Below are 54517 nucleotides of genomic sequence, written 5' to 3'. Positions count from 1 at the left end.
GGGCCGGGGCCCTGCTGCGGCGCTGCCGCCTGTCCCTTCCAGGCGAGGGTCGAGGTGCCGGGACGCATGTCGCGGATCCGGACCTTGTAGACCAGGGCGCCTTCCGGTGTGTTGGTGCGCGAGTAGCGCAGCAGGGCGACGCCGACGAGGTCCGCGTCCTGGCCCCGGCCGAAGATGGCTGCGCTATCCGCGCCCTGGTCGATGCGCGCGCGCAGCCAGTCCAGTTGCGCCTGGTCGAAGCGCTCCAGGCCGTTGCCGGCGATCGGCTTGCCTTCGAAGTCGGTGAACAGGACCTGGACCGGAACGCCGTCGATCTGGCGCAGGCCGCCGATGAAGGGCGCGAGATAGGTTTCCCGTCCCGCGCTGTCGACCAGGGCCGTCGCCAGGATCGGGCTGTCCGCCACTTCCTTCATGCGCGAGGCGAGGGTGGTAAGCATGTCGGCGACCGTTCGCGCCTGGAAGGCGGCCTCGCGCTGCTGCAGCAGGGCGAGGGCGGAGGCATGCTGGCGATTCACCAGCCAGAACGAGGCGGCCGCCACCAGCAGCACGGCGGCGGCGGCGAGGACCGCCGAGGCGAATGCGAAACGCTGGGTCAGGCTCCCGGTACGGAGCGTCGGCCGCACCCTCATGCTCAGTCGCCGCTCGGCACGAGCACGCCGTCGGCACGATAGCGGGCGATCAGCAGATCCCGGGCGTCCAGGGCCTCGTGGCGGGCCGGCGTGAACGGCGGCGAATAGGCGCGGACCAGGCCGCGGTGCGAGCGTACCTTTTCCAGGGCGTCGCGCACCGCCTTGCGGTCGGTACTGCCCGCGAGGTCGATCGCCTTGGCCAGGATGTGCATCAGGTCGTAGGCGTGGGCCACGCCCACCGGCCCGCGGATGTCTTCGATCCGGCGGATCGGCGAGACCGCGGCCAGGCTGCGCATGAAGCCCGCGAGCTGGGTCTGGTCCGCCTTGAAGAAGGAAAAGGTCTGGATGACCGAGAAGTCGACCTTGTTCAGCGCCGGTCCCGCCTGCCTGACGAATTCGCCGCCGGTCACGCCCCAGTGGCTCAGGATCGGCAGGTGTTCGCTTTTCGGCAGGGCGGCCACTTCCCGTACCAGGACGGCGGCTTCGTCGTCGTTGGCGACCAGCACGATCGCCTGGGCGCCGGCACTGCGCAAGGCCTGGTACCTGGCGACCAGGGTCTGGTCGCGCCAGTTGTACCAGGCGGTGCGCACGATCCGGATGTCCTTGTTGGCGGCGGCGTAGCGTTCGGCGGCAAACAGATTGCTGCGTCCCCAGGAGGTATTCGTCAGCAGCAGCCCGACCCGCCTCAGGCCGCGCTTCTGCGCCGTTTGCAGCAGCTTGGGCATGGCCAGGCTGTCGCGCAGCGACAGGCGATAGACATAGTTCGGCTTCATGTCGTTATCGATGATCATGTCGGCCGACGACCATGGCGCCATGAACAGGGTCCTGGTGGCCGTCAGGGTCGGCAGCTCCTCGATGATCACCGGGCTGAAGCGGCCACCGAACACGGCGACGAGCTCGGGCATGCGCGCGAACTCTTCGATGTTGCGGATGCCGCGGGCCGGGATCGAGCGGTGGTCCCGCGTGACGAGCTCGATGGGCCTGCCGCCCAGCACGCCGCCGGCACGGTTGATCTCGTGGATGGCCGTGCGCATGCCCAGTTCGACGGCCTGGGCCGAGGTGCTGTTATCGAGGCCGAATTCGGCATCGAGGCCGACCCGCACCGGCTTCGGTTCGGCGCGCGCCATCGCGCAGGCCAGGGAAAGGACGAGGAACAGGGCAAGGCCGGCAAGCGCGGTGCGCAAAGGGAAAACGGTGGAAGGCTGCATGAGATTCGCATGAAAATCGGTGCCGTATTGTAAGCGCCAACGCGGAGCGAGCCCCGCACACGACTTCGCCAGCCGGCAGCCGGGCTCAGACACTGACACGGTCGCGTCCCGCCTGCTTCGCGCGGTAGAGGGCGGCATCCGCCGCCGCCATCAAGGCATGCTCGTCGCCGCCAGCCTCCAGGCAGGCGACGCCGAACGAGCCGGTAATGTGCGGCAACGGCAGGCGCATGTCCGGAAACACGAGTGCGGTACGAAGACGCTCGGCCAGGCGCCCGGCCACCATCTCGGCCAGGCTGAGCGGCGTATCCGGCAGCACCGCCATCAGTTCCTCGCCGCCATAGCGCACCGCGAAATCCGACGGCCGCAGCGAATCGCGGATCACGCCGGCCGCGCTCGACAGGGCAGCGTCGCCCGCGATGTGCCCGTGGGTGTCATTGAAGCGCTTGAAGTGGTCGAGGTCGATCATGACGATCGACAAGGGGCTGCCGTCCTGGCGCGCGCGCATGGCCAGCTTGGGCAGCATCTCATTGAGCCAGGCGCGGTTGTACAGGCCCGTCAGGGCGTCGTTGAGCGAGAGCTGGCGGTAGAACTCGCCGAGCCGCTGGCGTCGCTTGAGCTGGGCATTCGCCGCGCGCACGCGGAAAGACAGCAGGCGCAGCAGATTACGCGCCAGCACGTTCGAGCAGTCGATCAGTTGCCACACCAGCTCGGGCTCGATGACCAGGAGTTCGCAGTCCTCGAGCGCCGTCATGGCCGCCAGGTTGACGGCGTCGTCCAGCACGGCCTGCTCGCCGACGCTCTCGCCGGGCAGCACGCGCGTGACGCCGCTGTCGTCCCCACTATGCGCATCCGGCGCCACTTCGAGCGAACCCGAAAGCACGATATAAAGGCGGGCCCGCATGCCGTCCTCGACCTGCCGGCCGGCCGCCACCCGCACGACCGCGCAAGGGGCGAGCGCCCTCGTGACGGCCGGGTCGTCGGCGTCGCGGAAGAGCTGGAGGTCGCGTACGGCGTAGGGGGAGGCAGCGAAGCTGCAGATCTGGTCCAAGGAAAGTCTCTTGCGGAAAGCGTCATTACCTTATGGAATGATAACCGATTGAAACTGCTGAGCGTAGACTGGCGCTCCAGAAACAACAGTGGTCCAATAGCGGCCATGACGAATCCATCCCACCTGGTCGATGCCCTCGGCCACCAGCACCTCCCCGCACCCGGCGCCCGCATCGTCTCCCTGGTGCCCTCGATTACCGAACTGCTCTGTGACCTGGGCCTGGCGCAGCAATTGGTCGGCCGTACCGGTTTTTGCATCCATCCGCGCGCGCAGGTGGAGGCGATCCCGAAGATCGGCGGCACCAAGGACGTGAACATCGACAAGATCCGCCGCCTGGCGCCGACCCACCTGGTCGTGAACATCGACGAAAACGAAAAGCCGACGGTGGACAAGCTCGCGGAATTCGTGCCTAACATCGTCGTGACGCACCCGGTGGCGCCGCGCGACAACCTGGCGCTCGCCCACCTGATGGGCGGCATCTTCGGCAGGGACGCCGAGGCGGAGCGCTGGTGCGCCGACTTCGAGGCGGAATATGCGGCGCTGCGCGCCCTGCCGGCGACGCCGAAGCGCACCGTGCTCTACTGCATCTGGCAAGATCCGTGGATGAGCATTTCGCAGGACACCTATATCGCCGCGATGCTGGCCGAGCTCGGCTGGGAGGTCCCGCAGCTGGGCGAGGCACGCTATCCCGCCTTCGCCTGGTCGGAGGCGCTGGTCGACGGGCTGGACGCGGTGCTGCTCTCGACCGAACCCTACCGCTTCACGGAAGCACATGCGGATGCGCTCGAGAAGCAGCTCGGCGTCCCGGTCTTCCTGGTCGATGGGGAAATGATGTCGTGGTACGGCAGCCGCGCGCTCGCGGGCCTGCGCTACCTGCGCGAGGTGAGGGCGATGGTCGAAGGCGCGGCGGCCTAGAAACAGCACGCCCGGCAGGGCGTGCCTCCCAAGAGCCGATCAGGAATCGGTCAGGTGCTTGTCCGAGAGCGGATCGTCGATGACCGGGGACGTGTGCTTGTTCTTGTCCTGCAGACGGCCGAGGGCGCTGTCGAGGGCGCGCGCCAGCTTGCCGCCGGCGTTCTTGATCGACTGGTGGAGTTCGTCCGCGTGCTCGTGGACGACGATGGGCTGGTAGCCGCGCACGCGGGCTTCCATCATGCAGGAATTGCCGCCGTCGGCATGCTTCTCGCGGTTTTCATTGCTCAGGTGAACTTCGACACTGGTCAGGTGGTCGCTAAAACGGCCGATCGAGCCATTGACGACGCCTTGCACGTGTTCTTCCAGGCCCGGGCTCTTGCTGATGGTGCGGTCGGTATTGACATTGATTTGCATATACTGGCTCCTGTTGTCATAACGATTACATCTTACCTGCGGCGTGGTTTTTACCGCGTCCTGTTGTGACAGGTGGGGATGCTCCTGCAACTTGCAAGGCCGACCACATCATGTAATCTCATCAGCGCCGGTGCGTGCTGAAGAACTGCCACATCAGCTCGTTGGCATCCACGTCGCGCGTCGTCTTGCCGATCGGCAGGCCGACATTGAAGGGGTCGGCGCCGGGCCAGGTATGGCCGCCGTCCTTGACCGTCACCAGCGCTACCCGGGTGCCGGCCTGCGCCTGCTCGCGGTAGTTCACTTCGGTGCCGTCGCCGCTGTCGCCGTTGTAGGCCCGCAGCTGTTCCGGCGCGCCCTCGAGGCCGTTGCGCCTGACCCAGTAGCGGTGGCTGTCCAGGGCGGACAGGTAGCCGGTGGCCTTGCCGTCGTAGGCGACCACCTGGTCGGCGGTGCCGTGGATTAGCATGACGCCGACCTGCGCGACCTTGCCGGTTTTCGCATGGTGCTGGATGACCGGTTCGGGCATCGGGCCGCCCACCGAGGCCACCGCCGCGAACACCTGCGGGAGCTCGGCGGCCAGGCGCAGGGCGAAGAAGCCGCCGCGCGACAGGCCGGTGGCGTAGACGCGCGAGGTGTCGATGCGGTAGTCCTTCCTCAGCTTCTCGTGCAGGGCCTCGGTGAAGCCGACGTCGTCGCTGCCGCCGAGGTAGGACATGCCGAAGCCGACGTTCCAGTCACGCTCGATCCCCAGCGGGTAGACGACGATGAAGCGGTGGCGGTCGGCGGCGCGGTTCATGCCGGTATAGAGCATCTGCTCGGCCATGCTCATGCCGCTGCCATGGAAGTTGAACACGACGGGCCAGGCCTCCCGGGTGTCGGCCTGGTAGGAAGGCGGGGTGTAGACGATATAGCGGCGCTTCACTTCCTTGTGGACCAAGGTGCCGACCTGGGCGAGGGCGGTGCTGCAGGCGCTGGCCAGGACCAGCAGGGCGATCAGGATTTTCATGTGCGTGTTTCCGGGGTTGTGGGAACACGCAGACTAAAGGGGCGGCGGTGAAATCGCGGTGAAATCCGCCGGCTTTTTACGATGCCGGGCGTGGGGCGATCTCGACCCGGTAGCTGGCCTCGCCGGGGTGGAAAGCGATGTTCCACCCCATGGCGCCGGCCACCCGTGCGAGCAGGTTCTGGCCGTGCGCGAAGCCCTGCACCCGGCCCCTGTTCACCGTGTCCACCGTATCCACCGTATTGGCGATGGTGAGCCTGTCGCCGGCCCACTCGATCGCGAGCCGGCATCCGGGCCCGCCGTGGAACAGGGCATTGCCGAGGCAGTTTGCAATCAGCAGCTTCGCCAGGTGCTGGTTGCCGTCGACCGGCAGCCGTTCCGGCAGGTCGACCGCCAGGCGCTCCTCGGTCAAGGCATCGCCCGGCAGGCGCAGCAGCGACTGCTCGATGCAGGCGCGCAGGTCGACGCTGGCGTGCCCGATGTGCTGCGCGCGCGCCAGCGCGAACAGGACCTCGATGGTGGCGCGCAGCTCGTCCAGCCCGGCCTGCAGCTGCGCGATGTCGCTGCGCTCCGGCGGCCGCGTGGCGGCCAGCGCCAGCGTGTTGTTCATCACGGTGAGCGGCGTGCGCAGCTCGTGGCCGACGTCGCGCGTGAAATCGTGCTCGCGGCGCAGGGCGGCCTGCAGGGCGTTGAAGCTGGTTTCCAGGCGTCCGGCCAGCTCGCCGATCTCGTCCGGCCGCGCGCGTGCGCTGAAGCTGGCCACGCTGCCCGGATGCAGGCCCCGAGCCTCGAGGGCCAGCGTCTGCAGCGGCCGCACCAGGCGCCGGGCCAGCAGCCAGGCCAGCAGCAGGGCCAGGCCGATCAGGGCGAGGGCCACGAAGATGAGTACGCCGCCGACGTCCTGCACCACCTTCGACACCACCAGCATGGGCGTCACGTCGGCCAGGATGGTGATGCGGCCGTGAAGCGGCAGCTCGCGCACCATCAGGTGGTAGTGGGCGTCGCCCGCGAAGACTTCGGCGCGCAGGTCGGACGGAGAAGTCTTCGCGCGCACTGCGGCGGGCAGGGTGGCGCGGCGCGTGTGCAGGGTGATCAGGTCGCTGGAGGGGCGGGGCAGGCGGCCCTCGTGGGCGGCGTGCGATGCGATGGCGGCGGCTTCGCGTGTCAGCAGGCGCTCGACCAGCATGTCCTCGGTGACGTAGGCGATCACCACCGCGAGGCCCGTGTAGCACAGGCAGATCAGGACGGTGAAGCCGGCCAGCGCGGCGAACAGGCTCCTGCTGATCGACCTAGTCATTGTCGACGCCGCCCAGGTCGAGCCGGTAGCCGAGCTGCAGGATGGTGGCGAGCATCTTGCGCCCCGATGCTGCTTCCAGCGCCTTGCGCAGGCTGTAGATGTGCGACTTCAGCGCATCGCTGTCGGGCGGATTCGCGCCCCACAAATGCTGGGTGAGCTGGGCGCGCGAGACCGGCTGCGGATGCTCGCGGCACAGCAGGAACAGGATGTTGAAGCCGGCTTGCGTGAGGTGCAGGGGCTGGTCCCCGAAGAGGGCGCGTTTTTCGCGCAGCAGGAGGGTGAAGGGGCCGACGCGCATCTCCTGCTCTTGATGCAGGCTGCCGCGGCGCGCCAGCGCTTCGCAGCGCAGGGCCACCTCGCGCAGGTCGAAGGGCTTGGCGAGGTAGTCGTCGGCCCCGGTGCGGAAGCCTTCGGCCTTGTCCTCGAAGGCGTCGCGCGCGGTCAGCATCAGGATCGGCACATTGCGGGGCGCGTGCGCCTTGATCTCGCGGCAGACCTGCAGGCCGTCGACGTCGGGCAGGTTCAGGTCGAGCAGGACGACGTCGTAGGGGTGGTGCGTGGCCAGTTCGATGGCAAGCCTGCCTGTCGCGGCATGATCCAGCTGCCAGCCCAGGCCCTCGAGGAAAGCCACCAGCTGGCGCGCGATGGTCGGGTGGTCCTCGACCACCAGCACGCTCAGCACGGGGCGCTTCATGCCTCCGCCTTCTCTTTCTCATGGTGGGGGAAGCGGTCCATGCGCGAGAGCACCGGGAACAGCACCGCCCACAGGCCCGTCACCGCGAGCGTGGCCGCGCCGCCCAGCAGGATGGCGCGCGTCAGGCCGAGCCAGCCGGCGGTGACGCCGGACTCGAATTCGCCCAGCTCGTTCGAGGCGCCGATGAAGACCGAGTTCACCGCGCTGACGCGGCCGCGGATGTCGTCGGGGGTCTCGTATTGCACCAGCAGGTGGCGGATGTAGACGCTGACCATGTCGCCCGCGCCGAGCAGGAACAGGGCGCCGAGCGCCACCGGGAAGCTGTTCGTGAAGCCCATCGCCAGCGTGCACAGGCCGAACACGGCCACGCCGCCGAACATCCACAGGCCGACGCGGCGCGTGATCGGGAAGAAGGCCAGCAGGATCGAGCACAGGGCCGCGCCCAGGCCGGGCGCGGTGCGCAGCAGGCCGAGGGCCTGCGGGCCGGCGTGCAGCACGTCGTGGGCGTAGGCCGGCAGCAGGGCGGTGGCGCCGCCGAACAGCACCGCGAACAGGTCGAGCGAGATCGCCCCCAGCACGATGGGACGCGACCAGACGAAGCGCAGGCCTTCCAGCAGCGAGGCCAGGCTCACCGGCCCCTGGGAACGGACCTGCTGGGCGGCGCGCGTGCCCGACATGCACAGCACCGCGATAGAGAGCAGGCTGGCCGCGGCCATGTGCACGGTCATCGGGCCGAAGGCGTAGAGCAGGCCGCCGATGATCGGGCCGGCGATCACGGCCACGTGGAAGGTCGAGGAGCCCAGCGCCACGGCCTGGCTGAAGTCGCGGTCGGGCACGAGGTTTTTCAATACGGCCTGCGAGGCCGGCATCATGAAGGCGCGCGCGGAGCCGAACAGCACCAGGATGGCGAAGACGGGCCACACGATGCGGCTGCTGGTGAACGAAACTGAAGCCGTGAAGCCGACCAGCAGGAGGCTGCACAGCAGCTGGGTGGCCATGCACAGGAGGACGATGTTGCGGCGGTTGTAGCGGTCGGCCACATGGCCGGCCCACAGGATCAGCACCAGGAAGGGCGCGAACTGCGCCAGCCCGATCAGGCCCAGGTCGAACAGGCTGCCCGTGATCTGGTAGACCTGCCAGCCGATGGCGACGCTCTGCATCTGCACCGCGAGGGTGCCCAGGAAGCGGGCGGAGAGGTAGAAGGCGAGATTACGGTTGCGCAGGACGGCCAGGCCGCTGGAAGAGGACAGCAGGGACATGTGGGCTTTCGGGGACGATGCGGGAGAACCTCGGCATTGTGCCCGATTTTCGTGGGGCGGACGGCAAAGCCGCCCAGCCCGAGAAGGGCAAGCCCGTCAAGGTTGCGCCAGATCCGCCTCGGTGGTGAAGGCGTCGGCGAAGAACTCGTCTTCCGGCAGTCCGCACTGCGCCGAATAATCGCGCCGCGCCGATTCCACCATGACGGGCGCGCCGCAGGCGTAGACCTGGTGTCCCGACAGGTCCGGAAGATCCTGCATCACCGCCGCATGCACATAGCCCGTGCGGCCCTGCCAGCCGTCTTCCGGCAGCGCATCCGAGATCACCGGCACGTACTGGAAGTCGGGCAGGGTGGTTTCCCAGGCGCGGCACAGTTCGTCCATGTACAGGTCCTGCGGACGGCGGCCGCCCCAGTACAGGCGCACGGGGCGGCTCGACTTCAGGTGCATCAGGTGTTCGACCAGGGCCTTGACCGGCGCGAAGCCGGTGCCCGAGGCCAGCAGCACGATCGGCTTGCTTGACTCCTCGCGCAGGAAGAAGGTGCCCAGGGGCCCTTCGAAGCGCAGGATGTCGCGCTCCTTCATGGCGCCGAAGACGTGATCGGTGAACAGGCCGCCCGGGAGGTGGCGGATGTGCAGTTCCAGCGGGCCGCTGAAGGAAGGCGCGCAGGCGATGCTGTAGGCGCGGCGCTTGCCGTCCTTGAGCAGGAATTCGATGTACTGGCCGGCGCGGTAGGCCAGCGCCTCGTTGGCCGGCAGCTGCAGGGTGACGATGGCGACGTCCGGCGCGGCGCGCCTGACCCCGGCGATCCGGGTCGGCATCTTGCGCACCGGGTAGTCCGAGCTGCCGCCCACTTCGCGCGCCTCGATCACCAGGTCCTGTTGCGGCACGGCGCAGCAGAACAGCGACATGCCCTGGGTCTTCTCGATGTCGCTCAGGGCGCGCGCCTGGTGCGGCTTGTGGGTGAGTTCGCCCTCCAGGACCTTGCCCTTGCAGGAGCCGCAGGCGCCGTTCTTGCAGCCGTAAGGCAGGCCGATGCCGGCGCGGATGGCGGCGGAAAGAACGGTTTCATCGGCCTCGCAGGTGAACTGGTGGCCGCTCGGCTGGACGGTGATCTGGAAGGTCATGCGGTATCTGGACTTCGAAAAGTTATTGGTAAAACAAGGCGGTATTCTACACCGGCCCCGCCGCAGCCGTGGGACGCCTGCCGTGCTACAGTAGCGCGCCTTCACTTGTCCGCCCAGCCATGACCCAGACTTCCGCCTTCCACCGTCCACGCCTGCTCGTCGTCGGCTGCGGCGACGTCGGCATGCGCCTGCTGCCCCTCATCGCATCGCGCTTTCGTGTGTTCGCCCTCACCAGCCAGCCCGAGCGGCGCGACGAATTGCGCGCGGCGGGCGCGGTGCCGGTCGTCGCCGATCTCGACCAGGGCGCGACCCTGGGCCGCCTGCGCGGCCTGGCCGACTGGGTGCTGCACCTGGCGCCGCCCCAGCCCGAGGGCGACATCGACCGCCGCACCCGGCGCCTGGTCGCGGCGCTCGGCGGCGTCAAGCGCCTGGTGTATGTCAGCACCACCGGCGTGTATGGCGACTGCGGCGGCGAGCGAGTGCTGGAATCGCGCAAGGTAGCGCCGCGCAATGCGCGCGCGGTGCGGCGGGTCGATGCGGAACGGGTGCTGCGCGCCTGGGCCCTGGCCACCGGCACGCGCCTGGCGATCCTGCGCGTGCCCGGCATCTATGCGGAGGACCGCCTGCCCGTCAAGCGCCTGCAGCAGGGCACGCCGGCTCTGCGCGCCGAGGACGATGTGTACACCAACCACGTCCACGCCGACGACCTGGCGCGCATCGTCGCGCTGGCGCTGCTGCGCGGCCGTCCGGGACGGGTGGTGCACGCGGTGGACGATACGCGCCTCAAGATGGGCGACTATTTCGACGCGGTGGCCGATGCCCTCGGCCTGCCGCGTCCGCCTCGGCTGCCGCGTGCGGAACTCGAGGCGGTGGTGTCCCCGGCCCTGCTGTCCTTCATGTCGGAATCGCGCGTGCTCGACAACACCCGCCTGAAGCGCGAGCTGCGCGTGCGATTGCGTTACCCGGATGTGGATGCGGCGCTGGCGCAGCTGCGGCCCGCTCCCGTACAATCCACGGCTACGAAGGAGCAAGCATGACTTATGAAGAATATCTCGACGAAGTGACCACGCTGATCGTCGAAAAATACGGCGTCAAGGATGCCGCCGCCATCAAGATCGTCGTCGACGCGCAGGACAAGGAATACTTCGTCGCCCACGACGACAAGCCCGAGATGCGCACCGTCGAGCGCGCCCATGCGGATGCGCGCACTCTCTACCAGGCAAGCGGCCTGGCCAAAGCCCCCGCCAAGAAAAAGTAATCCCCCAGCATTGCCTTCCTGCGCCATCCGCATTGCAGCGGAGGCCGGCGCACGTCCGTACTTGGAGCATGGCCTCGAAAAAAGGGCGGTCTTGTGCAAAAGTCAATCACTATGTGTATCATTTCGTCCCTGACGAAAAATGCCATATAAACCATGCCGTTGGAGCGCGGACTACTAATTTTTCGCGATAGATCACGGAAAGTGACAAATTATTAATACTTCCTGAAAGAAACGACATGCCCATTCGCAGACTGCCCGAAGGCGCAGAGTACGACCCCAACCGGGTCCTCGACGCCATCATCGCCAAACTCCGCCTCAAGAACGACGCCGCGCTCTCGCGCCTGCTGGAAGTGGCGCCGCCCGTGATCAGCAAGATCCGCCACAACACGCTGCCGATCGGCGCCACCATCCTGCTGCGCATGCACGAGGTGAGCGACTTCAGCATCGGCGAACTGCGCGAACTGATGATCAAGGAGGACGCCGAGCTGCTGGCCGCCTGAGCAAAGGCGGCCGGGGGACGCGATGGTCGCCCGGCCGCCCATTGGGTCAAGGCCTTCAGGCCGCGCAGGCCAGTTCCTGCCCGGGTTTCGCCGGCGGCGAGCAGTATGCGTACGCGGTATTGGCCGCCAGGCCCGGCTTCGCCGGCGAGGAACAGTAGCCGTACGCGGCGCCGGCACTGCTGCCCGGCTTTCCCGGCGAGGAACAATAAGCGTAGGCGGCGTCGGCGCCTTGCTGCGGCTTGCCCGGCGAAGAGCAGTACGCGTAGGCGGCATTGGCGGCGTCGAGCGGCTTGGTCGGGATCGAGCAGTAGGCATGCGCGGCGTTGGCGGCCTGGCGCGACTTGCCCGGCGACGAGCAGTATGCGCCGGCGGCGTCGAGCGGCTTGGTCGGGATGGAGCAGTACGCAGTGGCGGCGTCGTGCTGCTTGCCCGGCGACGAGCAGTAGGCACCGGCGTCGTTGGCGGCCGGCGCGGCGCCGAACTCCGCTTCGTAGATGGCGCGCATGCGCTCGCCGGCGGCAGCATGGTCGCCTTCGTCCGCATCGGCGCCGATGCCGACGTAGGGGTAGTGGTGCAGGAAGTAGCCGAACACGGCTTCGCAGTCGCGGGCGTACTTCATCGTGTCGAGGATGTGGTAGTGCCAGAAGGTGTCGACGTCGACGGTCGGCGATGCTTCCGCATCGGGGTACTTCTTCATCAGGAACAGGAAGCGCCGGTATTCGGTTTCCACTGCATCGGCCCGCAACGCGGACCAACCTTCACCGGATTCCACATGCATCAGTTTCATTTTGATCGGGGCAAGATCAAGAGCTTCAAATGCTGCGAATGCGTTCGTCGACATGATGTTCACCTTTTGTAGTAGACCTGTTGGTTAAGGCATCCTTTTTTTATCCCTAGTTAAAGCGGTACGTCAGAAAGTCCTCCTGCGTGAAGGTGACGCGTTAATCGGAAGCCAAGCGCTGCGTCTTGACCGGTGGCAGTGATAGAAATTGTCCTGCGACCGCTCAGTCCCAATGTTGAGTTCTGTCAACCAAGAAACGGTTATGTAGAAACGCGACAACTTGGCTAAACACAAGCAAGTCCGGGCTAGGCAACGGCGGGCAGCACGAGTTCATCGTCACGTGGCAAGAGGTCGGACATGCCGTCCAGGTGCGCGCCCACCGGAATGGTGACCACGATGGTGGTGCCGGTATCCGGACCGCTGCTGATCGAGAAGCTGCCGCCGAGGATGTTGATGCGCTCTTCGATGCCCACCAGGCCGAAGGAGCCGTTGCGGTTGCGGCTGCCCGGCTGCATGCCGACCCCGTTGTCGCGGATCGTCATGGTCAACGCATCGCCGTGCTGGTGCAGGTCGATCCGCACACGGCTCGCACGCGCATGCCGCGCGACGTTGTTGAGCGACTCCTGCAGGATGCGGAACAGGGCGGTGGCGCACTGGTCGTCGAGGTGGTGCTCGGTCTCGTCCTCGACCAGCTCGCATTCGATGCCGGTACGGCGCGCGAAGTCCGCGACCTGCCAGTCGACGGCCGCGTTCAGGCCCAGGTCGAGCACGTTCGGCCGCAGGTCGTTGATGATCTGGCGCACGCTGCGAATGGTAACGTCGATCTGGCGCACCGTCGCACTGGCGCGCTCGTGCAGGCGCCCATGGCGGCCGCGCGTGCGGTTGGCGAGGATCTCGGCCTCGATCTTCAGGGCCAGCAGGTTCTGCGCGAGTTCGTCGTGGATCTCGCGTGCGATGCGCTTGCGCTCGCCCTCCTTGATCTGTTCCGTGTGTGCGGCCAGCTGGCGCAGCTTTTCGTTGGTCGCCTGCAGCTTGGCCTGGCTGGCGCGCAGCTCGCGCGTCATGTCCTCGGCCATGCGCAAGGCGGAGCGGCGCGACGAGGCCAGGGTCTGGAACAGCGCGTACAGCAGGGCGGTGCTGAGCGAGCCGGCGAGGGCGGTCAGCCAGGGGTAGAAGAAGTCGAAGCGCGTGTACAGCGCCTTCCTGTCGATGCTGAAGTCGGCGCGCCACTGACGCTGGTTGTAGGCGATCGGCAGGTCGGCGCGCAGTACGTCGTCCTCGGCGCGTTCCGGCACGCGGATTCCCGACGCCTTGTGGCTGTCGTAGAGCACCGCGCTGGGCCGGTCCCCGCCCGGCCCCGGCGGCACCGCGTCGAGGTCGGTGAGCACCAGGCGCACCGCGGCCGGGAAGCCCTCGAGTGCGCCGCTGACCATCTTGGCGACGCCGAAACCGATGCCGACCGAGCCGACGTAGGCGGCGCGGCGCCGGCCGACGGTGCCGATCGGCACGCCGCTGCGGTACACCGGCAGGCGCATCGCGAGGATGTTCTGGCTGGGGCCCGGGCCGGGCAGGACGTTGACGCGCAGACCCGAGGCGGCGATGGAATTCTCGTCGCGCGACTTGGCCGCCGTGCGGCGGATGTAGCTGTTCGCTTCCAGGTCGAGCCCGAGCTTGTCGAGCGACTCCGGAATCGCAGGCTCCATGTAGACGATGACCGTGTAGCTGTCGCGGCCGGGCACGGGCTCCAGCTTCTTGGCGGGCTCGGGCATGCCATACTGGCGCAGGCGGCGGCGTACGTCGGCGTCCACCGCCGCCAGTTCGGCCGGGCCGACGGCGCGCGCGTAATTCATGGCCTCGATGCCGGGGAAGTTGCGCGGGGTGTCGAGCTGTTCGACGTAGTGGCGGAAGTCGTCGGCGCTGGCGGCCGGGTTGGCGTGGAACAGTCCGGCCATGCCGCGCAGGACGTTGGTATAGCTCTTGATGCGGGCGTCGATCGCATACTGGGCCGCGCGCGCCATGCCGCGAAAGCGCGCCTGGGCATCGCTTTCGATGGCATTCGCCGTCGCCACGTACAGGGCGGCCCCGACCGACACCGAAAGAAGAGAGCCGATCAGCAGGGTGGCAGGAAATTTGACCAGGTGTGCAGGCGCTGACATGGTCGTGTACCTCGCTTGCTGAGTGAATACGTGTCGTAAATGCGACAAACATTCATTACGTTAACTGGTTTACCGGGCAAAGCGCCTATCAGATTGACTAGGTTTACCATTTCCACAACGGAATTGAATTGGTGGAAACGTTTTAAATCCGCCATCGAAAACGGGCCCGCGCCCAGGGAGTGCCTGGATGCGGGCCCGACGGATTGCGAAGGGCGCCGGCTCTTCCTTCGGCGCCATTGCAAAAAACTGTTTTCGAGGCTTATTTGCCCCAGCTGTCCTTCAGCGTGGTCACGCGGTTGAACACCGGCTTGCCCGGCCGCGAGTCCACGCGGTCGGCGACGAAGTAGCCGTGGCGCTCGAACTGGAAGCGCTGGTCGCCCACGGCGTCCTTCATGCCCGGCTCCAGGTAGGCGGTGACGGTTTCCAGCGCGTTCGGGTTCAGCGCGGCCTTGAAGTCCTTGCCGCCGGCGTCCGGCTGCGCTTCCGTGAACAGGCGGTCATACAGGCGCACTTCGGCCTCGAGCGCGGTGGCGGCGCTGACCCAGGTGATGTTGCCCTTGACCTTGTAGTTGTCCGCGCCCGGCGTGCCCGACTTCGAATCCTCGAAATACTTCACGTGCACGGCCGTGACCTTGCCGTTCTCGTCCTTCTCAAAACCGGTGCACTCGACCACGAAGCCGTATTTCAGGCGCACGCGCGCGCCCGGCTGGTCGCCCACGGGCGGCGTGAAGCGGTGGTAGCCCTTGGTCGGGGTTTCCATGAAGTCTTCCTGCTCGATCCACAGCTCGCGCGTGAAGGGGAAGGTGCGCACGCCCATCTCAGGATGGTGGGGGTGGACGGGCGACGAGCACTCGACCGCTTCGCCTTCCGGGAAGTTGTCGACAATGAGTTTCAAAGGACGCAGCACGGCGATCGCGCGCGGGGCCTTCGGATCCAGGTCGTCGCGCAGCGCGCCTTCCAGGGTGCTCATGTCGATCCAGCCGTCGGCCTTCGAGACGCCGATGCGCTCGCAGAACAGCTGGATCGATTCCGGCGTGTAGCCGCGGCGGCGCAGGCCGACGATGGTCGGCATGCGCGGGTCGTCCCAGCCCGTCACCACGCCCTCGTCGACCAGCTGGCGGAGTTTGCGCTTCGAGGTCACGACATAAGTGAGGTTCAGGCGCGCCATCTCGTACTGGCGCGGCACCGGACGCGGGAAGAAGCCGCCGTCGGCCAGGGTCTCGACCAGCCAGTCGTACATCGGGCGGTGGTCCTGGAATTCCAGCGTGCAGATCGAATGGGTGATGTTTTCCAGCGCGTCCGAGATCGGGTGCGTGTAGTCGTACATCGGGTAGATGCACCAGGCATCGCCCGTGCGGTGATGATGCGCATGGCGGATGCGGTACAGAGCGGGATCGCGGTTGGTCATGTTGGGCGAGGACATCGCGTCCTCGCTCATCTTCGCGCGCAGGATGTGTTCGCCGTCCTTGTACTTGCCGGCCTTCATGTCGCGGAACAGCTGCAGCGATTCTTCGACCGGGCGGTTGCGGAAGGGCGAGTTGGTGCCCGGCGTTGAAAAGTTGCCGCGGTTCTTCGCCATCTCTTCCGGCGACTGGCTGTCCACATAGGCCTTGCCTTCGCGGATCAGGTACTCGGCCATCTCGTAGAGCTTGTCGAAGTAGTCGCTGGCGTAGTGCAGGTATTCGCCGTCGCCCTGTTCCCAGGTGAAGCCGAGCCACTTCACCGAATCCATGATGGTGTCGACGTATTCCTGGTCTTCCTTCTCCGGATTGGTGTCGTCGAAGCGCAGGTGGCAGCGGCCGTTGTAGTCGCGCGCCAGGCCGAAGTTCAGGCAGATCGATTTCGCGTGGCCCACGTGCAGGTAGCCGTTCGGCTCCGGCGGGAAGCGGGTGATGACGGGCGGCATGCCTTCACGCGCATGCGTGCCTGCCGCGATATCGTTGTCGATAATCGCGCGCAGGAAGTTGGACGACGGGGCATTCCCCGTTGCCGGGTTGTTCTTTTCAATGCTCATTGGAAAAAAGTTGAGATGGTTATGGCGGACATTTTACCGTAACGCAGCACGACTCCGCCCTCTATGTGGTGAAGCGCACGGTACGGCCTTTTGGCCCGATCCATACTTGGTGCAATTCCGCCCATTCGCAAGGCTCATCATGAAAACCCTCGCCACCCATCCGGAACTGGTCCGCGCCTGGATGCTGGCCCTGGCCGGCATGCCCATGCCGAAGCTGCCGCAGCCGGAGTCCCGCCCCGCCAGCCCGCCGCCGGTCCAGCCCTACCGCCGCTGACCCCGCGCCGGGCCGCCATTCGCCAGCTTGCCGGTTTATATAGGATAATCTCGCTTTTGCCCTCTTGCGGCCCATGCCGGGAGAATTCCAAGTGGAAAATTTATACGCGATCCTCGGCGTCGCACCGAATGCGAGTGACGACGAGATCAAGAAGGTCTATCGCTCGCTCGCGATGCGCTACCACCCGGACCGCAACCAGGCGCCGGGCGCCGAAGCGCGCTTCAAGGCCGTCACCAAGGCCTACGAGGTGCTGTCGGACCCGGTCAGGCGGGCCGAGTACAACCAGAGCGTGAACCACCGCATCGTGCTCGATGCCGAGGCCGAAGCCTTCGAGTTGTGGCGCTCGCTGTTCGCCCTGAACGGCGTCACTATTCAGCCTTGAAGCACATCCCGAATCAACAGGACACACAATGAAAAACGTACATCCCGAGTTTTCCTTCCAGTCGCGTGAGCTGGAAGGGCAGATCGAGGGCACGCTGGGTGACCCGCCCAACAGGAAGAACTACGACATGATGGTCAATGCCCTGGTGTCCGAGTACGCCAGCGGTTCCGGCCTCGACGACGTGAACCTGATGGCCTTCGCCCTGGTCGATTGCATCAGGTTCAAGGACCCGAAGGGCCTGCTGCGCGAAGCGGCCGACTACGAAGGCAGCGACCCCGCCCGCGTGTTCGCGATGGCCGAGTGCACGGGCGAGCAGGGCGCCGCCATGTACGAGTCCATGACCGCCAACTATCCGGAACTGGCGCGCCAGGCCATCATCACGGCCTTCCTGTTCAAGAACCAGGGCCGCTGGGATGACGAGGACCGTTCGCTCGACCGCCTGGCCGAGGGCGACGAAGGCGACGACGACGATATGGAAGATACGGCCGCGACCGACGATTTCACGCAGCTGTTCGATGCCGATGGAGAGCGCGAATGAGTGACGAGAATAAAGCCAACCTGCCGGCGCTGACAAAACAGGTCAGCGAACTGGTGCTGGCCGGCTCGCTCGAGCACGCCGAAGAGGCGTTCTCGCACGCCGCCGACGAGCATGGCGACTACGCGGTCGCCGAAGTGCTGTCGACCCTGCCGCCGCAGGTCACGGCCCTGCACCTGTCGGGCTTCGACGGCGCCAAGACCTCGGTCGCGACCCTCCTGGTGCCGCCCAAGGCCTGGGCCGACAGCCTGGCCTACATCGCGGCCACCTGGCCCGACAACATGATCGAGGACGATCCCGAGCGCATCGCCGAGAACCTGTTCAACCACGTGCACGGCATCGTCTACGCCACCGACGACGAAGACCGCCGCATCGAGCTGCTGCAGGAAGCCTCCGCCACCGACCACGGCGCCACCGTGTTCGCCATCCTGTGGTCGCTGGCCCCGCGCGAGATCCTGGAGCTGGCCGGCGAGATCCTCTCGAAAGGCCGCTACGTGACGGCCCAGACCAGCGGCGACAGCGACATCGCGCCGCTCGCCGTCGACCTGGCCAAGGCGACCGAGGACGGCTGGGAGCGTTCGCTGCTCGAGCTGTTCCCGGACTTCCGCCACAGCGCCGAGATGGCCGATGTCGAACTGCCGGACGATCCGGACGAGGAATCTGACTTCATGCAGCGCTCCACGCGCGAGCTGCTGTACCGCCTGCGCAAGCAGGTGCCTTCGGTGCGCAGCATGCCGCGCCGCGGCACCCGCCGCAGCATGGGCACGGACATCTTCTCGTGAGCGGGGCGCCAGGATCCATGCTGCCCGCAATCGTCATCGAGAAGCTGCCGCGCCTGGTGCGCGCCATCAAGCTGATGTCCACGGAGGCAACGCCCGACGAGACCGCGGTGCTGGCCGACGAGCTGTCCGGCATCACCGCCATGGTGGCCGAGAAGTTCACCAACGACCGCACGGCCGAGGGCATCCAGCGCGCCCAGCTGCTGACCATCGGCGGCGTCTCGCTGGGCCTCGAGCACCTGGTCGACTCCGACGACGACCTGGATGCGCTCGACATCCTGATCGAAGAGGGCGCCGAACTGGTGTTCCAGCAGGGCTTCCGCCTGGTGAAGGAATTGTCCGCGCTGCCCGAAGATACGCTGGTGGGCGAGTACGACGTCGACCCGGTGTATTCGCAGCGGCGCCTCAAGGAGCTGTTCGTCGACCTGTGCACGGCCGACCCGGGCGAGACCTGGTCCGGCTATGAGCGCTATCTCGGCCAGTTGAAACAGCGCCAGGGCGTGCAGGCCATCGTGCGTGCGGCCCAGTGGCTGCGCCGCCACCACTACGAAGGCCCGATCAACGATCCGGACCTGAACGCCGAGGGCGTGATCGCGCTGGCGATCATCTTCGCGGTCGAAGGCGGCGGACGCATCACGGCGCGTACGGGCCAGAAGGAGTTCGAGCGCCTGGTGAAGTCGGTGCGCAAGAACAAGCCGGACTTCGAGGCCGGCTGGGCCGCGCTGATGGCGCAGGTGCCAGGCGCGCACCAGCCGGTGATCGCGGACCGCATCGCTACCTACCGCGAGCACTGCACGGTGCTGCAGCACCTGACTACGCGTGCGACCATGAAGCAGCTGTTCACCGAGCTGGAGAACTACGCCGGTTCCGAGCTCGACCCGGACCTGCCCTGATCCCGCAGGCATGAACACGGGCAGCGGACCGATCGCGGCGGGCAGCAGGGAATACCGCCGCATCAACCGCGCGATGGCCTTCGGCGGCTTTTCCGTGTTCGCGCTGCTCTACTGCGTCCAGCCGCTGATGCCGCTGCTGGCGCAGGACTTCCACCTCACTCCCGCCCAATCGAGCCTGGCCTTGTCGGTGTCCACCGCGACGCTGGCGGTGGCGCTGCTGGCGTCCGGCGGTGTGGCCGAGCGCATCGGGCGCAAGCAGCTGATGGTCGCGTCGATGACGGGCGGCGCGCTGCTCACCCTGTTATCCGCATTCACGATCGACTACACCCAGCTGGTGGCCGTGCGCGCGCTGCTCGGCCTGGTGCTGGGCGGCCTGCCGGCCGTCGCCATGGCCTACCTGAGCGACGAGATCGAAGGCAGCTCGCTCGGCCAGGCCATGGGCATGTACATCAGCGGCTCGGCGTTTGGCGGCATGAGCGGGCGCGTGCTGTCCTCGGTGATCAGCGACTTCGTCTCCTGGCGCATCGCGGTCGGCCTCCTTGGCGCGGCCGGGCTGTATGCGGCCTGGGAGTTTTCGCGCAGCCTGCCCGCCTCGCGCCATGCGGGCCTCAAGCAGGCGAGGGGGCCGGGCTTCGTCGCGGGACTGCGCCGGCACTTGCAAGATGAAGGCCTGCCCTGGCTGTTCGTGCTGCCTTTTCTCCTGATGGGCTGTTTTGTGAGCCTCTACAACTACATCAGCTACCGGCTGCTGGCGCCGCCCTTCGGCCTCTCCCAGAGCGCGGTGGGGGCGGTGTCGCTGCTCTACCTGCTCGGGATGTTCAGTTCGGTGTGGGCGGGGAAGCTGGCGGACCGGCTGGGACGGCGCAATGTGCTGTGGTTGGTAATTAGCGTGATGATCGCGGGGTTGCTCGTCACGCTGCACGACTCCGTCGTGGCGATCGTGCTCGGCGTCGGACTGGCCACCTTCGGCTTCTTCGCCTCGCATTCGGTGAGCAGCAGCTGGGTGGGACGCCGTGCGAAACCGCCGCAGGCGCTGGCGTCCGGCATCTACCTGTTCTGCTATTACCTGGGTTCCAGCGTGGTGGGCTGGTTCACCGGCTATGTGTGGGAGCACTGGGGCTGGCCGGGCGTGGTCGCCGCCTTGGGCGCCTTGCTCGGCCTCGGGCTCGCGATCGCGCTGCGGCTGCGGCATTTGAAGCCGGCCGCAGCGACAGGCCCTTGACCCGCTCTCAGCCCGGCAGCGGGTTGCTCAGCCTGCGGATCTTCAGCATCAGCTGCACGATGGTGTAGGGCATGACGAGCACCCAGAGCAGCAGCGCCGCGACGAGCGGCAGCAGGAAGGGCAGGGACAGCTGCTCGAGCGCCCGCTGCTTGTCCGTGATGACGAGCATGACGAAGAGCGGCATGGCGCAGGCGACGAAGATGCCGAGGCGGTGCCTGAAATTCCTGAGTTTCGACTCGATGTCGCTGAACAGTTCCGGCGCCGCGCCGCGCACGGCCTGGGGGCGCCAGTAGTGCCAGCCGACCGTTGTCGCGGCCAGGGTCCAGCCGGCATCCTGCATGAGCTGTGCGAAATCCGGGTCCTGGCTGTTGCGGGGAAAGTCGACGCGATAGACGACGTCGGCCGGCTCGCCGCGGCGGAAGGTCCAGAAGCAGAACGGGTTCACCTTCAGCAGGTGCAGGCCCTGCTGCGCCATCGAACGCAGCCAGGCTTCCTGCTCCTCGTCCTGGTGGGCAAAGAATAACTTGAATGTGGTCACCGTTCCGCTCACGCCGCTTCTCCCTCTTTGATATGTGAAAGTGCAAACTGCCCGTTGCGCACCATGATCGCCAGCCGTCGTACCTGCTCCGCCAGCACCAGCCGTCCCATTCCGGTCAGGCCATAGATCTTGCGGCGCTCGAGCTCGCTGACCTTTTCGATCAGCCCCTGCTTCTCCAGCGCCGAGAAGGCGCCGTAGAGCGTGCCCGGCCCGATGACCACATTGCCTTCGCTCATGGCCTCGACCTTCTGCATCAGCGCATAGCCGTGCAGCGGTTCCTGCAGCGCCGCCAGCACGTAATAGGTGGCTTCCGACAGCGGCAGGTATTTCGCGTAATTGATGTCCAAACCGGCTCCCTGGTTTATACCGTGGCTCGATATATCGACTGGCGACATATCGATTGACGATATAGTAACAGCAGAGTTGCCAGTGTCAACACGGTTTTTCGTTGCAATGCACGACTCAGCCGTAGCCGTGATAGCGGAATCGGAATAGTTTGTCGGCGGGATCGTAGTCGGCATCGAAGTAGCATTTGCCACCGTCACTCACTTCTTTGAAGCGCTCCGACAGCATCCATGCGTTCCTCTCGTAGCCGCGGCAGCTGCCCACCAAACGCACGTAGCGCCGACCATTGCGCTCTTCACCGCGAAACTGGACGACATAATCCGGCGCGCGGTCCGCAGGGAGGAAACTCTTGTTACGGCCGATTTCGGCGTCGACGAGTATTGTCATCGCCTGCAAGGTCTCTGGTGATACGCGCCAACTGCCGCCACGTACCTCGTACCAATGTGGGGTGGGATTGATCGGCGGAATGTAGAAGGTCGACCAGGGGCTGTCGCGTTTGATGTCCTGTGCCTGGACGGACAAGACGGCGAGGGGGAGCAGAACCAGCAGGAGACGTGTGTTCACGGGCTGTCTCAACCTTGGGGGTAGTAGCTGAAGTGCTTGATCGCTTGTTCCGCCATATCGAATTCGGCATCGAAGACGCAGCGGCCGCCGTCGCGTACTTCCAGAAATGCGTCCGACAAGGCGGACGGCCCGCCGAGGCCGATCGAACACATTCCAAAGAGCCGGACGATGCGCGCCCCGTCGACGATCTCGCCGCGAAACTGAATCGCATGGTCGGGCTTGGGTGGATTGAACCGACTGTTGTCGGCGAGCCTGGCTTTGAGCAGGGACGCGATGTGCTGCACGGTTTCCAGGGAAGGCTGCCAGCCGCCGCCGCGTACTTCGTACCAGTGCGGCATGGGACTGGTGGGCGGTTGCGGCTTAGGCAGCGGGCGTTCCGGGATCCATCCCGGCGGATAGACCCCGAGGTCCTGGGCATGCGGCGCTGAAGTGGCAAGGATCGCACAGGCAAGAATCAGCGATGTGATGCGAGATGGCATTGGCGTAGCTTGCGTGATTGGGTTGAATGACAGCCTAGCGCAGCTCGGCCCCGGAAATCCGTGTATGCAAAATAAATTGTTTAAGCAAACGTAAGGGCGGGCGCCGGCAGGCAGCCCTGGCCAAGCAAGGTCTGCTCGACCGCCTCCAGCAGCGGCGTGCGCGGTTCGGCGCCCAGCACCGCAAGCAGGCGCGCGTTGTCGAGCCGCAGCGGCTCGCGCCACAGGTAGCGCATCTCGAGCAGCTCGCGCATCGTGGTGTGGAAGGGCGCCATCAGGCGGACCAGCCACCAGGGGAAGCGCGTAATGCGCGCCTGGATGCCATGCTTGGCTGCTACCTGCCGGATCGCGCGCGCCAAGCCTTCGCCGTCTTCATCCCAGTAGCCTTCGAAGTGAAAGCGCGCGAAAGGTGCGAGGCTGGTCCGGCGTGCGAGCAGGGCCACCATCGTGGCGGCGACGTCCGGCAGGTAGGCCCACTGGTGGCCGGCGCCGGCCAGGCCGGGGTTGGCGATGGCGGCGGGCGCCCGGCCCGGTTTCACGAGACCCTGGGCGAACCAGTTGTTGCCGGCCTGCGGGCCGAAGAAGTCGCCGGCGCGCACGATCAGCACCCGCCCGCCGCGCGCCGCATGGGCCGCCAGTTCTTCCTCCATCTGCACCCGCAGCGCGCCCTTGCGCGTGAGCGGACGCTGAGGGGCGTCTTCCGGCACCAGCGGGAAGGCGTCCGGGCCGTAGTTGTAGACGGTGCCGGGCAGGCGCACCAGCGCGCCATGCTTTTCCGCCGCCGCGATCGTATTGCGCAGCATCGGCACGACCTGGCCGGCCCAGTTGCGGTAGCCGGGCGGGTTCACCGCATGCACGATGACGGCGCAGCCGCGCGCCGCCCTGGCCACGTCGGTGCCGACCAGGGCGTCGCCCTGCAGCCATTCGATGCCCTGCGCGTCCTGCGGCGGCCGGCGCGACAGCGCACGGACCCGCCATCCTGCGCGCTGCAGCTGGCGCGCCACCTCACCGCCGATCCCGCCGCTCGCGCCCAGCACCAATGCCAGTTCCTGTTCCATGACTTCCTCCTTCGTTGACGATGGGGCCATGTTGCGGCATGCTTGGGCTAAATGGAATTGCATAGAGTGCGCTAGCGTCCATTCAAAAATGTATAGGAGCAGAGGTGGCGTCGAATATCGAATGGGAGCTTTACCGTTCTTTCCTGGCCGTGATGCGCGAAGGCTCGCTGAGCGGCGCCGCGCGCACGCTCGGCGTGGCGCAGCCCACCGTCGGCCGCCATATCGCGGCGCTGGAAAGCGCGCTGGGCCTGGCGCTGTTCACGCGTTCGCAAACGGGATTTCTGCCCACCGAGGCGGCGCGCGCCCTGCAGCCGCATGCCCAGGCGATGGAGAGCATGGCGGCCAGCCTCGAGCGCACGGCCGCCAGCTATGGCGACGGCGTGCGCGGCGTGGTGCGGGTCACGGCGAGCGAGGTGATCGGCATCGAGGTGCTGCCGCCGGTGCTCGCCGACCTGCGCGCCCGCTACCCGGACCTGGCCATCGAACTCGTGCTGTCGAACCAGGTGCAGGACCTGCTGCAGCGCGAAGCCGACGTCGCGGTGCGCATGGCGCGGCCCACGCAGGAGCAACTGGTGGCGCGCCGGGTCGGCGCCGTGGCGCTCGGCCTGCATGCGCACGCATCCTACCTGGCGCGGCGCGGCGTGCCGGCCAGTCTCGACGAACTGTCCGGCCACGACCTGATCGGCTATGACCGTCCGTCTTCCTATGTGCGCGAGGCCCTGAAGCGCTGGCCGCAGTTCGGGCGCACGGCGCTGCGCTGCGACAGCGACGTCGCCCAGCTGGCCCTGATCCGCGCCGGCGCCGGCATCGGCATCTGCCAGGTGGCGCTGGCGCGCCGCACGCCGGGCCTGGTGCGCCTGCTGCCCGAGGCCTTCGGTCCGCTGCTGGAGACCTGGCTGACGATGCACGAAGACCAGCGCGACAGCCCGCGCTGCCGGGTGGTGTTCGACGCCCTGGCCGCCGCGCTGGAGGCGCACGTCGCGCAAGGCGCCTGAGTAGTCACGCCGCCGTGAGCAGGGCGATCATCGCCCGCGTCGCGCCGGACTGGCGGTGGTGCGGCGCATACAGGACCGAGAAGGGGCGGGTGCGGCCGCGCAGCTGCGGCAGCAGCTCGACCAGCCGCCCGCTCGCCAGCTGCCCGCGCACGATGAAGTCGTAGCTCTGGGCGATCCCGACCCCGGCCACGGCCAGCGAGACCACGCCCAGCACGTCGTCCGACACGGCCACCGTCGGCGCCGCCGTCCACCGGCCGCGACGCGCTCGGATGGCATCGTCGACTACCTGCGCCAGACCGCGCCGCGGCCCGGCATGACGGACGCCGTGATCGAGGCCCACTTCTTCGCCAGCTACCGCCCGAGTTCGCTGATCGCCCGCATGATCGAGGCCGACGAGGTGGCCGCCATGGTGGCCCTGCTGGCCAGCCAGCTCGGCGCTGCGAGCAATGGCGCGGCCGTGCGCGTCGAGGGCGGCAGCTACCGCTCGATCCTGTGAGGAGACCGGCCATGCAGACCCGATTCGCCGCCGCCATCCTGGCCGCCGCCGCGCTCGCGGCATCCGCCTTCGCCGCCGAGCCGTCGCTCGAACGCTGGCGCAGCTATACCGGCGTGAGCTGGGACGCCGCGCAGGGCACGCCGTTCGCCAATTCGATCGGCGCGCCGATCGCCGGCATCCATTTCGACGCCAAGGGCCGCGCCTTCGTCAGCACCCCGCGCCTGATGGCGCCTGACGCGCCGGCCATGCTGAGCATCCTCGACACGCGCGTGACAAGCGGCCCGGCGCGCCTGAGCGCCTTCCCCTCGACCGCCGCGAACGACGTCCGTGGCGCCCCCGGGACCCATTTGCGCAACGTGCTGGGCTTTCACATCGAGCGCCGCAACGGCTGGCTGTGGGCGCTCGACCAGGGCTTCGTCGCCGGCGAGGCGGAGGCGCCGCCCGGTGCCCAGAAGATCATGGTGATCGACCTGGAGAGCCGCAAGACCGTCAAGGTGATACTGCTGGACGCCGTGGCCGACCGCAAGGGCAGCTTCCTGAACGATATCGCGGTGGACGAGGCGCGCCGGCTGGCGTTTGTCTCGGACAGTGGCCTGCGCAGCGCGCCGCGGAACCAGGCCGCCATCATCGTCGCCGACTTCGCGACAGGCCGCGCGCGCCGCGTGCTCGACCGCCACCCGAGCGTGCTCCCGCAGGCGGGGGCAAAGGTGATGTCGCATGGCGAGGAGGTGTGGCCGGGCAAGCCGCTGGTGCTGGGCGTGAACGGCATCGCACTGTCGCCGGACGCGCAGGCACTCTACTGGACGGTGACGAGCGGCACCCACGCCTGGGCCATCCCGCCGGCCTTGCTGCGCGACCCGCAGGCGACAGAAGCGACGCTGGCAAAGGCAGTACGCGGCCTGGGCGACATTGGCGGCAACACGGACGGCATCGTCACGGGTCCCGACGGCACGCTCTACATCACCGACGTCACCCGCAACGGGCTCGCGTAATACGATCCGCGCAAGGGCACATTATCGTTGCTGGCCGCGCACGATGGCGTGCACTGGCCCGATACGGCCACCATCGGCCCCGATGGCAACGTCGTCTTCACGGCCAGCCACCTGAACCGGCACTTCGCCGGCCAGGTGAAAAAGGGAGAAGAACGCTACGAGATGTGGCGCTTGAAGCGCAACTGAACGATCACGGGGCCGCGCGCTTGACGACCGCGCCGCCCTGGATCACCACCGCAGGGGTTTCGAGCACGCGTACGTCCTGCAGCGGGTCGCCGCCGACCGCCACCAGGTCGGCCATGCGGCCCGCTTCCACCACGCCGATGTCGGCGCGACCCAGCGCTTCGGCGGCGTTCACCGTCGCGGCCTGGATCGCCTGCAGCGGCGTCATCCCGTACTTCACCATCAGCGCGAACTGCTTGCCGTTGTCGCCGTGCGGGTAGATGCCGGCGTCGGTGCCGAACACCATCTTCACGCCGGCCGCATGGGCTTTCCTGAAGTTCTGGCGCTGGATCTCGGTCACTTCGCGGTCCTTGCGCAGGTTGTCTTCCAATACGCCGTTCTTCTTGCCCTCGGCCGCCGTGTAGTCGCCGTTATAGATGTCCATCGACAGCCAGGCGCCGTGCTTCTTCGCCAGCCCGATGCCTTCGTCGTCGATCAGGCTCGCGTGCTCGATCGTGGTGACGCCGGCGCGGATCGCGTCCTTGATGCCGGCCGCGCCGTGCGCGTGGGCTGCGACCTTCAGTCCCCACTGGGCCGCTTCCTCGACGGCGGCGCGCAGCTCGCCGTAGTTCATCTGCTGCTGGCCCGGTTCGGTATTGCGCGAGAAGACGCCGCCGGTGGCGCAGACCTTGATCACCTGGGCGCCGTACTTGCGCAGCGCGCGCACCGACTTGCGCACCTCCTCGGGGCCGTCGGCGTTGTACGGGTTCTTCTCTTCCATCGAGGGCGGGAAGTAGGTGCTGTCGCAGTGGCCGCCGGTGGCGCCGAAGGACCAGGCGGCGGGGATGATGCGCGGCCCGCGCACCTTGCCGGCCGCGATGGCCTGGCTCAGGCCCACGTCGTTCCAGTCCGAGGCGCCGACGTTGCGCACCGTCGTGAAGCCCGCATCCAGGGTGCGGCCCGCGTGCACGACGGCCAGCGCCGACCAGAAGCGCTCGTTGTACTCGAGGTAGCTGTAGCCGCCATAGGTCGGGTCGGAATCGAGGTGTACGTGCATGTCGATCAGGCCCGGTAGCAGGGTCATGCCGGGCAGGGCGATGCGGGTGGCCGTTTCGCCGGCCTGCGGCGCGCCGGCATCGGGCTTGATGCTCACCACCTTGCCGTCGCGGACCAGGATCTCCGGGCGCTGGACCATGCGGCCGGTGCGCACGTCGAGCAGGCGCTCGGCGGTAATGATGACGTCGGCGGCCTGGGCAGTACTGCAGGCCAGCGCGGCCATGGAAAGAGCGATCGTGGACGACAGGCGGTGCATGCGTTTCATGGGCTTCCCTTGCTGTTTATTCGTTGCAACTTTATACAGCCTTCCAGGAGACGCGTCCAGCCGGACGGATGAACGGGGTTTGACCCTCGCACGGCTGAAAACCGGGACTTGATATCGTTGGCAGGAAGACTAAAGTGAATGGTTCCAGCGGATCCGCCGCCATACTTTCAGGAGGTCATCATGTTGCAAGCCGCCGAAATCCAACAGCGTTTCAGCCAGATCCAGCAGACCATCAACCAGGCCGAGGACGTTACCCGCAACGATCAGGGAGCGCCCAGCGAGATCCGTGATTGCATCCAGAAGATCGCCCGGGAAATGCCGGAAGCCCAGCGCGTGATGCAGTCGAACGACCAGTCGCGCATGGTCGAGTGCATCGACCGGCTGGAGGAGATGGGCGACGAAGCCAAGCGGATGTGCCGCAGCCAGCAACCGTCGCCGCAGGTCGCGTCGGTGGTGACGCGTGTGCATGACGTGCTGTCGGACCTCAAGCACCAGCTGCACTGACTCGTAGGGTGGGCGGTCCTCCGCCCACGCGTTCAACTTCCGCGTGAACGGATGCGGCGCGAGCTATTCACGCACTGTTTGAACGCGTGGGCGAGGGATCGCCCACCCCTACAACACCCCTTTGTCGCGCAGGGCGGCGATGTCGGCGTCGCTGCGGCCCAGCACATCGCGCAGCACCTCGTCGGTATGCTGCCCCAGCAGCGGCGGCGCCTTGTCGCTGGTCGCCGGCGTGGCCGACATCCTGATCGGATTGCGCACCAGTTTCACCTTGCCCGCCTTCGGATGCGGCAGTTCGATCGCCACCTCGCGCGCCTGCACCTGCTCGTTGGTGAACACCTCGCCAAGATCGTTGATCGGACCGCAGGGTACGCCGACCGACTCGAGCAGCGCGATCCACTCGTCGCGCGGCTTTTCCTTGACCATCTCCGCCAGGATCGGCACCAGCACGTCGCGGTTCTTCACGCGCAGCGGATTGGTGGCGAAGCGTTCGTCCAGGCCGAGTTCCGGCCGGCCGCCGGCCTCGACGAACTTCTGGTACTGCCCGTCGTTGCCGGTGGCGACGATGATGTGGCCGTCCGCGCAGGCGAAGGTCTGGTAGGGCACGATGTTGGCGTGCGCATTGCCCCAGCGCTTGGGCGGCTCGCCGCTGTTGAGGTAGTTGCTGCCCATGTTCGCCAGCATCGCCACCTGGGTGTCGAGCAGGGCCATGTCGATGTGCTGGCCCTCGCCGGTGCGGTCGCGGTGGGTCAGCGCGGCCAGCACGGCCACGGTCGCGTACATGCCGGTCATCAGGTCGGTGAGGGCCACGCCGGCCTTCTGCGGGCCGCCGCCGGGGAGGTCGTCGCGTTCGCCGGTGACCGACATCAGGCCGCCCATGCCCTGGATCAGGAAGTCGTAGCCGGCGCGGTGGGCATAGGGCCCATCCTGGCCGAAGCCGGTGATCGAGCAGTAGACCAGGTCCGGCTTGATCGCTTTCAGGGTGTCGTAATCGAGGCCGTAGCGCTTCAGGTGGCCAACCTTGAAGTTCTCCAGCACCACATCGCAGTGCTTCACCAATTCGCGCAGCAGGGCCTGGCCTTCGCTGCTGGCGATGTCCACCGTGACCGAGCGCTTGCCGCGGTTCGCGGACAGGTAATAGGCCGCTTCACTGGTGTCGTTCCCGTCCGCGTCTTTCGCATAGGGCGGACCCCAGGCGCGGGTATCGTCGCCGTTGCCGGGCCGTTCGATCTTGATCACGTCGGCGCCGAGGTCGGCCAGGTTCTGCGAGCACCAGGGGCCGGCGAGCACACGGGAGAGGTCGAGCACGCGGATGTGGCCGAGCGCCTTCGGCAGGGGAGAAGCGGATTGCGTCATACTGAGCCTTGGGACAAGTCGAACGATCCCGGATTATAGCTGTCCGCGTGCGATGGTTTGTACCGAACGCGTGGCCGGCCTGAGGGCCGCATCGATCACGTCCAGGGCCAGCTGTGGCTGCGCGTCGCCGCACATGAAGATGTCGGCGGCCGCGAATCCGTGCTCGGGCCAGGTGTGGATCGAGATGTGCGACTCGGCCAGCAGCAGCACGCCGGTCACGCCCATGCCCGCTCCAAAACTGTGGAAGTGGCTGTGCAGGATGCGTGCGCCCGCCGCCACGGCGGCCGTGCGCAGCAGCGCGTCGATCGCATCCGGGTCGACGAGCAGGGCGGCATCGACGCCGGCCAGGTCGGCCAGCAAATGGATGCCCGCGGGACGGTGCGCCGTGCTCACTTGTGCCCGCCGCCGGAATAGCCACCGCTGCCGCCGCCATAGCTGTGGCTGCGCCAGCTGTTGCCGCCGCCGGAGCGGGCGCTGGAGGCCATGCTGACCCAGCAGACGATGGTGGTCACCAGGGTCACCACCACGGCGTAGATGAGAAAATTGCGGTTCATGCGGACGTCATTTCTTGGGCTGGAACAGCATCGTCGGCAGGAACAGGGCAAGCACGCCGAGCACCATCCAGAACACGGTTCCAAAGAAGTTGAAGAGCAGCGGAATGAAATTCAGGCCCAGGATCCAGAGCAGGGCGCGCCAAGCGATGTCGCTCTGGCCCAGTTCGCGCTTGGGCGCAGCCTTGTCGGCAGCGGGACGGGCCAGCTGGAACCAGGCGCGCACCTGGTCGTCCGCCAGCGGGGAGGAGCGCGACCAGCTCAGCTCCTCGTTCGTGTGCTCGGCTGCCAGGCCGTTCTGTCCATGTTCGTATTCCGCCACGTGGACCATGTCGCCGGCCTTGACGCGCCAGTTGAAGGCGCCGGCCACGTGCACCACGCGCGCCTGGTAGACCCAGGTGCGCTCATAGGGCACCTTGTCCACCTGGACGGTGTGCATGGCCGGCAGCGGCGGCGTCGGCCAGTCGTCGAGCACTTGCGAGCGCGACCATCCTTCGCTGGTCTCCACCAGCCAGATGAAGGGCCCCTGGGTCGAGTACAGCAGGTATTCGTCCCAGGATTCGCCCTCGTTGTCCTCGCGCCGCATGGCGCCCAGCACCCGGTACTCCAGGCCGCCGATCTTCGCCGTGGCGCCGAGCGACAGGGTGTAGCTCACGCGCTCGTTCTGCTCGCCCTTGAGCAGCACCTCGACCTTGGGCGAGGAGGCGTCGACCGGCGTGGCGCAGTTGGGGCAGACGCAGTTCGCCGCCAGTCCCGGCACGTAGCGGATCGAAGACCCGCAGGACGGGCACTGCAGCACGTCGACCCGGCCGCGGTACTTGCCGCTGCTTGCCTTGATCTGTTCGTCGTCGCGCAGCAGCTGGCACTTCATCCCCTCCAGCGTCACCGCGGTGCCGGCATAGAGCAGGGGCGGCGTGCCGTCGGAATAGTCGAGGGTGGCGAAACTCGGCCCGCGCCGGAAGTCGGCCACGCGCGCTTCCCAGCCCGGTCCCACCTTGAAGGGCAGCTCGCCCTGGCCGCCGGTGCATCTGGCGACGCGTTTGTCGGAAGCCACATAGGGGCCGAAGCCGATGTCGTACTGGCGCGTGACCTTGACGTCGTCGAATGCGGGCAGGCTTGACGCCGCTTCGCGTTCGGTGGTCATCGTGTACTGGCCGGAGGCGTCGCCCAGCCAGCCGTCCGCGCCGTCGTCGAACAGCACGTACCACTCGTTCCACATGCCGGCCTCGAAGCGCAGCTGGATGCGGCCGACCACGGTGAAGCTGCGCCCGCCGTGCACGCCTGCGGTGCCGACCTGGATGCGCGAGTAATCCTCCAGCACCTCGGACATCTTGCCGAGGTCGCGGACGGCGTCCGCCTCCTTGACCACGGTCGCGCGGCAGTACTCGCACACCGCCATCACGGAGGCGTGCGAGCGGAAAGCGATCGGCGCGCCGCAGGAAGGACAGGAAACGTTCTGCATCAGCCGATCAGTTTTTTCAGGAGCTCGGCCTTGGTGCTGTCGTAATCGCCCTGCGAGATCAAGCCTTTGTCCAGCAGGCCTTTCAGTTTGGCGAGGCGGTCCTCGATCGACTCGCTGGCGGCCGGCACGGCCGGCGGCTGTGGCGGTGCGAACGCGCCCTGCATGCCCTGCGCCATGGCCTGGCCGATGGCGATGCCGGCGCCCGCGCCGGCGCCGATGCCGGCGATGCCGCCTTCGTTCTGGGCCGCCAGCGGGATGCTGCTCGCCACCTGGAACTGGGTGAAGCCGCCGATCTTGTCGGCGCCGAGACTGGCCTTCATGCCGGCCGAGATGCGCTCGTCCAGGGCCGCCTGCAGTTCTTCCGGCAGGCTGACGCTGGCGACGTTGAACTCGTCGAGGCCGACGCCGTAGCGCGCGAACGCCGCGGTCAGGTCGCCGCGGATCTGCTGCGCCATCAGGGTCTGGTTGGCGGCCATGTCGAGGAAGGCGATCTTCGATGCGCCCAGCGAGTTGGCCATGGTGGCCAGCATGAGGCCGCGCAGCTGGTCCTCGACTTCGTCGCGCGTGTAGGCGGCGCGGGTGCCGCTGATCTCGGTGAAGAACAGGCGCGGGTCCGCGATGCGATAGGAATACATGCCGAAGGCGCGCACGCGGATCATGTCGAAGTCCTTGTCGCGGATCGTCACCGGCTGCGGGGTGCCCCATTTGCGGCCGGTCTGCACGCGGGTACTGAAGAAGTACACGTCCGACTTGAAGGGCGAGGCGAACAGCTTGTCCCAGTTCTTCAGGTTGGTCAGCACCGGCAGGGTAGAGGTGGTCAGGCGGTGGGTGCCGGGGCCGAACACGTCGGCGATGCGACCTTCGTCCACGAACACGGCGACCTGCGACTCGCGCACCACGAGGGTGGCGCCGTTCTGGATTTCGTAGTCTTCCATCGGATGGCGCCAGGCCAGCACGCCTTCGCCTTCCTCGTTCCATTGCAGGACGTCGAGAAACTGCTTCTTGATGAATGAGCCGAGAGACATGATGGTTCCTCTTTATGCGGTATGAATAACTTCTGGTATCAGGAGATGCTGCCGGCGTTGACCAGGCCGATCGACAGCGAGATCGAACCGAGCAGGATGCCGAAGCCGACGTTGTTGTGTTCGATGTGGTCCTTGGACATGCGGAGCAGGCGCGTGGCGATCACAAAGACCAGCACCTGGATCAGCATGGCCAGCGCGGCCCATCCGCAGAATTCGTAGTAGTCGCTCGTATGCATCAGCGCCGAGGCGATCGTCACCGAGAAGCCCAGCAGGGTGCCGCCCAGCGACACCGCGGCGGCGCAGTTGCCCTGGCGGATGAGCAGCACTTCGTCGTAGGGCGTGACCCGCGTGTACACCACAAAAAATGCCAGAACCAGCGCGATTGCCGTCGCAAGATGCAGCACATAGTTTAGGATGGCGGGCACAACATTCTCCAAAGAAAAATAGTCGGATTGCAGCACAGCGATCTTAGAACAAAAGTTGTTCAATGACCAAAAAAATTCTGATCCTTTCGGTTTTCGTCGTCGCTTCCTGCGGACTCGCCTACGAACTTATTGCTGGTGCATTGTCCAGCTACCTGCTGGGCGACTCGGTCCTCCAGTTCTCCACCATCATCGGCTGCTACCTGTTCGCCATGGGCGTCGGCGCCCACTTCTCGAAGTATGTGCGCGACGAGGACGTGCTGTCGCGCTTCATCGACATCGAACTGGCGGTCGGCCTGATCGGCGGGCTGTCCGCCGCGATGCTCTTCATGACCTTCACCTGGATGGGCGCGCCGTTCCGCACGGTGCTCTACGTGACCGTCTTCCTGATCGGCGCCATGGTCGGCATGGAAGTGCCGCTCGTGATGCGCGCATTGAACGAACGGCGCACCGAGTTCGCCGAGATCGTCAGCCGCGTGCTCACTTTCGACTACCTCGGCGCGCTGGCCGTCTCCTTGCTGTTCCCGCTGGTGCTGGCGCCGCACCTGGGCCTGGTGCGCACCGGTTTCCTGTTCGGGATGCTCAACGTCGGCGTGGCCCTGTGGACCCTCTACGTGTTCCGCGCCGAGCTGGCGGACCTGCAGGCCAAGGCGATTCGCGCGGGCGTCGTGCTGTTCACGCTGGTGCTGGGCTTCGGATTCTCGGACAAGATGGTGGAGTGGGGCGAGCATGGCCTGTTCGGCGACGAGGTCGTGTACTCGACCACCACGCCCTACCAGCGCCTCGTCATCACGCGCTGGAAGGACGACCTGCGCCTCTACATCAACGGCAACCTGCAGTTCTCCTCGCGCGACGAATACCGCTACCACGAGGCCCTGGTGCACCCGGCCTTGCAGACGCTCCCCTGGGCCAAGCGCGTGCTGGTGCTGGGCGGCGGCGACGGCCTGGCCGTGCGCGAAGTGCTGCGCTACCCGCATGTGGAAGAGGTGACCCTGGTCGACCTGGACCCGGCGATGACGCAGGCCTTCGCCACCCGTCCCGAGCTGGTAAAGCTCAACGCGAACGCCCTCAATGACAAGCGCGTCAAGGTCGTGAATGCGGATGCGGCGATCTGGCTGCAGAAGGAAGCGGGCATGTACGACCTCGTCATCGTCGACTTCCCCGATCCGTCCAGCTTCGCACTCGGCAAGCTGTACTCCGTGCCCTTCTACGGCCAGCTGCGCAAGCACGTGGCGGCCAATGGCCTGATCGCCGTCCAGTCGACTTCACCCTATTTCGCGCCGAATGCCTACTGGACCATCGAGGCGACCCTGCGCGAAGTCGGCCTGCAGACCTGGCCCTATCACCTGTATGTGCCGTCCTTCGGCGAGTGGGGCTTCATCATGGCCTCGCCCCAGGGCCGCTACGTGCCGCCGGCCGGCTACCGCCTGCCGATGCGCTTCCTGGATGCGGAAACCACGCGCGCCATGTTCGCCTTCCCGCCCGACATGGTGCGCCGGCAGATGGCGCCGAACCGGCTCGACAGCCAGTCGCTGGTGCGCGAGTTCGAGGACGACTGGCGCCAGGTGATCCGCTGATGGACCGGCGCTCCTTCCTGTTGTCGGCGGCCGGCGCGGGTGCGGCCGGGCTGGCAACCAGCGCCGGCTTCTATCGCTGGCAGGAGCTCACGCCCGCGGTGCATTACCCCGGCCGGCTCGAAGGCCACTTCCTGCGCGACCGGAACGCACTGCCGGCGCCGGGCAAGGTTCTCGATACCGACGTCGTGATCCTCGGTTCCGGCATCGGGGGCCTGAGCGCGGCCTGGCAGCTCGGCCGGCTCGGTCACGAGGACTACCTGCTGCTCGATGGGCCGGAAGCCTTCGGCAATGCGGCCGGCAGCCGCTACGGCGAGCTGGCCTGTCCCACCGGCGCGCACTACCTGCCGCTGCCCGGACCCGAGTCGACCCATGTGCGCGCGATGCTGGCGGACCTCGGCATCCTGCTGCGCGACCCGGACGGCGACAAGCCCTACTACGACGAGCGCTTCATCCTGCACGGTCCGGAAGAACGCCTGCTGCGCGACGGCATATGGCATGAAGGCCTGGTGCCGCAAAACGCCGACGACGCGGCCCAGCACAAGCTCTTCTTCGACGAGATGGCCCGCCTGCGCCACGCGCGCGGCAAGGACGGCCGGCGCGCCTTCGTGTTCCCGCTGGCGCTGTCCTCGAACGATCCGGCCTACGCGCTGCTGGACCGGATCAGCTTCGCCCAGTGGCTGGGCGACCAGGGCTACCGCTCGGCGACCCTGCGCTGGTACCTCGACTACTGCTGCCGCGACGACTACGGCGCCGGCCTGGACCGCGTCTCGGCCTGGGCCGGCATCCATTACTTTGCCGGACGCTGGGGCCAGGCCGCCAACGCCGGCGACAACGCATTGCTGACCTGGCCGGGCGGCCTGTCGCCGCTGGCCGAGGCGCTGGCAGGCAGGGCGGGCCAGCGCAGGCGCAAGGGCACGGCCGCATCGGTCCGAGAAGTAGACGGCAAGGTCGAAGCGCTGTGCTTCACGCTGCAGGAGGGCAGGCCGCAGACTTTCCTGGTGCGGGCGCGCCGCGCGATCGTGGCCATGCCCTTGTTCGTGGCGAGCCGCGTGGTCGAGGGCATCGAGCGCTATGGCTTCGATCCGCGCCGCCACCTGCCGGAATACGCGCCATGGATGGTGTCGAACTTCCTGATGCGCGACTTCCCGCGCGAGCTGCCCGAAGCGCAGCTAGCCTGGGACAACGTCGTCTACCAGGGGCGGGGACTCGGCTATGTCGTCTCGACCCACCAGGACATCCGTTCGCGCCCGCCCGAAAAGACCGTCTTCACCGCCTACACGGCGCTGTCCCAGCACACGCCGGCCCAGGCGCGGCGCTGGATGCAGGGCGCCAGCGGCGCCGAGCTGCTCGAGCTCGCGGGCAGCGATCTGAAGGAGGCCTACGGCTGGACGCTCGCCCCCTGCGTCGAGCGGGTCGACATCACGCTGCGCGCGCATGCGATGGCGGTGCCGCAGCCGGGATTTCGCGGCAATGCGGGCCTCGCGGCATTACGCGAGTCGCAGGGACCGATCCTGTTCGCGCATGCCGACCTGTCCGGCCTGTCGGTCTTCGAGGAAGCCGCCTGGTGGGGATGCCGGGCGGCGCAGCGGGCGGCGGTCTAGACGTTGCCGACGACGAAGGGGCCGATGAGGCCAATCAGCACAGGATCCGCAGCAGCGTGCTGCCGGTGACGTGCACGCCGGCGTTGCGCTTCTGGACGACGAAGGTTGGCAGGGCAGTGTATGGAAGTTAAAGGGCACAAGTACACGGATTCTCACTGTCGCCCTTCGGGTGCCCGAATCGCATGGGCGAGGCAGGCGGAGGGGCAGGACAGGGCGAAAATGCATGGCCGTATGTGCATGTGCGTCAGGGCTGGGGTTGACCGGGCGCGCCGATACTGCCGGCGCCGGCGCATGGTCCCATCCGCCTTCCCGCGCCACAGGTACAAACGCCGATGGCCGGGCAGGCGCCACACCGGGTAGCGGATCGTGCTACCTTCGATACTCATCGATTCGCGTGGCAGGAGCCCGGCATGGCCCGGGAGGGCACACCACAGCGGGCTTTTCTGGTTCTGCAAACCTGTACCGGCATGTCCAGTGCCGGCGCGTCGAAGGAGCGACCGTGTTTTCCCACATCTTTATCGGCGTTAAAGACTTCGACCGGGCCTATCGCTTTTATGCGGACTTGATGGCGCTGCTCGGCAATGCCCCGCGCTTTTGCGACCGCGAGCGGCGTGGGACGGCTGGCAATCGCATCAGGAACCGCGTCCGCTGTTCCTGATCGGTGCGCCCCATGACGGCGCCCCGCATGAGGCGGGCAATGGGCAGATGGCCGCCCTCCAGGCGCTCGGCCGCGCCGTGGTGGACGAAGCCTGGCGCCTGGCCCTCGCCCACGGCGGCATGGACGAGGGCGCCCCCGGCCTGCGGCCGGCTTATCACCCGCATTACTACGGCGCCTATTTCCGCGACCCCGACGGCAACAAGCGCTGCGTCGTCTGCCACGACCCCGAATAGCGCGTGCTTTGTTCTCGCAATCGATGTTCGAATAAATCGATTGTAGATCTGAAAATTATCCGTTTTTCATCTTCCTTTACGCCGCGCATAATGACTCCATCGCATCGAACACGAAGCGGGAGCGGCAAGGCAGTCACATAGTCCGCTACCGTCGAGCCGTTCGATGATTCCGATCAACCGCGCCAGCGATGGCGCAGCAGAAGGAGGAGCGGACCATGTACCTGATTTCCCTCGGCGCCGGCATCCTGGCCGGCCTGCTCTACGGACTGATCGACGTCCGCTCGCCGGCCCCGCCCGCGATCGCCCTGGTCGGCCTGCTGGGCATGCTGGTCGGCGAGCAGATCGTCCCGGTGGCCAGGCGCCTGATCGACGGCGAGCCGATCACCCGGGCCTGGTTCGCCGGCGAATGCCAGCCGAAGATCACCGGCGTGCAAGCCAAGGAAGTGAACCTGGAGGCCCGCAAGGGCTGAAGCGCATCAAACCATACCCGCCGCACGCATGCGGCTTATCTGAAAAACGAAGGAGAACGCCATGAACAACGCCAAACTCGAAGTCCTGACCCCGGAAAACTCGCAGCTGATCATCATCGACCACCAGCCGCAGATGGCCTTCGGCGTGCAGTCGATCGACCGCCAGCTTCTCAAGAACAATGTGGTGGGCCTGGCCAAGGCGGCCAAGGCGTTCGGCATCCCGACCATCATCACCACCGTCGAGACCGAATCGTTCTCTGGCCGCACCTACCCGGAAATCCTGGACGTGTTCCCCGACCACCCGATCCTCGAGCGCACCTCGATGAACTCCTGGGACGACCAGAAGGTGCGCGACGCCCTGAAAGCGAACGGCAAGAAGAAGGTCATCGTGGCGGGCCTCTGGACCGAAGTCTGCAACACCACCTTCGCCCTGTGCGCCATGCTCGAAGGCGACTACGAGATCTACATGGTGGCCGACGCCTCGGGCGGCACCTCGAAGGACGCCCACGACTTCGCGATGCAGCGCATGGTGCAGGCCGGCGTGGTCCCGGTGACCTGGCAGCAGGTCCTGCTCGAATGGCAGCGCGACTGGGCGCACCGCGAGACCTACGACGCGGTCATCAAGATCGTCACCGAGCATTCGGGCGCCTACGGCATGGGTGTCGACTACGCCTACACGATGGTGCACAAGGCTCCTGCGCGGAACCAGGGCAAGAACGACGTCCTGGCGCCGGTCCCCGCGCAGGTAGGCTGAGCGGCAGTATCCACACCGGTCCGCCGCGGCGGACCGCCACCACCAACGCCAGGGAGCCACCATGCCGACACCGTCCACCAGCAGCGCCGCGGCGCCGCTCATCCTCATCAACGGCCGTTTCACCACCCTCGACCGCGAGAATCCGAAGGCCAGCGCGGTCGCCATCCAGGACGGCAGGTTCCTGGCCGTCGGCGACCAGGAACATGTGATGCGTTACCGCCAGGCGGACAGCCAGGTCATCGACCTGAATGGCCGCGCGGCGATCCCCGGCCTGAACGACTCCCACCTGCACCTGATCCGCGGTGGCTTGAACTACAACCTGGAGCTGCGCTGGGAAGGCGTGCCTTCCCTTGGCGACGCCCTGCGCATGCTGAAGGAGCAGGCCTTGCGCACCCCGAACCCGCAGTGGGTGCGCGTGGTGGGCGGCTGGAACGAATTCCAGTTCGCGGAAAAGCGCATGCCGACGCTGGAAGAGATCAACGCCGCCGCGCCCGACACCCCGGTCTTCATCCTGCACCTCTACGACCGTGCGCTGCTCAACCGGGCCGCGCTGCGCGCCGTCGGCTACGCGAAGGACACCCCGAACCCGCCGGGCGGCGAGATCCAGCGCGACGCGGCCGGCAACCCGACCGGCATGCTGATCGCCCGTCCGAACGCGATGATCCTGTACGCGACCCTGGCCAAGGGTCCCAAGCTGCCCTACGACCTGCAGGTGAACTCCACCCGCCAGTTCATGCGCGAACTGAACCGCCTCGGCATCACCAGCGCCATCGATGCGGGAGGCGGCTTCCAGAACTACCCCGAGGATTACTCGGTCATCGAGGAACTCGACCGCAACAATCAGCTGACGATCCGCATCGCCTACAACCTGTTCACCCAGAACAAGGGGGCCGAGCTGGAAGACTTCCAGCGCTGGACCGGCATGGTCACCCCTGGCCAGGGCAGCGACTACTACCGCCACAACGGCGCCGGCGAGATGCTGGTGTTCTCGGCGGCCGACTTCGAGGACTTCCTGGAGCCGCGCCCGGAACTGGCGGCAGGCATGGAGGATGAACTGGAGAAGGTGGTGCGCCACCTGGTGGAGGCCCGCTGGCCCTTCCGCCTGCACGCGACCTACGAGGAATCGATCACCCGCATGCTGGACGTGTTCGAGAAGGTCAACCGCGACATCCCCTTCAATGGCCTGCACTGGATGTTCGATCATTGCGAGACGATCAGCGAACGCAGTATAGAAAGGGTAAGGGCATTAGGCGGCGGCATCGCGATCCAGCACCGCATGGCCTTCCAGGGCGAGTACTTCGTCGACCGCTACGGCGCGGACGCCGCACGCGCCACGCCGCCCATCAAGCGCATGCTGGAGACCGGCGTGCCGGTCGGCGCCGGCACCGACGCCACCCGCGTGGCCAGCTACAACCCCTGGACCGCGCTGTACTGGCTGGTGACGGGACGCACGGTCGGCGGCCTGCCGCTGTACGGCGACCATGGCTACCTGCCGCGCGCGACCGCGCTCGAACTGTGGACCTCGGGCAGCGCCTGGTTCTCGAACGAGCAGGGACGCAAGGGCCGCATCCGGGAAGGCATGCTGGCCGACCTGGTGGTCCTGTCCGATGATTTCTTCACCGTGGACGAAGAAGACATCAAGGCGATCGAGTCGGTGCTGACCGTGGTCGGCGGCCAGCTGGTGTATGGCGCGGCCGAATTTACGAGCCTGGGTCCGCCGCCGATTCCGGTGCTGCCTGAATGGTCGCCGGTCACCAGGGTGCCCGGGCACTGGCGCCGTGCAACACCGCAGCAGCAGCCCGCGGCTAGCCTCGCCCACCAGTGCAGCGGTCCCTGCGGCGTGCACGCCCACTCGCACGACCGGGCGCGCAAGTCCAGCGTGCCGGTCTCGGACTTCGGCGGCTTCTGGGGCGCCCTCGGCTGCAGCTGCTTCGCGTTCTGAGGCCATCGACATGAAAAGCACAGAATTTCAGCGTGTCCAGGGCGTAGGCATGGGCTTCCTGGCCGGCTACGTCGACACCCTCGGCTTCATCGCCCTGTTCGGTCTCTTCACGGCCCACGTGACCGGCAACTTCGTGCTCATCGCGGTATCCATGGCGGATCCGGCGCAAACACCCTCGCTCCTGAAGCTGCTGGCCTTCCCGGCCTTCATCCTGGGCGTGGCGGCGGCCCGCCTGCTGGTGGCGGGCTGCGAGCGGCGCGGCAGCTCCGCGGTGAAGCCGAGCTACCTGCAGCAGCTGGTGCTGCTGCTGGGCTTCATGGCCTGCGGCATGCTGGCCGAGCCGGTCGGCGGCAGTGCCGGCGCACTGGCGATGGCGGCGGGCCTGCTGGGCGCCGCGGCGATGGGCGCGCACAGCGCGGCCAGCAAGCTGCTGCTGACCCACCTCGCGCCGACCTCGATGATGACGGGTAACGTGACCCAGCTCGTGATCGACGCGACCGACTGGCTGCGCGGCGCGGCCGACGGAGCCACCAAGGCGCGCTGCGGGAAGTTCTTCTGGCCGGTGCTGGCCTTTGCCCTCGGCTGCGCGGCCGCCGCCTTTGCCTACCTGGCCTTCGGCTTCGTCGCACTCATCGTGCCGGTCGCCATCCTGTGCCTGCACCTGGCGCTCGCCGAACCGGAGGCCGCGTGATTCGCATGATGAGCAAGAACCGGCTGGAGGCCTTCAGCGACGGCGTGATCGCCATCATCATCACGATCATGGTGCTGGAACTGCAGCCGCCGCACGGCACCTCCGCCGCCGACCTGGCGAACGTGCTGCCCGGCTGGCTGCGCTATGCGCTGAGCTTCGTCTATGTCGGCATCTACTGGGTCAATCACCACGCGCTGCTCGACCGCGTGGCCAGGGTGGATGGCGCCGCCCTGTGGGCCAACCTGCACCTGCTGTTCTGGATGTCGCTGATCCCCTGGGTGACGGCATGGGCCGGCGAGCATCCGATGGCGCCGGTGCCGGTGGCGATGTACGGGGTGGTGCTGCTGCTTTGCTCGATCTCCTTCATGCTGCTGTCCTGGCGCCTGGGAGGCGAAGGCGCAGGCCACGCGATGGCCTGGGGCAGCCGCAAGAACCGCCTGTCGATCGTGTTGTACGCGGTCGCGATCGGCGTCTCGCTGGCCTATCCGCCGCTCGGCTCCGCGATCCACGTCGCGCTGGCGCTCCTGTGGCTGATGCCGGGGCGCTGAGCGGACCGCGAGCGGACGTGCTCGGCAATATTGGCGTTCATGTAATACTGCGGCTTTCGACACAAGGAGGCCGGCATGGAACTGCTGATGGACCCGAACGTCTGGATCGCTTTCGCGATGCTGAGCGCACTGGAAATCGTGCTCGGCGTCGACAACATCATCTTCATTTCCATCCTGGTCGGCCGCCTGCCGCCCGAGATGCGCGACAAGGCGCGCCGCATGGGGCTGGGCTTCGCGATGGTGTCGCGCCTCCTGCTGCTGTTCTCGCTGAGTTGGGTCATGGGCCTGACGGCCGACCTGTTCCACGTGGTGGGGCAGGGGATCAGCGGGCGTGACCTGGTGCTGCTGTTCGGCGGCCTGTTCCTGCTCTACAAGGCTTCGCACGAGATCTTCGTGGAGGTGGAAGCCAAGGACCAGGCGGGCCCGCAGGACATCACGGGCAAGCAGGCGACCAGCGCCACCACCAAGCGCCTGTTCTGGAGCATTATCGGCCAGATCGCGGTGATCGACATCGTGTTCTCGCTCGATTCCGTCATCACGGCGGTCGGCATGGTCGACCAGATCAGCGTGATGGTGGCCGCGGTGATCTTCTCGGTGCTGGTGATGCTCATTGCCGCCAAGCCGATCGGCGACTTCGTCGATCGCCACCCGTCCGTGAAGGTGCTGGCGCTGGCCTTCCTCGTCATGGTCGGCATGGCGCTCACGGCGGAAGCCTTCGAGGCCCACGTGCCGAAGGGCTACATCTACGCGGCGATGGCCTTCTCGCTGGCGGTGGAAGCGCTCAACATCCGCGCGCGCAACAAGCGCAAGGCGCTGCTGCCGCGTATCTAGCGCGCCGGCGCGCTGCGGCGCCCAGGATGGCGAGGCCGGCGCACAGTCCGGCCAGGATGGACGGCTCCGGCACGGCGCTGACGATCGACACCTCGAATCGATCGGCCGTGCCGGTCAGCTGGCCGGTCGCTTCGCCATTCTGGTAGACGCGCAGCGCGACGAGGGAAGTGGCCGGATCGCTCACCGCAAAGTCCTGGGCCGAGAAATCCCCGGTGCCGGGATAGCCGCCGGCAGGCAGGCCGAAGGACATCATCCCTTCGAGCCCGAAGGAGCTCACGATCATGGGCCAGGTCATCGAATGCCGGTAGAGGTCCTCGCCGCCCAGGTTGGAAGCGATCAGGATCCAGCTCATCCCTTCGGGAATGCTGAAGCTGTGGCGGATGCCGCGAAACTGCAGGGTGACTTCGAGCGGCCCCCAGCTGCTGAGATCCGTGCTGCCGAGGTAGACCTCGATATCCGCGGCGGGCAAGGTGGAAGTAAAGCTCAGCTCGTAGTCGGCCGGGCCGGGCGGCAGCTCGAGAAGGCGCTCGGCTTCGCCCGAGGCAACCATGGTGCCGCTGCTGCGCGTGGTGACGGTGACCGTATCGGCCGTAGCATGGAGGGGCAGGAGAAGCAGGACGAACAGCAGAGTCTGGATGCGGCGTGACATGGCGCACCTCGCACAAGAAAGGATGCAGCCCAGTATAGCCACCCGGCGCCGGCGATTGCGGCGCCTGTCCGGCGTGCGCAACGCGACCGTTCTACTGTCTCGGTTTCACACCAAGGGTTGGGATTGTCGGTCAGTCGTCGCCCTTCCTCAGGCTGAGCGGTGCGGCGTTTTCCTCGGGGGCGAACACGATGGTCTGGGCCGGGAAGGCGAGGCCGATGCCGGCCGCTTCGAGGCGTTCGACGATCGCCAGCAGCAGCTCTTCGCGGACGATGACGTTGGCGTCGAAGTCGCGCACCTCGATGTAGGAGAACACTTCGACGTTGAAGGCGCGCTCGGTGATCTTCGCCAGGTTGGCGCGGGCGCCCTCGGCGATCTTCTCGTGATCGACCAGTACCTCGCGGATGATGGCGATGCCTTCCTTCAGCTTCGCCGAGGAGACGCGGTAGTCGAGCGCGATGACGGGGTTGAACAGGAAGCGGTCGCGCGCCGCGAAGTTCTCGATCTGGCGTGCCGACAGGTCGCCGTTCGGGATCGTGACCACGGTGCGCTCGCCGGTGCGGATGCGGGTCGAGCGGATGCCGACGTCCTCCACCGTGCCGAGCACGTCGCCGACTTTCACGAAGTCGCCCACCTGGGCAGGGCGGTCGGCGATCACGGTGACGCTGCCCACCAGGTTCTCCACGGTCTTCTGCGCGCCGAGGGCCAGCGCGATGCCGCCGATGCCCAGCGCCGCGATCCCCGTGGTCACGTCGATGCCGAAGGTGTCGAGGATGCCGATGCCGGAGAACAGCAGGAGCAGCACCTTGGCCGTGCGCCGCAGCAGGGTGATGACGGAGACCACCTGGCGGCGCTGGCGCTTCTGCATGCGCGCGATCGCCAGTTCGGCGATGGCGTCGACCAGGCGCAGGCCGAACCAGACCAGGGCGATGACGGAGACGATGCCGGTGTAGCGCAGCAGGGTCTGGCGCGCCACGATGGCGACCGGCAGCCGTTCGGCCAGCGCAAAGAACAGGCCCACCGCGAGCAGCAGGCTGGCCGGCGGCAGCGCGGCCTCGAGGAAGCGGTACAGGCCGTTCGATGCCGGATCGGCGACCAGGCGGCGGGTGCCGGCCACCACCAGCAGGGCGACCATCCACAGGCCGCCGAAGATCACCACCCCCAGCCCCACCAGCAGGGCCCAGTCCTTCAGCGGCGCGCCGGCGATCACCAGGCCGTCTTCCTCGCTGTCGGCCGCGCTGCTGCGCCGGGTGGCGATCGCCACCTGCTCGACCGTGGCCGGCGCCACGCGCCAGATCTGGCGGCCGTCTTCCTCGGCGCGCGCCAGCAGCACCGGCACCTTCTTGCCCTGCACCGTGATCTGGCCGACGTATTCCTGGTCGACCGGCAGCTCGTCGTCGATGCGGCCGATCGCCTCGTTCGACAGCACGGCATAGGGCTGCAGCGAGCCGCCGTTGTCCAGCAGCGACTGGAAGCTGCGCGCCCGCGCGGCGGCGGTGACGCGCTGGCGATTGCTGTTGGCGGGCTGGTCGAAGTACTGGGCGGCGCGGTCGTAGTCGTGCTCGGCCAGCGCCCCGATCAGGCCCGAGATCGTCGAGCGCGGCGTCTCGCGGCCCAGCGGATCCGGGAGGACGGCCGGCGCGGTCGGCGGCGTGAGTTTCGGGATAGGGGAGGCCGCCGCCGGGGCGGCCAGGTTCAGGAGCAGCAGTAAAACAATCGACAACAGACGCATGCGCGACACTTCCTTCCAATGAGATTCAGGCTTTCGCTTCCGGCTCGAGCAGCCGGGCGGTAACCACCGCCCGCTCGTGGTCGACGATGCCGTCGACCTGGCGCGCGTCCAGCCCCATCGCTTCCAGCACGAAGGCCGACAGCTGCAGGCTCGCTTCCAGGGTTTCCGGCACCACCACGCTGGCGCCGGCCAGGCGCAGGGCGCGCGCATGCTTCTCGTCGCGCGAGCGTACGAACAGCGGCACGTGCGGATACTCGCGGCGAATGCCGCGCACCGCCTGCAGGGCGGAGGCCGGGTGGTCCATGGTCAGCACGATGGCCGGCGCCTCGTCCGCGTGCACGTGGCGCAGCAGCTCGGGGCGCGAGGCGTTGCCGAAGTAGACCGGCTTGCCTTCGGCATGCAGCTTCGAGACCAGCTTGGCGTCGCATTCGAAGGCGATGAAGGGGATGTGCTGCTCGCCCAGCAGCTTGGCCAGCTGCTGGCCCACGCGCCCGAAGCCGGCGATGATGATGCGCCCGCGCGCCGAGGCCAGCTGCTGCTGGTCCTGGCCGGCGGACGCTTCATGAGCGGCGACTTCGGAGCGCTCGCCGAGGGCGTGCCCCAGCTTGGCCAGCATCGGCGTGATGAAGAGCGACAGGCCGACCACCAGCATGACCTGGGCACCGAGGCTTGGCTCCAGCACCCGCGACGTCACGGCATAGCCGATGGCCACGAAGGCGAATTCGCCGCCCTGGCCCAGCAGCAGGCCGCCCTCGAACGCGCGGCTCCAGGACTGGCCGCCGAGACGCAGCAGGCCGGCCACCACCAGCGCCTTGATCAGCACCAGCCCCGCCACCAGGCCCGCGAGCAGCAGCGGGGCTTCCAGGATCTGGCGCGTGTCGATGTTCATCCCCACCGTCATGAAGAACAGGCCCATGAGCAGGCCCTTGAAGGGCTCGACCATGAGCTCGACCTCGTGCTTGAACTCGGTCTCGGCCAGCAGCAGGCCGGCGATCAGGGCGCCCAGCGCCATCGACAGGCCGGCCGCGGCCGACAGGCCGGCGATGCCGAAGGTCGACAGCAGGATCAGGGCCATGAAGACGTCCGGCTGGCGGTGCTCGGCGAAGGAGCGGAACAGGCGGTGCACGACCCGTCCACCGACCAGGTAGATCAGGGCGATCGCGATGGCCGCCTTGGCCAGCGTGGTGAGGGCCAGCATGGCCACGCCATCGCCGGCGCCGCGGCCCAGGGCACCGACCAGCAGCAGGATCGGCACCACGGCCAGGTCTTGCAGCATCAGGATCGCAAAGGCGGCCTGGCCCAGGCGGCTGCCGGTGGCCTGCTGCTGGGCCAGCAGCTGCATCACGACGGCGGTCGAGGACAGCGACAGCACCAGGCCGAGGACCACGGCGGACTGGGTGTCGAGGCCAAGCAGCAGCAGGGCGCCGCCCAGCAGCGCGGCGCTGGCAAGCACCTGGGCGCTGCCGGCGCCGAACACCCAGCTGCGCATGGCCCACAGGCGCGCGGCCGAGAGTTCGAGGCCGATCATGAACATCAGGAACAGCACACCGACTTCCGCCAGCATCGAGATGCCTGCGCCGCGCGGGAAGGTGAGGAAGGCCAGCCAGGGAATATCGGCGGCCAGCAGCCCCAGGCCGAAGGGGCCGACCAGGGTGCCGACGGCGAGGAAGCCGACCACCTGGTTGATGCGCAGGCGTTGCAGCGTGGGAATCAGGATGCCCGAGAGGATCAGGAAAAGCAGGATCTCCCGCAGGAAGGGGAAGGCGTGTTGCTCTTGCACGGAAAACGGCCTTTCGTTAACAGACTCCGTGCGATTGTATACCGCCGCCCCCGCGCCTCCCTACCTGACGATGGTCGCGAGATTGACCTTGAAGGGGACCATCATCTGGCAGGGCTGGCCGCCGCAGCGCGCCGGCTTGTATTTCAGCAGGGCCGCGCCGATGCCCGCCATGCGCTTGGCCTCGGGATCGTCGATGCCGCTCGTCGCCGCGGACAGCGCCTTGCCGTCCGCGCCGACCAGCACGTAGATCGTGACGTCGCCATTGAGCTGGTAGCGGCCGGTCAGCTTCAACAGGCCGAGGAAGAGTTCCTGCGGGCCTTTGAGAGGATAGGGCGGTTCGTCGCCATCGTCGAGCGCCGGGTAGGCGTCCCGGACGAACTGCTTCTGCGCAGGGGTCAAGCCTTCGTAGCCGACATCCAGCGGCACCGAGGAGGTGACTTCCTTGTCCTTCATGAGGGAACCGGTGCGGTTCGCGCCGGACAGAATCGCGAAACTGGTTTTCTCTCCCGGCTGCGGCTGTACCCGGGGCGCGGCGCCCACGCGCATGCCGTTCACAAAAGTGACGTCGGCCCGGCGGCCGTTGCCCGCGAACGTCATGGTGCCGCGGCCATCGGGAACACCCGCACGCCAGTTCCCCTCATAGGCGCCGCCCAGCATGAAGGTCATCGTGCCCCGGCCGTCCGGTTTGCCGTCCCTCCACTGGCCCTGGTAGCGGTCGCCGTTCGGGAACAGGCCTTCGGCGACGCCTTCGCGTACACCCATGCTGACCTCGCCTTCGTACTGCATGCCGTCCGGGTCCCTGAAGTAGCCCCTGCCGTCGGGGACGCCGTCCTTGACGGTGCCGATGTAGCTGCCGCCGCCTGGCATCTTCAGTTGTACTTCGCCGGGTTTGAGCGCCTCCTGGGCGAAGGCGGGAAGGCAGAAGGCAAGGGAAAGCAGAAGGGCGGTGGGTTTCACGGTGAGCGGCGCGGAGAGGGTGGAACGGCCATTCTCGGCGCAGGGCCGCTCGCCCGTCAATGCAGCACGGGTGACGCGGCCTTTACGCTACATCGCGGCGCCGGGACTCAGCACTTCCCCGCCTGCACCGCCTCCGGCGGCGTCTCTTCCTGCTGCCGGTGACCGCTCGCCACCGGCTGGCGGCTTTCGGCGGTGGCCTGCAGTTCCTCGATCTCCGGATCTTCCACATTGCGCAGCTCGAGGTAGCGGTCCAGCGCCTGGTCCAGCCTCGGCAGCAGGATGCCGCGTTCGCTGGTGAGGGCGCAGTAGGCCGGACGGGCGGCCGGGAAGGCAAGCGGACGCGCCTCCAGGCGGCTCGCATCGACGCCGGCCTTTTCCGCGGCCTTGCGCGCCAGTTCGGCCCAGGTCAGCTCGCCGCCATTGGACAGGTGCCAGATGCCGGCCTCGCGGTCGATGGCGAGATCCAGGCAGGCGTGCACCAGGTCGGGCACGTAGGTCGGGGTGATGGTCAGGTCGCTCGAGGCGGTGAAGGAGTCGCCGCGTTCGAGGGCGTTCAGCGCCAGGGTCACGAAGTTGTACTGGTCCCAGGGGCCGAAGAAGGCGCTGGTGCGCACCACCAGGGCGTCCGGGTGCTCGTCCAGCACCGCCACCTCGGCGTCGGCCTTGCTGCGGCCGTAGACGTTCAGCGGCGAGACGGGATCCGACTCCACGTAGGGGCGGTCCTGCCTGCCGTCGAAGACCAGGTCGCTCGAGAACGTGGTCAGGTGCACGCCGTGGCGGGCGCAGGCGGCGGCCAGGATGGCGGGACCGGCCGTGTTCTCCCTGAAGCAGCGCTCGGCGTCGTTCTCGGCGTCGTCCACGCGCACATAGCCGCAGGTGTTGATCACGGCCCAGGGCTGGTACTGGGCGAGGGCGCGTTCGACCGAGGCGGCGTCGGCGATGTCCATGTCCTGGCGCGACAGCAGCCTGAAATTCAGGTTGCGCTTGCGGCAGACGCGGGCGAAGGCGCGGCCCAGGGTGCCGGTGGCGCCCAGGATCAGGATCGGCGCCGCGCCCGTTCCCACCAGGCGATGGCCGTCGGCCGAGATCGAGGTCAGGGCGGCAGGCGTCGCGACCGGCGGATGGCAGAGGAAGCGCCCCGGACGGCGCCACCAGCCCTGGCCGCGCAGCACCGGATGCGACAGCGGCGTGCCGGACGAGAGTTCCTTCATCATCTTCGCCAGTGCGGTCGGGCGCGGGGTGGGCGAGCGCACGTCGAAGGGACCCGGCTCGTAATAGCCCTTGTTCTGGGTGACCAGGCTGTTCCAGTCGAAGGAGCCGAGCAGGGACCAGACCGTCACGGCGCGCACGTCGACGCCGTTCTGCTGCGACTGCTGGGCGGCTTCCCAGATCTCGAGCAGCCAGCGTAATTGATCTTCACGGTTGGCGTCGATGTGGGCTTCGGTGATGGCCAGCGGGATGCCATAGCGGTCCCACACCTCCGACAGCAGCGGCGCGATGCCGGGGGTCGGCGTGGCCAGCACGCGCGAGGCCTCGATGTCGGCGCAGGGAATGCCGTCGGCCACGCCGCGGTGGTGCTGCGGGAAACGCTCGGGACGGTGGTCGAGCCAGCGCTCGGAGGTCACGTAGTAGTTGACGCCGATGATGTCGGGCGGGCAGGGGTTCTCGCGGAACCACAGGAATTCCTCGGCCGGGATGCCGGTCTTGAGCAGGTAGTTCCACAGCTTGTGCTGTTCATCCACCATGCCGCACAGCAGGTCCCACGCCAGCCAGCGGCGCTCGTTGTAGAACTCGGCAACCTTGCCCATCTCGGGCGTGCCATAGGTCTTGCCGAGGTCGTCGGTCTGGACCAGCTTGGCGTCCGGATTGACGGCGCGGATGGCGCGCATCGACAGGACCACGGCGCGGCACTGGACCAGCAGGGCTTCGATGAAGGTGCGGTCGTCGCGGCCGTGCGGGTACCAGACGCCGTACAGGCCGGCGAAGCGGGCGGTGGTGCAGGGTTCGTTGACCGGGGTGTAGTGTGCGATCCAGGGATAGCGCGCGGCCACGGCGCCGGCGTATTCGGCCAGGCGCTCCGGGAAGGCAGGGTCGACCAGGCTGGTGTCGCGCGGTCCACTGCCGTGGTGGACCAGGCCGGCGATCGGGGTGACGTTTGCTTCGCGCAGCGCATTCAGGCGTTCGTCCGGCCAGGCCCAGTCGGCCTTGTCGATGCCTTCGGGGGCGGTGCGTTCCCACAGCACGGGGTAGCGAATGGCCTTGATGCCGGTGGACGCGAAGCGCCCGATGTCGCAGGCGCGGCCATGGTGACCGTTGCGGTCCAGCTGGCTGAAGTAGTCGTCGCGTACCCGGTTGACCGTGCATTCGAGGCCGCCCCAGAGTTCAAGGGGGCGGGCTTGGCTGTTCGTGCTCTTTTTTGGAATCATCAATTTCACCAATATTAGTTTTCTAACAACAAATTCTCTGCAGCTCGGCGTCCCAGGAAAAAAAGTGTCGGAAGGGGAGCCGGCCCGCAGGCCATGGGACCCGAAGCGGTTGACATCGGCGCGCCAACCTGCAACCATGCGGTCCATGAATTTTCCGAAAGCACATCATCTTGTCTTGACCTGGTGGCGCCGCTCCTAGCAAGCGGCCACAAGGAATGATCTGCATTTCGACTGACGCCGCCTCGATCCGGGTGGCGTTTTCACATCTAGCGCGGCAGGGATCGGGGCACTAACAAGGAAACCCGATGAGCTCCACGACCCCAAACACTTCCGCACCCATCATCCTCACCGGCGACCGCCCGACGGGCCCGCTGCACCTCGGCCACTTCGTGGGCAGCCTGCGCAACCGCGTTGCCTACCAGGACACTTACCGCCAGTTCGTCATGCTGGCGGACGCGCAAGCGCTGACCGACAACATGGATGACATCGGTAAGGTACACCGGAACGTGGTCGAAGTGGCGCTCGATTACCTCGCGGTGGGCATCGACCCGACCCGCACGACCATCCTGATCCAGTCCCAGATCCCGGAACTGACCGAGCTGACCTTCTACTACCTGAACCTGGTGACCGTGGCGCGCCTGGAGCGCAACCCGACCGTGAAGCAGGAAATCATCCAGCGCGGCTTCGAGCGCGACATCCCGGCCGGCTTCCTGACCTACCCGGCCAGCCAGGCCGCCGACATCACCGCCTTCAAGGCCAGCGTGGTGCCGGTGGGCGAGGACCAGATCCCGATGATCGAGCAGTGCAACGAGATCGTGCGCAAGTTCAACCGCACCTATGGCGGCGGGAAGGACATCCTGGTCGAGTGCAAGGCCATCGTGCCGGAAGTCGGCCGCCTGCCGGGCATCGACGGCCGCGCCAAGATGAGCAAATCGCTGGGCAACACCATCAACCTGGGCGCCAGCGCCGACGAGATCCGCGCCGCCGTCAAGCAGGTCTACACCGATCCGCTGCACCTGAAGGTATCCGATCCGGGCCACCTGGAAGGCAATGTGGCCTTCATCTACCTCGACGCCTTCGATACGGACAAGGCCGGCCTGGAAGAGATGAAGGCCCACTACACCCGCGGCGGCCTGGGCGACAGCGTCGTCAAGAAGCGCCTCGAAGGCATCCTGCAGGACCTGCTGGCGCCGATCCGTGCCCGCCGCGAAGAGTTCGCCAAGGACCGTGGACAAGTGCTGCAGATCCTCAAGGAAGGCACCATGAAGGCGCGCGAAGTGGCGGCGCAGACCACCGACGAAGTGCGCAAGGCGCTGGGCCTCTCGTACTTCTGATGTTGTAGGGTGGGCGATCCCTCGCCCACGCGTTCGAATCGAGGGTGAGCAGACGCACATCATCCATTCCCCGCTGCTCGAACGCGTGGGCGGAGGACCGCCCACCCTACGGTATCGTGCTTCGATACCACCCGGAGCAAACCACACGCCTCTTGCGTTTGATACTGGAACGCACTGCTTTCCCGTGGCAAGCTGCACGCTTCATTGTCACTGGAGAAATTCCATGAGCAAAGGCTTGCGCTTCACCGAGAAATGGCTGCAACGCGCCCTGTGGCTGGTTGCCTTCGCCTTCGCGGCTTTCCTGATCGGCCTCGGCAGCGCCATCGTCGGCAACCTGTGGGATGTCGAGCCCGAACTCACCATCGAGCAGTTCATGGATTCGGCCCAGGTGGCCGCGCTGCGCGCCGAACAGGAGCAGGCCAGGGACCGGCGCGACGCCGCCCAGCTGGAATTCGAGCAGGCGACCCAGAAGCACGAGGTGGCCCGCGCGAACACCCGGACCGCGCGCGAGACCCTGGATAACTGGCTCGCCACCCGTCGCGCCACCGCGCGGCCGGACCAGGATCCGGAGCTGATCAATCGTACGAAGGCGCTCGACGCGCTGGAAGCCCAGGAGCGCACGGCGCTCGCGGCGGTGCAGGCGCAGGAGCAGGTCTTGCTCGACGCCAATCAAGCCCTGCACAGGGCCGGGGACCGCTGGGAAAAGATGGAAGGTCCGGCCCGCGCGGCCTTCATCGATGCGGCGCAGGCCAAGGAATTGCGGGTCTTTCTCTATCGCCTGGCGCTGACCCTGCCGCTGCTGGTGCTCGCCGGCTGGCTGTTCGCGAAGAAGCGCAAGGGCGCCTACTGGCCCTTCGTCTGGGGCTTCATCATCTTTGCCCTGTTCACCTTCTTCTTCGAGCTGGTGCCCTACCTGCCGAGCTATGGCGGCTATGTGCGCTACCTGGTCGGCATCGTCATCACCTTCCTGGTAGGCCGTTACGCGATCGTTTCGCTGCAGCGCTACCTGGCGCGCCAGAAGGAGGCCGAGGCGCTGCCGGATGCGCAGCGCCGCCAGACGCTGCGCTACGACACCGCCCTGGCCCGGCTGGGCAAGGGCGTGTGTCCGGGCTGCGAGCGGCCGGTCGACCTGAAGGACGCGAGCCTGGATTACTGCCCGCACTGCGGCATCGGGCTGTTCGACAAGTGCGGCTGCTGTTCGTCCCGCAAGAATGCCTTCGCGCGCTTCTGCTTTTCCTGCGGGACGCCGGCCAATACCAGCCTGGCCGATTAGTCGCGCAGGTCGGCCGGGACCTTGCCGCCGTTGGCCGCCAGCTTGTTCATGACCTGGCGGTGCAGCCAGATGTTCATCGCGGCCGAGTCGCCCGTGTCGCCGGTGTAGTGCAGCTCGGCGGCCAGTTCCTTGCGCGCCTGCAGGCTGCTGTCCAGGCCCAGCAGCTTCATCAGGTCGACGATCGAGGTGCGCCAGTTCAGCTGCTGGCCGGACGACTTCTGCATGGTGGTCAGGATCTCTTCGACGTCGACCTGGTCCATCGCGGCGGGTCCGGCCTGGGCCTGGGGCTGGGCTTGCGGCGCAGACTGCGGGGCGGCCTGGGGCGCAGCCTGCGGCTGGGGCGCCGGGGCCTGGGCCTGCGGCGCCGGTCCCTTGTTGGCGGCGTGGGATTTCGGGAAGATCTTGCTGAAAATATTGCTCAGGATGCCCATATCATCTCCTTGGTTGGTGGATTGGGGGCGCATGCGTTGCGCCACGTGGCCCAGCGCCAGCGCCAGTGCGGCGCCGCCGATCGCCTTGACCAGCGTCGGATGTTCGGCATAGAAGGCGCTCATGCGGTCGACGATGCCCGGATTCTGCTGTTCGGCCTTCTCGGCCAGTTCGCGCACCTGTTCGGGGGAAACCTGCGAAGCCTCTTCCGGCGTCACCTGCTTGCCGCCGCCGAACAGCTTGCCGAAGATGCCGCCGCCGATGGAGGACAGCATGGCCGGGTTCAGCGAGCCGAGCATCTGGTTCAGCATGCCGGCCCGGCCGTTCGCGTCGCTCTGTCCGAACAGCTGGCTGACGACCTGCGGGAAGGGCGGGGTCTGGTCCGAACGCAGCGCGCTGGCCACGCCCTCGGCGACCGTCTCGCGCGGCGCGCTCTGCGCCACCCGGTCGAAGTCGTCCGCCGCCTGGGCCGCGTTGCCGCCGCCGAGGTATTGCGACAGTAAGTTGCCTAAATCAAAGGCCATGTGGTTCTCCTGCTCGTGAGTCGGTTGAAGGTCGAGGGTAGGCGCTTTGTGCGGATGTTCTCTGTTCGCTATCCCACCGTCGCGCCGCGAACTGGACCATTTGCCGTATGGACATCCTGACTGGCCGAAGGTAAGCTTTTGCGCATGCCCTATTTGCCGCTACTGCTGTTCCTTGCCATCTACGGCTTCGCCTCGCTGGCGTGGAACCTGCCGTCCCTGGTCGGGCTCGCTTACCTTGCGGTCAGCCTGGGTTGCTTCCTGGCCTATGCCATCGATAAGTCGGCGGCACGCAGCAAGAGCTGGCGCACGCCGGAGGCCTGGCTGTTGCTGCTTGGCCTGGTGGGCGGCTGGCCTGGCGGCCTGTTGGCGCAGCAGTGGCTGCGCCACAAGACTTCGAAAGTGTCGTTCCAGTGGAAGTTCCACGTGAGCGTCGCCGTCAACATCGGCATATTCGTCTACCTGTCCCGGCAGCTCGCTGTGCCGGTCATCGACTGACCCCGCGAAAGGAGTAGGGCATGTGGCGATATCCCCGGATCCTGGCCCACCGCGGCGGCGGCACCCTGGCGCCCGAGAATACCTTCGCGGGCCTCAGGCGCGGCATGGACTTCGGTTTCCGCGCCGTGGAATTCGATGTCATGCTGGCGCGCGACGGCGTGCCGGTGGTGCTGCACGATCCCTACCTGGGCCGCACCGTGAGCGGGGCGGGCCACGTGTTCGACTACGACGGGCTGGAGCTGGCGCGCATGGATGCCGGCAGCTGGTTCGGCGCCGACTACCGGACCGAAGTGGTGCCGCTGTTCGTGGAGTTCGCCCAGTTCTGCAAGGCCAACGGCATCTGGATGAACATCGAGATCAAGCCGGCGCGCGGCTTCGACGTCGAGACCGGCGAGACGGTGGCCCGCATCGCGCGCGCCATGTTCGCCGACGAGCTCGCGAGCGGCCAGCTCGACAGGCTGCCGCTGCTGTCCTCGTTCAGCTTCGCCGCGCTGGAAGCGGCGCGGCGCGTGGCCCCGGACCTGCCGCGCGCCTGCCTGATGAGCGAGCCGCCGCCCGGCTGGGAGCCGCTGGCGCGCTCGGTCGAGGCGAGCGCGATCCACGCCAACCACCGCCACCTGACCCCGGCACTGGCCCGCGCCGTGCTCGATGCCGGCTTCGGCCTGTTCTGCTACACCGTCAACGAGCCGGCGCGCGCGACCGAGCTGCTGGGCTGGGGCGTGGAAGCCTTCTGCACCGACCGCATCGACCTGATCGGCCCGGATTTCGGGCGCACCGGCGTTTAGCGCGCGTCAATAAAACATTTGGCAAAATATTCATTCCGGTCCTCAAGTAGTGTAACCGGTTGTCGTAAATGACATGCGACCACCCCGAGGTGTATGTCATTATGTCAATATCAATCACGACCAACGTCCTGTCGATGGGCGCGCAACGCGCGCTCAAGACGCACAATACGGCTCAGGAAAG

At 67.1% G+C, this 54517-nt stretch carries 59 protein-coding genes and 1 pseudogene (2 of these 60 running past the window's edge); 29 read left to right on the top strand and 31 right to left on the bottom strand.

Going from position 1 to position 54517, the window contains the following annotated elements:
* The 3 genes from ACQ7JA_RS20010 to ACQ7JA_RS20000 all read right to left on the bottom strand — a co-directional run.
* Positions 1-629, bottom strand: the 5' portion of a protein-coding gene (locus ACQ7JA_RS20010; protein WP_430900943.1) for a sensor histidine kinase. It extends 1093 nt beyond the left edge of the window; only the first 629 of its 1722 coding nucleotides appear in the window; its start codon is at positions 627-629; its stop codon lies off the left edge, out of view.
* Between the two features lie 2 nt (positions 630-631).
* On the bottom strand, positions 632-1837 hold the full coding sequence (locus ACQ7JA_RS20005) for an ABC transporter substrate-binding protein (protein ID WP_430900941.1): 1206 nt from the start codon (positions 1835-1837) through the stop codon (positions 632-634).
* An 85-nt stretch (positions 1838-1922) separates the two neighbouring features.
* Positions 1923-2885, bottom strand: coding sequence for a GGDEF domain-containing protein (locus ACQ7JA_RS20000; RefSeq protein ID WP_430900939.1), 963 nt, complete (start codon positions 2883-2885; stop codon positions 1923-1925).
* Between the two features lie 105 nt (positions 2886-2990).
* Between ACQ7JA_RS20000 and ACQ7JA_RS19995 the strand changes: the two genes are divergently transcribed.
* Complete coding sequence (locus ACQ7JA_RS19995; protein ID WP_430900937.1) at positions 2991-3800, top strand: helical backbone metal receptor; 810 nt, start codon at positions 2991-2993, stop codon at positions 3798-3800.
* A gap of 39 nt (positions 3801-3839) precedes the next feature.
* Here ACQ7JA_RS19995 and ACQ7JA_RS19990 read toward each other — a convergent pair whose 3' ends face one another.
* The 6 genes from ACQ7JA_RS19990 to ACQ7JA_RS19965 all read right to left on the bottom strand — a co-directional run bounded on the left by ACQ7JA_RS19990 (position 3840) and on the right by ACQ7JA_RS19965 (position 9592).
* Positions 3840-4214 carry an HPF/RaiA family ribosome-associated protein gene (locus ACQ7JA_RS19990; RefSeq protein ID WP_430900935.1) on the bottom strand — a complete coding sequence of 125 codons (375 nt, stop codon included), beginning with the start codon at positions 4212-4214 and terminating at the stop codon, positions 3840-3842.
* Between the two features lie 121 nt (positions 4215-4335).
* Complete coding sequence (locus ACQ7JA_RS19985; protein ID WP_430900933.1) at positions 4336-5220, bottom strand: extracellular catalytic domain type 1 short-chain-length polyhydroxyalkanoate depolymerase; 885 nt, start codon at positions 5218-5220, stop codon at positions 4336-4338.
* A 76-nt stretch (positions 5221-5296) separates the two neighbouring features.
* The gene (locus ACQ7JA_RS19980; RefSeq protein ID WP_430900931.1) at positions 5297-6514 is read right to left on the bottom strand and encodes a sensor histidine kinase; all 1218 of its coding nucleotides are present in this window, start codon (positions 6512-6514) and stop codon (positions 5297-5299) included.
* Positions 6507-7208, bottom strand: a complete 702-nt coding sequence (locus tag ACQ7JA_RS19975; protein WP_430900929.1) for a response regulator transcription factor — start codon at positions 7206-7208, stop codon at positions 6507-6509. The genes ACQ7JA_RS19980 and ACQ7JA_RS19975 overlap by 8 nt, the downstream gene beginning before the upstream one ends.
* On the bottom strand, positions 7205-8467 hold the full coding sequence (locus ACQ7JA_RS19970) for an MFS transporter (RefSeq protein WP_430900927.1): 1263 nt from the start codon (positions 8465-8467) through the stop codon (positions 7205-7207). The genes ACQ7JA_RS19975 and ACQ7JA_RS19970 overlap by 4 nt, the downstream gene beginning before the upstream one ends.
* A 96-nt stretch (positions 8468-8563) precedes the next feature.
* Entirely contained in the window at positions 8564-9592 is a 1029-nt protein-coding gene (locus tag ACQ7JA_RS19965) for a CDP-6-deoxy-delta-3,4-glucoseen reductase (protein ID WP_430900925.1), read from the bottom strand.
* Between the two features lie 119 nt (positions 9593-9711).
* On the opposite strand from ACQ7JA_RS19965, the gene ACQ7JA_RS19960 reads away from it, so the two are divergent.
* The 3 genes from ACQ7JA_RS19960 (at position 9712) to ACQ7JA_RS19950 (ending at position 11350) form a co-directional block, all read left to right on the top strand.
* On the top strand, positions 9712-10629 hold the full coding sequence (locus tag ACQ7JA_RS19960; RefSeq protein WP_430900923.1) for an SDR family oxidoreductase: 918 nt from the start codon (positions 9712-9714) through the stop codon (positions 10627-10629).
* Complete coding sequence (locus ACQ7JA_RS19955) at positions 10626-10850, top strand: hypothetical protein (protein ID WP_430900921.1); 225 nt, start codon at positions 10626-10628, stop codon at positions 10848-10850. Before ACQ7JA_RS19960 ends, ACQ7JA_RS19955 begins: the two co-directional genes overlap by 4 nt.
* 236 nt (positions 10851-11086) lie before the next feature.
* Positions 11087-11350 carry a hypothetical protein gene (locus ACQ7JA_RS19950; RefSeq protein WP_430900919.1) on the top strand — a complete coding sequence of 88 codons (264 nt, stop codon included), beginning with the start codon at positions 11087-11089 and terminating at the stop codon, positions 11348-11350.
* Positions 11351-11405: 55 nt separating this feature from the next.
* Here ACQ7JA_RS19950 and ACQ7JA_RS19945 read toward each other — a convergent pair whose 3' ends face one another.
* The 3 genes from ACQ7JA_RS19945 to ACQ7JA_RS19935 all read right to left on the bottom strand — a co-directional run bounded on the left by ACQ7JA_RS19945 (position 11406) and on the right by ACQ7JA_RS19935 (position 16301).
* Entirely contained in the window at positions 11406-12137 is a 732-nt protein-coding gene (locus tag ACQ7JA_RS19945) for a glycine-rich domain-containing protein (RefSeq protein WP_430900917.1), read from the bottom strand.
* A 299-nt stretch (positions 12138-12436) separates the two neighbouring features.
* Positions 12437-14287 carry a CHASE domain-containing protein gene (locus ACQ7JA_RS19940; protein WP_430900915.1) on the bottom strand — a complete coding sequence of 617 codons (1851 nt, stop codon included), beginning with the start codon at positions 14285-14287 and terminating at the stop codon, positions 12437-12439.
* A gap of 259 nt (positions 14288-14546) precedes the next feature.
* Positions 14547-16301: a glutamine--tRNA ligase/YqeY domain fusion protein gene (locus ACQ7JA_RS19935; RefSeq protein ID WP_430900913.1), complete on the bottom strand. Its 1755-nt coding sequence runs from the start codon at positions 16299-16301 to the stop codon at positions 14547-14549.
* A gap of 139 nt (positions 16302-16440) precedes the next feature.
* Here ACQ7JA_RS19935 and ACQ7JA_RS19930 point away from each other — a divergent pair, with 139 nt between their 5' ends.
* The 6 genes from ACQ7JA_RS19930 (at position 16441) to ACQ7JA_RS19905 (ending at position 20386) form a co-directional block, all read left to right on the top strand.
* Positions 16441-16575 carry a hypothetical protein gene (locus tag ACQ7JA_RS19930; RefSeq protein WP_430900911.1) on the top strand — a complete coding sequence of 45 codons (135 nt, stop codon included), beginning with the start codon at positions 16441-16443 and terminating at the stop codon, positions 16573-16575.
* A gap of 91 nt (positions 16576-16666) precedes the next feature.
* Positions 16667-16957, top strand: a complete 291-nt coding sequence (locus tag ACQ7JA_RS19925; RefSeq protein ID WP_430900909.1) for a DnaJ domain-containing protein — start codon at positions 16667-16669, stop codon at positions 16955-16957.
* A 28-nt stretch (positions 16958-16985) separates the two neighbouring features.
* On the top strand, positions 16986-17495 hold the full coding sequence (locus tag ACQ7JA_RS19920) for a hypothetical protein (protein ID WP_430900907.1): 510 nt from the start codon (positions 16986-16988) through the stop codon (positions 17493-17495).
* Positions 17492-18274: a hypothetical protein gene (locus ACQ7JA_RS19915; protein WP_430900905.1), complete on the top strand. Its 783-nt coding sequence runs from the start codon at positions 17492-17494 to the stop codon at positions 18272-18274. Before ACQ7JA_RS19920 ends, ACQ7JA_RS19915 begins: the two co-directional genes overlap by 4 nt.
* 17 nt (positions 18275-18291) lie before the next feature.
* A complete protein-coding gene (locus ACQ7JA_RS19910; RefSeq protein ID WP_430900903.1) occupies positions 18292-19164 on the top strand; it encodes a hypothetical protein in 873 nt (290 codons plus the stop codon).
* A gap of 10 nt (positions 19165-19174) precedes the next feature.
* A complete protein-coding gene (locus ACQ7JA_RS19905; RefSeq protein ID WP_430900901.1) occupies positions 19175-20386 on the top strand; it encodes an MFS transporter in 1212 nt (403 codons plus the stop codon).
* 7 nt (positions 20387-20393) lie between these two features.
* Here ACQ7JA_RS19905 and ACQ7JA_RS19900 read toward each other — a convergent pair whose 3' ends face one another.
* The 5 genes from ACQ7JA_RS19900 to ACQ7JA_RS19880 all read right to left on the bottom strand — a co-directional run bounded on the left by ACQ7JA_RS19900 (position 20394) and on the right by ACQ7JA_RS19880 (position 23367).
* Positions 20394-20924 carry a DUF2812 domain-containing protein gene (locus tag ACQ7JA_RS19900; RefSeq protein WP_430900899.1) on the bottom strand — a complete coding sequence of 177 codons (531 nt, stop codon included), beginning with the start codon at positions 20922-20924 and terminating at the stop codon, positions 20394-20396.
* 8 nt (positions 20925-20932) lie between these two features.
* Positions 20933-21271: a PadR family transcriptional regulator gene (locus tag ACQ7JA_RS19895; protein WP_430900897.1), complete on the bottom strand. Its 339-nt coding sequence runs from the start codon at positions 21269-21271 to the stop codon at positions 20933-20935.
* A gap of 115 nt (positions 21272-21386) precedes the next feature.
* On the bottom strand, positions 21387-21833 hold the full coding sequence (locus ACQ7JA_RS19890; protein WP_430900895.1) for a hypothetical protein: 447 nt from the start codon (positions 21831-21833) through the stop codon (positions 21387-21389).
* Positions 21834-21841: 8 nt separating this feature from the next.
* Positions 21842-22312: a hypothetical protein gene (locus ACQ7JA_RS19885; protein WP_430900893.1), complete on the bottom strand. Its 471-nt coding sequence runs from the start codon at positions 22310-22312 to the stop codon at positions 21842-21844.
* Between the two features lie 80 nt (positions 22313-22392).
* Entirely contained in the window at positions 22393-23367 is a 975-nt protein-coding gene (locus ACQ7JA_RS19880) for an NAD-dependent epimerase/dehydratase family protein (protein ID WP_430900891.1), read from the bottom strand.
* 104 nt (positions 23368-23471) lie between these two features.
* Here ACQ7JA_RS19880 and ACQ7JA_RS19875 point away from each other — a divergent pair, with 104 nt between their 5' ends.
* The gene (locus ACQ7JA_RS19875) at positions 23472-24362 is read left to right on the top strand and encodes a LysR family transcriptional regulator (RefSeq protein ID WP_430900889.1); all 891 of its coding nucleotides are present in this window, start codon (positions 23472-23474) and stop codon (positions 24360-24362) included.
* A gap of 4 nt (positions 24363-24366) precedes the next feature.
* Here ACQ7JA_RS19875 and ACQ7JA_RS19870 read toward each other — a convergent pair whose 3' ends face one another.
* Positions 24367-24702 carry a LysR substrate-binding domain-containing protein gene (locus ACQ7JA_RS19870; RefSeq protein ID WP_430900887.1) on the bottom strand — a complete coding sequence of 112 codons (336 nt, stop codon included), beginning with the start codon at positions 24700-24702 and terminating at the stop codon, positions 24367-24369.
* Here ACQ7JA_RS19870 and ACQ7JA_RS19865 point away from each other — a divergent pair.
* From ACQ7JA_RS19865 to ACQ7JA_RS19855, 3 genes are read left to right on the top strand one after another with little or no spacing between them, the layout of a single operon-like run.
* Positions 24676-24858, top strand: coding sequence for a hypothetical protein (locus ACQ7JA_RS19865; RefSeq protein ID WP_430900885.1), 183 nt, complete (start codon positions 24676-24678; stop codon positions 24856-24858). The two genes, ACQ7JA_RS19870 and ACQ7JA_RS19865, sit on opposite strands and share 27 nt — an antisense overlap.
* 11 nt (positions 24859-24869) lie before the next feature.
* Positions 24870-25850 carry an L-dopachrome tautomerase-related protein gene (locus ACQ7JA_RS19860; RefSeq protein WP_430900883.1) on the top strand — a complete coding sequence of 327 codons (981 nt, stop codon included), beginning with the start codon at positions 24870-24872 and terminating at the stop codon, positions 25848-25850.
* A 27-nt stretch (positions 25851-25877) separates the two neighbouring features.
* Positions 25878-26036: a hypothetical protein gene (locus tag ACQ7JA_RS19855; protein WP_430900881.1), complete on the top strand. Its 159-nt coding sequence runs from the start codon at positions 25878-25880 to the stop codon at positions 26034-26036.
* Between the two features lie 4 nt (positions 26037-26040).
* On the opposite strand, the gene ACQ7JA_RS19850 is transcribed toward ACQ7JA_RS19855, so the two are convergent.
* Positions 26041-27333 carry an amidohydrolase family protein gene (locus ACQ7JA_RS19850; protein ID WP_430900879.1) on the bottom strand — a complete coding sequence of 431 codons (1293 nt, stop codon included), beginning with the start codon at positions 27331-27333 and terminating at the stop codon, positions 26041-26043.
* A 180-nt stretch (positions 27334-27513) separates the two neighbouring features.
* Between ACQ7JA_RS19850 and ACQ7JA_RS19845 the strand changes: the two genes are divergently transcribed.
* A complete protein-coding gene (locus ACQ7JA_RS19845; protein WP_430900877.1) occupies positions 27514-27837 on the top strand; it encodes a hypothetical protein in 324 nt (107 codons plus the stop codon).
* Positions 27838-27945: 108 nt separating this feature from the next.
* On the opposite strand, the gene ACQ7JA_RS19840 is transcribed toward ACQ7JA_RS19845, so the two are convergent.
* Genes ACQ7JA_RS19840 through ACQ7JA_RS19815 form a run of 6 tightly spaced genes read right to left on the bottom strand, consistent with a single transcriptional unit; the run spans position 27946 to position 32653 of the window.
* On the bottom strand, positions 27946-29190 hold the full coding sequence (locus ACQ7JA_RS19840; RefSeq protein WP_430900875.1) for a CaiB/BaiF CoA transferase family protein: 1245 nt from the start codon (positions 29188-29190) through the stop codon (positions 27946-27948).
* Between the two features lie 33 nt (positions 29191-29223).
* Positions 29224-29583 carry an adenosylmethionine decarboxylase gene (gene speD, locus ACQ7JA_RS19835; RefSeq protein ID WP_430900873.1) on the bottom strand — a complete coding sequence of 120 codons (360 nt, stop codon included), beginning with the start codon at positions 29581-29583 and terminating at the stop codon, positions 29224-29226.
* A complete protein-coding gene (locus ACQ7JA_RS19830) occupies positions 29580-29744 on the bottom strand; it encodes a hypothetical protein (protein WP_430900871.1) in 165 nt (54 codons plus the stop codon). Before ACQ7JA_RS19830 ends, speD begins: the two co-directional genes overlap by 4 nt.
* Before the next feature lie 7 nt (positions 29745-29751).
* On the bottom strand, positions 29752-31203 hold the full coding sequence (locus ACQ7JA_RS19825) for a DUF4178 domain-containing protein (RefSeq protein ID WP_430900869.1): 1452 nt from the start codon (positions 31201-31203) through the stop codon (positions 29752-29754).
* Positions 31203-32228 carry an SPFH domain-containing protein gene (locus ACQ7JA_RS19820; protein WP_430900867.1) on the bottom strand — a complete coding sequence of 342 codons (1026 nt, stop codon included), beginning with the start codon at positions 32226-32228 and terminating at the stop codon, positions 31203-31205. The genes ACQ7JA_RS19825 and ACQ7JA_RS19820 overlap by 1 nt, the downstream gene beginning before the upstream one ends.
* Before the next feature lie 38 nt (positions 32229-32266).
* A complete protein-coding gene (locus ACQ7JA_RS19815) occupies positions 32267-32653 on the bottom strand; it encodes a DUF350 domain-containing protein (protein ID WP_430900865.1) in 387 nt (128 codons plus the stop codon).
* A gap of 62 nt (positions 32654-32715) precedes the next feature.
* Between ACQ7JA_RS19815 and ACQ7JA_RS19810 the strand changes: the two genes are divergently transcribed.
* The 9 genes and pseudogenes from ACQ7JA_RS19810 (at position 32716) to ACQ7JA_RS19770 (ending at position 41955) form a co-directional block, all read left to right on the top strand.
* Entirely contained in the window at positions 32716-34227 is a 1512-nt protein-coding gene (locus ACQ7JA_RS19810; protein ID WP_430900863.1) for a polyamine aminopropyltransferase, read from the top strand.
* Positions 34227-35828, top strand: coding sequence for an NAD(P)-binding protein (locus tag ACQ7JA_RS19805; protein ID WP_430900861.1), 1602 nt, complete (start codon positions 34227-34229; stop codon positions 35826-35828). Before ACQ7JA_RS19810 ends, ACQ7JA_RS19805 begins: the two co-directional genes overlap by 1 nt.
* Positions 35829-36327: 499 nt before the next feature.
* Positions 36328-36719: pseudogene (locus ACQ7JA_RS19800) on the top strand (VOC family protein).
* Between the two features lie 215 nt (positions 36720-36934).
* Positions 36935-37189, top strand: a complete 255-nt coding sequence (locus ACQ7JA_RS19795) for a XapX domain-containing protein (RefSeq protein WP_430900859.1) — start codon at positions 36935-36937, stop codon at positions 37187-37189.
* Between the two features lie 61 nt (positions 37190-37250).
* Positions 37251-37943, top strand: a complete 693-nt coding sequence (locus ACQ7JA_RS19790) for a hydrolase (protein ID WP_430900857.1) — start codon at positions 37251-37253, stop codon at positions 37941-37943.
* 61 nt (positions 37944-38004) lie between these two features.
* On the top strand, positions 38005-39885 hold the full coding sequence (locus tag ACQ7JA_RS19785; protein ID WP_430900855.1) for an amidohydrolase family protein: 1881 nt from the start codon (positions 38005-38007) through the stop codon (positions 39883-39885).
* A gap of 10 nt (positions 39886-39895) precedes the next feature.
* Positions 39896-40576, top strand: coding sequence for a YoaK family protein (locus tag ACQ7JA_RS19780; RefSeq protein ID WP_430900853.1), 681 nt, complete (start codon positions 39896-39898; stop codon positions 40574-40576).
* Between the two features lie 8 nt (positions 40577-40584).
* Entirely contained in the window at positions 40585-41124 is a 540-nt protein-coding gene (locus ACQ7JA_RS19775; RefSeq protein ID WP_430901040.1) for a TMEM175 family protein, read from the top strand.
* A 75-nt stretch (positions 41125-41199) separates the two neighbouring features.
* The gene (locus ACQ7JA_RS19770) at positions 41200-41955 is read left to right on the top strand and encodes a TerC family protein (protein ID WP_430900851.1); all 756 of its coding nucleotides are present in this window, start codon (positions 41200-41202) and stop codon (positions 41953-41955) included.
* Here ACQ7JA_RS19770 and ACQ7JA_RS19765 read toward each other — a convergent pair.
* The 5 genes from ACQ7JA_RS19765 to ACQ7JA_RS19745 all read right to left on the bottom strand — a co-directional run bounded on the left by ACQ7JA_RS19765 (position 41906) and on the right by ACQ7JA_RS19745 (position 49496).
* Entirely contained in the window at positions 41906-42604 is a 699-nt protein-coding gene (locus ACQ7JA_RS19765) for a PEP-CTERM sorting domain-containing protein (protein ID WP_430900849.1), read from the bottom strand. The two genes, ACQ7JA_RS19770 and ACQ7JA_RS19765, sit on opposite strands and share 50 nt — an antisense overlap.
* 130 nt (positions 42605-42734) lie before the next feature.
* A complete protein-coding gene (locus ACQ7JA_RS19760) occupies positions 42735-44333 on the bottom strand; it encodes a mechanosensitive ion channel family protein (RefSeq protein ID WP_430900846.1) in 1599 nt (532 codons plus the stop codon).
* Between the two features lie 25 nt (positions 44334-44358).
* Positions 44359-46113: a cation:proton antiporter gene (locus tag ACQ7JA_RS19755; protein WP_430900844.1), complete on the bottom strand. Its 1755-nt coding sequence runs from the start codon at positions 46111-46113 to the stop codon at positions 44359-44361.
* Between the two features lie 60 nt (positions 46114-46173).
* Positions 46174-47070: an MORN repeat-containing protein gene (locus ACQ7JA_RS19750; RefSeq protein WP_430900842.1), complete on the bottom strand. Its 897-nt coding sequence runs from the start codon at positions 47068-47070 to the stop codon at positions 46174-46176.
* Between the two features lie 107 nt (positions 47071-47177).
* Complete coding sequence (locus ACQ7JA_RS19745) at positions 47178-49496, bottom strand: family 1 glycosylhydrolase (RefSeq protein ID WP_430900840.1); 2319 nt, start codon at positions 49494-49496, stop codon at positions 47178-47180.
* Between the two features lie 305 nt (positions 49497-49801).
* Here ACQ7JA_RS19745 and trpS point away from each other — a divergent pair, with 305 nt between their 5' ends.
* Both trpS and ACQ7JA_RS19735 read left to right on the top strand, forming a co-directional pair.
* Positions 49802-50830 carry a tryptophan--tRNA ligase gene (gene trpS, locus ACQ7JA_RS19740; protein WP_430900838.1) on the top strand — a complete coding sequence of 343 codons (1029 nt, stop codon included), beginning with the start codon at positions 49802-49804 and terminating at the stop codon, positions 50828-50830.
* Positions 50831-51053: 223 nt separating this feature from the next.
* The gene (locus ACQ7JA_RS19735; RefSeq protein WP_430900836.1) at positions 51054-52103 is read left to right on the top strand and encodes a serine endopeptidase; all 1050 of its coding nucleotides are present in this window, start codon (positions 51054-51056) and stop codon (positions 52101-52103) included.
* On the opposite strand, the gene ACQ7JA_RS19730 is transcribed toward ACQ7JA_RS19735, so the two are convergent.
* The gene (locus ACQ7JA_RS19730; RefSeq protein ID WP_430901038.1) at positions 52100-52534 is read right to left on the bottom strand and encodes a DUF3597 domain-containing protein; all 435 of its coding nucleotides are present in this window, start codon (positions 52532-52534) and stop codon (positions 52100-52102) included. The genes ACQ7JA_RS19735 and ACQ7JA_RS19730 overlap by 4 nt on opposite strands.
* A gap of 666 nt (positions 52535-53200) precedes the next feature.
* On the opposite strand from ACQ7JA_RS19730, the gene ACQ7JA_RS19725 reads away from it, so the two are divergent.
* The 3 genes from ACQ7JA_RS19725 to ACQ7JA_RS19715 all read left to right on the top strand — a co-directional run.
* Positions 53201-53551, top strand: a complete 351-nt coding sequence (locus tag ACQ7JA_RS19725; RefSeq protein ID WP_430900834.1) for a DUF1294 domain-containing protein — start codon at positions 53201-53203, stop codon at positions 53549-53551.
* A gap of 20 nt (positions 53552-53571) precedes the next feature.
* Entirely contained in the window at positions 53572-54336 is a 765-nt protein-coding gene (ugpQ, locus tag ACQ7JA_RS19720) for a glycerophosphodiester phosphodiesterase (protein WP_430900832.1), read from the top strand.
* A 101-nt stretch (positions 54337-54437) separates the two neighbouring features.
* Positions 54438-54517, top strand: partial view of a flagellinolysin gene (locus ACQ7JA_RS19715; RefSeq protein ID WP_430900830.1) — the 5' end (the start) only. Its footprint extends 1591 nt past the window's final position; 80 of the gene's 1671 nt are visible here — the first part of the coding sequence; the start codon lies at positions 54438-54440; the stop codon falls past the right edge of the window.

This window comes from Massilia sp. BKSP1R2A-1 (genome assembly GCF_050586525.1).
Taxonomy (GTDB): domain Bacteria; phylum Pseudomonadota; class Gammaproteobacteria; order Burkholderiales; family Burkholderiaceae_D; genus Telluria.
The sequence above is the reverse complement of the archived record's forward strand: the minus strand, read 5'-3'. Positions and strand labels throughout refer to the sequence as shown.

Coding starts and splice junctions, on each gene's coding strand:
- ACQ7JA_RS19915 (WP_430900905.1), top strand. CDS start 17,492: ATGAGTGACGAGAATAAAGCCAACCTGCCGGCGCTGACAAAACAGGTC.
- ACQ7JA_RS19825 (WP_430900869.1), bottom strand. CDS start 31,203: ATGCAGAACGTTTCCTGTCCTTCCTGCGGCGCGCCGATCGCTTTCCGC.
- ACQ7JA_RS19945 (WP_430900917.1), bottom strand. CDS start 12,137: ATGAAACTGATGCATGTGGAATCCGGTGAAGGTTGGTCCGCGTTGCGG.
- ACQ7JA_RS19725 (WP_430900834.1), top strand. CDS start 53,201: ATGCCCTATTTGCCGCTACTGCTGTTCCTTGCCATCTACGGCTTCGCC.
- ACQ7JA_RS19735 (WP_430900836.1), top strand. CDS start 51,054: ATGAGCAAAGGCTTGCGCTTCACCGAGAAATGGCTGCAACGCGCCCTG.
- ACQ7JA_RS19810 (WP_430900863.1), top strand. CDS start 32,716: ATGACCAAAAAAATTCTGATCCTTTCGGTTTTCGTCGTCGCTTCCTGC.
- ACQ7JA_RS19775 (WP_430901040.1), top strand. CDS start 40,585: ATGAGCAAGAACCGGCTGGAGGCCTTCAGCGACGGCGTGATCGCCATC.
- ACQ7JA_RS20005 (WP_430900941.1), bottom strand. CDS start 1,837: ATGCAGCCTTCCACCGTTTTCCCTTTGCGCACCGCGCTTGCCGGCCTT.
- ACQ7JA_RS19780 (WP_430900853.1), top strand. CDS start 39,896: ATGAAAAGCACAGAATTTCAGCGTGTCCAGGGCGTAGGCATGGGCTTC.
- ACQ7JA_RS19745 (WP_430900840.1), bottom strand. CDS start 49,496: ATGATTCCAAAAAAGAGCACGAACAGCCAAGCCCGCCCCCTTGAACTC.
- ACQ7JA_RS19935 (WP_430900913.1), bottom strand. CDS start 16,301: ATGAGCATTGAAAAGAACAACCCGGCAACGGGGAATGCCCCGTCGTCC.
- ACQ7JA_RS19830 (WP_430900871.1), bottom strand. CDS start 29,744: ATGAACCGCAATTTTCTCATCTACGCCGTGGTGGTGACCCTGGTGACC.
- ugpQ (WP_430900832.1), top strand. CDS start 53,572: ATGTGGCGATATCCCCGGATCCTGGCCCACCGCGGCGGCGGCACCCTG.
- ACQ7JA_RS19980 (WP_430900931.1), bottom strand. CDS start 6,514: ATGACTAGGTCGATCAGCAGGAGCCTGTTCGCCGCGCTGGCCGGCTTC.
- ACQ7JA_RS19795 (WP_430900859.1), top strand. CDS start 36,935: ATGTACCTGATTTCCCTCGGCGCCGGCATCCTGGCCGGCCTGCTCTAC.
- ACQ7JA_RS19760 (WP_430900846.1), bottom strand. CDS start 44,333: ATGCGTCTGTTGTCGATTGTTTTACTGCTGCTCCTGAACCTGGCCGCC.
- ACQ7JA_RS19940 (WP_430900915.1), bottom strand. CDS start 14,287: ATGTCAGCGCCTGCACACCTGGTCAAATTTCCTGCCACCCTGCTGATC.
- ACQ7JA_RS19975 (WP_430900929.1), bottom strand. CDS start 7,208: ATGAAGCGCCCCGTGCTGAGCGTGCTGGTGGTCGAGGACCACCCGACC.
- ACQ7JA_RS19805 (WP_430900861.1), top strand. CDS start 34,227: ATGGACCGGCGCTCCTTCCTGTTGTCGGCGGCCGGCGCGGGTGCGGCC.
- ACQ7JA_RS19880 (WP_430900891.1), bottom strand. CDS start 23,367: ATGGAACAGGAACTGGCATTGGTGCTGGGCGCGAGCGGCGGGATCGGC.
- ACQ7JA_RS19920 (WP_430900907.1), top strand. CDS start 16,986: ATGAAAAACGTACATCCCGAGTTTTCCTTCCAGTCGCGTGAGCTGGAA.
- ACQ7JA_RS19930 (WP_430900911.1), top strand. CDS start 16,441: ATGAAAACCCTCGCCACCCATCCGGAACTGGTCCGCGCCTGGATGCTG.
- ACQ7JA_RS19990 (WP_430900935.1), bottom strand. CDS start 4,214: ATGCAAATCAATGTCAATACCGACCGCACCATCAGCAAGAGCCCGGGC.
- ACQ7JA_RS19730 (WP_430901038.1), bottom strand. CDS start 52,534: ATGGGCATCCTGAGCAATATTTTCAGCAAGATCTTCCCGAAATCCCAC.
- ACQ7JA_RS19850 (WP_430900879.1), bottom strand. CDS start 27,333: ATGAAACGCATGCACCGCCTGTCGTCCACGATCGCTCTTTCCATGGCC.
- ACQ7JA_RS19885 (WP_430900893.1), bottom strand. CDS start 22,312: ATGCCATCTCGCATCACATCGCTGATTCTTGCCTGTGCGATCCTTGCC.
- ACQ7JA_RS19905 (WP_430900901.1), top strand. CDS start 19,175: ATGAACACGGGCAGCGGACCGATCGCGGCGGGCAGCAGGGAATACCGC.
- ACQ7JA_RS19860 (WP_430900883.1), top strand. CDS start 24,870: ATGCAGACCCGATTCGCCGCCGCCATCCTGGCCGCCGCCGCGCTCGCG.
- ACQ7JA_RS19845 (WP_430900877.1), top strand. CDS start 27,514: ATGTTGCAAGCCGCCGAAATCCAACAGCGTTTCAGCCAGATCCAGCAG.
- ACQ7JA_RS19765 (WP_430900849.1), bottom strand. CDS start 42,604: ATGTCACGCCGCATCCAGACTCTGCTGTTCGTCCTGCTTCTCCTGCCC.
- ACQ7JA_RS19770 (WP_430900851.1), top strand. CDS start 41,200: ATGGAACTGCTGATGGACCCGAACGTCTGGATCGCTTTCGCGATGCTG.
- trpS (WP_430900838.1), top strand. CDS start 49,802: ATGAGCTCCACGACCCCAAACACTTCCGCACCCATCATCCTCACCGGC.
- ACQ7JA_RS19960 (WP_430900923.1), top strand. CDS start 9,712: ATGACCCAGACTTCCGCCTTCCACCGTCCACGCCTGCTCGTCGTCGGC.
- ACQ7JA_RS19840 (WP_430900875.1), bottom strand. CDS start 29,190: ATGACGCAATCCGCTTCTCCCCTGCCGAAGGCGCTCGGCCACATCCGC.
- ACQ7JA_RS19970 (WP_430900927.1), bottom strand. CDS start 8,467: ATGTCCCTGCTGTCCTCTTCCAGCGGCCTGGCCGTCCTGCGCAACCGT.
- ACQ7JA_RS19985 (WP_430900933.1), bottom strand. CDS start 5,220: ATGAAAATCCTGATCGCCCTGCTGGTCCTGGCCAGCGCCTGCAGCACC.
- ACQ7JA_RS19790 (WP_430900857.1), top strand. CDS start 37,251: ATGAACAACGCCAAACTCGAAGTCCTGACCCCGGAAAACTCGCAGCTG.
- ACQ7JA_RS19950 (WP_430900919.1), top strand. CDS start 11,087: ATGCCCATTCGCAGACTGCCCGAAGGCGCAGAGTACGACCCCAACCGG.
- ACQ7JA_RS19820 (WP_430900867.1), bottom strand. CDS start 32,228: ATGTCTCTCGGCTCATTCATCAAGAAGCAGTTTCTCGACGTCCTGCAA.
- ACQ7JA_RS19995 (WP_430900937.1), top strand. CDS start 2,991: ATGACGAATCCATCCCACCTGGTCGATGCCCTCGGCCACCAGCACCTC.
- ACQ7JA_RS19910 (WP_430900903.1), top strand. CDS start 18,292: ATGCTGCCCGCAATCGTCATCGAGAAGCTGCCGCGCCTGGTGCGCGCC.
- ACQ7JA_RS19865 (WP_430900885.1), top strand. CDS start 24,676: ATGACGGACGCCGTGATCGAGGCCCACTTCTTCGCCAGCTACCGCCCG.
- ACQ7JA_RS19785 (WP_430900855.1), top strand. CDS start 38,005: ATGCCGACACCGTCCACCAGCAGCGCCGCGGCGCCGCTCATCCTCATC.
- ACQ7JA_RS19965 (WP_430900925.1), bottom strand. CDS start 9,592: ATGACCTTCCAGATCACCGTCCAGCCGAGCGGCCACCAGTTCACCTGC.
- ACQ7JA_RS19955 (WP_430900921.1), top strand. CDS start 10,626: ATGACTTATGAAGAATATCTCGACGAAGTGACCACGCTGATCGTCGAA.